This window comes from Bradyrhizobium sp. KZN70725 (assembly GCF_055264925.1).
The window spans coordinates 57,672-113,963 of sequence record NZ_JBUYWT010000004.1; the positions used below are offsets into that span (position 1 = coordinate 57,672).

Annotated in this window: 52 protein-coding genes and 1 pseudogene (2 of these 53 running past the window's edge); 31 read left to right on the forward strand and 22 right to left on the reverse strand. The window is 63.8% G+C overall.

The features are described from left to right. From ACZBJS_RS05140 to ACZBJS_RS05155, 4 genes are all read left to right on the forward strand, one after another. Positions 1-513 carry the 3' portion of an ethanolamine ammonia-lyase subunit EutB gene (locus tag ACZBJS_RS05140; protein WP_316394692.1) on the forward strand. 870 nt of this gene lie to the left of the window's left edge, so the window shows 513 of its 1,383 coding nt (coding positions 871-1,383); its start codon lies beyond the left edge, outside the window; the stop codon is at positions 511-513. A 129-nt stretch (positions 514-642) separates the two neighbouring features. Further along, a complete protein-coding gene (locus ACZBJS_RS05145; protein ID WP_316394691.1) occupies positions 643-2,229 on the forward strand; it encodes a B12-binding domain-containing radical SAM protein in 1,587 nt (528 codons plus the stop codon). 4 nt (positions 2,230-2,233) lie between these two features. Beyond that, the gene (gene eutC / locus ACZBJS_RS05150; protein WP_316394689.1) at positions 2,234-3,028 is read left to right on the forward strand and encodes an ethanolamine ammonia-lyase subunit EutC; all 795 of its coding nucleotides are present in this window, start codon (positions 2,234-2,236) and stop codon (positions 3,026-3,028) included. Between the two features lie 197 nt (positions 3,029-3,225). Next, entirely contained in the window at positions 3,226-5,610 is a 2,385-nt protein-coding gene (locus ACZBJS_RS05155) for an efflux RND transporter permease subunit (RefSeq protein WP_316394687.1), read from the forward strand. Between the two features lie 95 nt (positions 5,611-5,705). Here ACZBJS_RS05155 and ACZBJS_RS05160 read toward each other — a convergent pair whose 3' ends face one another. Beyond that, complete coding sequence (locus ACZBJS_RS05160; protein ID WP_028331723.1) at positions 5,706-6,209, reverse strand: hypothetical protein; 504 nt, start codon at positions 6,207-6,209, stop codon at positions 5,706-5,708. 406 nt (positions 6,210-6,615) lie between these two features. Here ACZBJS_RS05160 and ACZBJS_RS05165 point away from each other — a divergent pair, with 406 nt between their 5' ends. The 10 genes from ACZBJS_RS05165 (at position 6,616) to ACZBJS_RS05210 (ending at position 17,324) form a co-directional block, all read left to right on the forward strand. Further along, positions 6,616-6,852, forward strand: coding sequence for a hypothetical protein (locus ACZBJS_RS05165; RefSeq protein ID WP_057015701.1), 237 nt, complete (start codon positions 6,616-6,618; stop codon positions 6,850-6,852). Positions 6,853-7,046: 194 nt separating this feature from the next. Then, positions 7,047-7,925, forward strand: a complete 879-nt coding sequence (gene hpnC / locus ACZBJS_RS05170) for a squalene synthase HpnC (RefSeq protein ID WP_316394682.1) — start codon at positions 7,047-7,049, stop codon at positions 7,923-7,925. Further along, a complete protein-coding gene (gene hpnD / locus ACZBJS_RS05175) occupies positions 7,922-8,758 on the forward strand; it encodes a presqualene diphosphate synthase HpnD (protein ID WP_076833035.1) in 837 nt (278 codons plus the stop codon). The genes hpnC and hpnD overlap by 4 nt, the downstream gene beginning before the upstream one ends. Next, a complete protein-coding gene (gene hpnE / locus ACZBJS_RS05180) occupies positions 8,758-10,008 on the forward strand; it encodes a hydroxysqualene dehydroxylase HpnE (protein ID WP_463438467.1) in 1,251 nt (416 codons plus the stop codon). The genes hpnD and hpnE overlap by 1 nt, the downstream gene beginning before the upstream one ends. Before the next feature lie 164 nt (positions 10,009-10,172). After that, a complete protein-coding gene (gene shc / locus ACZBJS_RS05185) occupies positions 10,173-12,134 on the forward strand; it encodes a squalene--hopene cyclase (protein ID WP_463438468.1) in 1,962 nt (653 codons plus the stop codon). Next, positions 12,131-12,889 (forward strand): phosphorylase, encoded by a 759-nt coding sequence (locus tag ACZBJS_RS05190; protein ID WP_076833044.1) that lies wholly within the window; start codon positions 12,131-12,133, stop codon positions 12,887-12,889. The genes shc and ACZBJS_RS05190 overlap by 4 nt, the downstream gene beginning before the upstream one ends. 352 nt (positions 12,890-13,241) lie before the next feature. After that, on the forward strand, positions 13,242-13,886 hold the full coding sequence (locus ACZBJS_RS05195) for a TetR/AcrR family transcriptional regulator (RefSeq protein ID WP_057015695.1): 645 nt from the start codon (positions 13,242-13,244) through the stop codon (positions 13,884-13,886). Beyond that, complete coding sequence (locus tag ACZBJS_RS05200; protein ID WP_316394674.1) at positions 13,883-15,571, forward strand: acyl-CoA dehydrogenase family protein; 1,689 nt, start codon at positions 13,883-13,885, stop codon at positions 15,569-15,571. The genes ACZBJS_RS05195 and ACZBJS_RS05200 overlap by 4 nt, the downstream gene beginning before the upstream one ends. Positions 15,572-15,582: 11 nt before the next feature. Then, positions 15,583-16,425: a class II aldolase/adducin family protein gene (locus ACZBJS_RS05205; RefSeq protein WP_253640301.1), complete on the forward strand. Its 843-nt coding sequence runs from the start codon at positions 15,583-15,585 to the stop codon at positions 16,423-16,425. Further along, entirely contained in the window at positions 16,422-17,324 is a 903-nt protein-coding gene (locus tag ACZBJS_RS05210; protein WP_076833049.1) for a Rossmann-like and DUF2520 domain-containing protein, read from the forward strand. The genes ACZBJS_RS05205 and ACZBJS_RS05210 overlap by 4 nt, the downstream gene beginning before the upstream one ends. A gap of 67 nt (positions 17,325-17,391) precedes the next feature. Here the strand turns inward: ACZBJS_RS05210 and hpnH are convergent, their stop codons facing one another. Continuing rightward, entirely contained in the window at positions 17,392-18,552 is a 1,161-nt protein-coding gene (gene hpnH, locus ACZBJS_RS05215) for an adenosyl-hopene transferase HpnH (RefSeq protein ID WP_028331712.1), read from the reverse strand. A gap of 44 nt (positions 18,553-18,596) precedes the next feature. Further along, the gene (gene ispH / locus ACZBJS_RS05220) at positions 18,597-19,523 is read right to left on the reverse strand and encodes a 4-hydroxy-3-methylbut-2-enyl diphosphate reductase (RefSeq protein ID WP_076833051.1); all 927 of its coding nucleotides are present in this window, start codon (positions 19,521-19,523) and stop codon (positions 18,597-18,599) included. A gap of 448 nt (positions 19,524-19,971) precedes the next feature. On the opposite strand from ispH, the gene hpnN reads away from it, so the two are divergent. Continuing rightward, a complete protein-coding gene (gene hpnN / locus ACZBJS_RS05225) occupies positions 19,972-22,584 on the forward strand; it encodes a hopanoid transporter HpnN (protein WP_057015691.1) in 2,613 nt (870 codons plus the stop codon). A gap of 86 nt (positions 22,585-22,670) precedes the next feature. Here hpnN and ACZBJS_RS05230 read toward each other — a convergent pair whose 3' ends face one another. Next, positions 22,671-23,300: a DUF2147 domain-containing protein gene (locus ACZBJS_RS05230; RefSeq protein ID WP_057015690.1), complete on the reverse strand. Its 630-nt coding sequence runs from the start codon at positions 23,298-23,300 to the stop codon at positions 22,671-22,673. Positions 23,301-23,402: 102 nt separating this feature from the next. Between ACZBJS_RS05230 and hpnO the strand changes: the two genes are divergently transcribed. Next, entirely contained in the window at positions 23,403-24,794 is a 1,392-nt protein-coding gene (gene hpnO / locus ACZBJS_RS05235) for an aminobacteriohopanetriol synthase HpnO (RefSeq protein ID WP_057015689.1), read from the forward strand. 102 nt (positions 24,795-24,896) lie between these two features. On the opposite strand, the gene ACZBJS_RS05240 is transcribed toward hpnO, so the two are convergent. The 4 genes from ACZBJS_RS05240 to ACZBJS_RS05255 form a co-directional block, all read right to left on the reverse strand. After that, entirely contained in the window at positions 24,897-25,667 is a 771-nt protein-coding gene (locus ACZBJS_RS05240; RefSeq protein ID WP_057015688.1) for an anti-sigma factor family protein, read from the reverse strand. After that, positions 25,664-26,221: a sigma-70 family RNA polymerase sigma factor gene (locus ACZBJS_RS05245; protein ID WP_018270594.1), complete on the reverse strand. Its 558-nt coding sequence runs from the start codon at positions 26,219-26,221 to the stop codon at positions 25,664-25,666. Before ACZBJS_RS05245 ends, ACZBJS_RS05240 begins: the two co-directional genes overlap by 4 nt. Positions 26,222-26,315: 94 nt before the next feature. Beyond that, entirely contained in the window at positions 26,316-26,639 is a 324-nt protein-coding gene (locus tag ACZBJS_RS05250; RefSeq protein ID WP_229190026.1) for a cupredoxin domain-containing protein, read from the reverse strand. A gap of 12 nt (positions 26,640-26,651) precedes the next feature. Beyond that, a complete protein-coding gene (locus ACZBJS_RS05255; RefSeq protein WP_463438469.1) occupies positions 26,652-27,605 on the reverse strand; it encodes a metallophosphoesterase family protein in 954 nt (317 codons plus the stop codon). A 249-nt stretch (positions 27,606-27,854) separates the two neighbouring features. On the opposite strand from ACZBJS_RS05255, the gene ACZBJS_RS05260 reads away from it, so the two are divergent. After that, positions 27,855-28,262, forward strand: a complete 408-nt coding sequence (locus ACZBJS_RS05260) for a GFA family protein (RefSeq protein WP_253609577.1) — start codon at positions 27,855-27,857, stop codon at positions 28,260-28,262. 98 nt (positions 28,263-28,360) lie between these two features. Here ACZBJS_RS05260 and ACZBJS_RS05265 read toward each other — a convergent pair whose 3' ends face one another. Further along, a complete protein-coding gene (locus tag ACZBJS_RS05265) occupies positions 28,361-28,915 on the reverse strand; it encodes a Spy/CpxP family protein refolding chaperone (RefSeq protein ID WP_233475477.1) in 555 nt (184 codons plus the stop codon). A gap of 181 nt (positions 28,916-29,096) precedes the next feature. On the opposite strand from ACZBJS_RS05265, the gene cax reads away from it, so the two are divergent. Then, positions 29,097-30,200 carry a calcium/proton exchanger gene (gene cax / locus ACZBJS_RS05270; RefSeq protein ID WP_316394653.1) on the forward strand — a complete coding sequence of 368 codons (1,104 nt, stop codon included), beginning with the start codon at positions 29,097-29,099 and terminating at the stop codon, positions 30,198-30,200. Between the two features lie 78 nt (positions 30,201-30,278). Here the strand turns inward: cax and ACZBJS_RS05275 are convergent, their stop codons facing one another. The 4 genes from ACZBJS_RS05275 to ACZBJS_RS05290 form a co-directional block, all read right to left on the reverse strand. Beyond that, positions 30,279-30,566 carry a hypothetical protein gene (locus tag ACZBJS_RS05275; RefSeq protein WP_244558960.1) on the reverse strand — a complete coding sequence of 96 codons (288 nt, stop codon included), beginning with the start codon at positions 30,564-30,566 and terminating at the stop codon, positions 30,279-30,281. A gap of 112 nt (positions 30,567-30,678) precedes the next feature. Further along, positions 30,679-31,125, reverse strand: a complete 447-nt coding sequence (locus tag ACZBJS_RS05280; protein WP_076833062.1) for a hypothetical protein — start codon at positions 31,123-31,125, stop codon at positions 30,679-30,681. A gap of 336 nt (positions 31,126-31,461) precedes the next feature. Beyond that, a complete protein-coding gene (locus ACZBJS_RS05285; protein WP_463438470.1) occupies positions 31,462-32,076 on the reverse strand; it encodes a hypothetical protein in 615 nt (204 codons plus the stop codon). A gap of 315 nt (positions 32,077-32,391) precedes the next feature. Continuing rightward, complete coding sequence (locus ACZBJS_RS05290; RefSeq protein ID WP_310885009.1) at positions 32,392-33,444, reverse strand: AraC family transcriptional regulator; 1,053 nt, start codon at positions 33,442-33,444, stop codon at positions 32,392-32,394. A 217-nt stretch (positions 33,445-33,661) separates the two neighbouring features. On the opposite strand from ACZBJS_RS05290, the gene ACZBJS_RS05295 reads away from it, so the two are divergent. The 6 genes and pseudogenes from ACZBJS_RS05295 to ACZBJS_RS05320 all read left to right on the forward strand — a co-directional run bounded on the left by ACZBJS_RS05295 (position 33,662) and on the right by ACZBJS_RS05320 (position 38,636). Continuing rightward, positions 33,662-34,048, forward strand: a complete 387-nt coding sequence (locus ACZBJS_RS05295) for a helix-turn-helix domain-containing protein (protein ID WP_316394644.1) — start codon at positions 33,662-33,664, stop codon at positions 34,046-34,048. 106 nt (positions 34,049-34,154) lie between these two features. Beyond that, on the forward strand, positions 34,155-34,823 hold the full coding sequence (locus ACZBJS_RS05300) for a hypothetical protein (RefSeq protein ID WP_463438471.1): 669 nt from the start codon (positions 34,155-34,157) through the stop codon (positions 34,821-34,823). Between the two features lie 106 nt (positions 34,824-34,929). After that, positions 34,930-35,271: an HdeA/HdeB family chaperone gene (locus tag ACZBJS_RS05305; RefSeq protein WP_057015680.1), complete on the forward strand. Its 342-nt coding sequence runs from the start codon at positions 34,930-34,932 to the stop codon at positions 35,269-35,271. 91 nt (positions 35,272-35,362) lie between these two features. After that, on the forward strand, positions 35,363-36,796 hold the full coding sequence (locus ACZBJS_RS05310; RefSeq protein WP_141339518.1) for a DUF1254 domain-containing protein: 1,434 nt from the start codon (positions 35,363-35,365) through the stop codon (positions 36,794-36,796). 193 nt (positions 36,797-36,989) lie between these two features. Continuing rightward, positions 36,990-38,004 (forward strand): annotated as a pseudogene (locus tag ACZBJS_RS05315) (SphA family protein). Between the two features lie 125 nt (positions 38,005-38,129). After that, positions 38,130-38,636, forward strand: a complete 507-nt coding sequence (locus ACZBJS_RS05320; RefSeq protein ID WP_463438472.1) for a DUF2721 domain-containing protein — start codon at positions 38,130-38,132, stop codon at positions 38,634-38,636. Positions 38,637-38,662: 26 nt separating this feature from the next. Here the strand turns inward: ACZBJS_RS05320 and ACZBJS_RS05325 are convergent, their stop codons facing one another. The 5 genes from ACZBJS_RS05325 to ACZBJS_RS05345 all read right to left on the reverse strand — a co-directional run bounded on the left by ACZBJS_RS05325 (position 38,663) and on the right by ACZBJS_RS05345 (position 43,786). Further along, positions 38,663-39,565: an alpha/beta fold hydrolase gene (locus tag ACZBJS_RS05325; protein WP_253587401.1), complete on the reverse strand. Its 903-nt coding sequence runs from the start codon at positions 39,563-39,565 to the stop codon at positions 38,663-38,665. Between the two features lie 7 nt (positions 39,566-39,572). Beyond that, on the reverse strand, positions 39,573-41,192 hold the full coding sequence (locus ACZBJS_RS05330) for a GMC family oxidoreductase (RefSeq protein ID WP_316394627.1): 1,620 nt from the start codon (positions 41,190-41,192) through the stop codon (positions 39,573-39,575). A gap of 99 nt (positions 41,193-41,291) precedes the next feature. After that, positions 41,292-42,599, reverse strand: a complete 1,308-nt coding sequence (locus ACZBJS_RS05335; protein WP_463438473.1) for an MFS transporter — start codon at positions 42,597-42,599, stop codon at positions 41,292-41,294. Positions 42,600-42,830: 231 nt separating this feature from the next. Next, complete coding sequence (locus ACZBJS_RS05340) at positions 42,831-43,283, reverse strand: MaoC family dehydratase (RefSeq protein ID WP_057015675.1); 453 nt, start codon at positions 43,281-43,283, stop codon at positions 42,831-42,833. A gap of 11 nt (positions 43,284-43,294) precedes the next feature. After that, on the reverse strand, positions 43,295-43,786 hold the full coding sequence (locus ACZBJS_RS05345) for a MaoC family dehydratase (RefSeq protein WP_028331684.1): 492 nt from the start codon (positions 43,784-43,786) through the stop codon (positions 43,295-43,297). Between the two features lie 170 nt (positions 43,787-43,956). On the opposite strand from ACZBJS_RS05345, the gene ACZBJS_RS05350 reads away from it, so the two are divergent. Beyond that, a complete protein-coding gene (locus ACZBJS_RS05350) occupies positions 43,957-44,727 on the forward strand; it encodes an IclR family transcriptional regulator domain-containing protein (protein ID WP_076833082.1) in 771 nt (256 codons plus the stop codon). Between the two features lie 164 nt (positions 44,728-44,891). Continuing rightward, complete coding sequence (locus ACZBJS_RS05355) at positions 44,892-45,518, forward strand: pyridoxamine 5'-phosphate oxidase family protein (protein WP_463438474.1); 627 nt, start codon at positions 44,892-44,894, stop codon at positions 45,516-45,518. Positions 45,519-45,561: 43 nt separating this feature from the next. Here ACZBJS_RS05355 and ACZBJS_RS05360 read toward each other — a convergent pair whose 3' ends face one another. Continuing rightward, positions 45,562-45,987 carry a hypothetical protein gene (locus ACZBJS_RS05360; protein WP_057015672.1) on the reverse strand — a complete coding sequence of 142 codons (426 nt, stop codon included), beginning with the start codon at positions 45,985-45,987 and terminating at the stop codon, positions 45,562-45,564. Between the two features lie 262 nt (positions 45,988-46,249). Here ACZBJS_RS05360 and ACZBJS_RS05365 point away from each other — a divergent pair, with 262 nt between their 5' ends. After that, on the forward strand, positions 46,250-47,422 hold the full coding sequence (locus ACZBJS_RS05365) for a M20 aminoacylase family protein (protein ID WP_057015671.1): 1,173 nt from the start codon (positions 46,250-46,252) through the stop codon (positions 47,420-47,422). 3 nt (positions 47,423-47,425) lie between these two features. Here the strand turns inward: ACZBJS_RS05365 and ACZBJS_RS05370 are convergent, their stop codons facing one another. Next, complete coding sequence (locus ACZBJS_RS05370) at positions 47,426-48,607, reverse strand: cytochrome P450 (protein ID WP_463438475.1); 1,182 nt, start codon at positions 48,605-48,607, stop codon at positions 47,426-47,428. A gap of 139 nt (positions 48,608-48,746) precedes the next feature. On the opposite strand from ACZBJS_RS05370, the gene ACZBJS_RS05375 reads away from it, so the two are divergent. After that, a complete protein-coding gene (locus tag ACZBJS_RS05375; protein WP_316394609.1) occupies positions 48,747-49,655 on the forward strand; it encodes a LysR family transcriptional regulator in 909 nt (302 codons plus the stop codon). Positions 49,656-49,745: 90 nt separating this feature from the next. Here the strand turns inward: ACZBJS_RS05375 and ACZBJS_RS05380 are convergent, their stop codons facing one another. Together ACZBJS_RS05380 and ACZBJS_RS05385 are read right to left on the reverse strand one after the other, a co-directional pair. Further along, positions 49,746-51,368: an inorganic phosphate transporter gene (locus ACZBJS_RS05380; RefSeq protein ID WP_057015669.1), complete on the reverse strand. Its 1,623-nt coding sequence runs from the start codon at positions 51,366-51,368 to the stop codon at positions 49,746-49,748. 531 nt (positions 51,369-51,899) lie between these two features. Next, on the reverse strand, positions 51,900-53,348 hold the full coding sequence (locus ACZBJS_RS05385) for a UdgX family uracil-DNA binding protein (protein WP_076833091.1): 1,449 nt from the start codon (positions 53,346-53,348) through the stop codon (positions 51,900-51,902). Between the two features lie 329 nt (positions 53,349-53,677). Here ACZBJS_RS05385 and ACZBJS_RS05390 point away from each other — a divergent pair, with 329 nt between their 5' ends. The 3 genes in view from ACZBJS_RS05390 to ACZBJS_RS05400 are tightly spaced (each overlapping or abutting the next) and all read left to right on the forward strand, a layout consistent with a single transcriptional unit that may run on beyond the window. Further along, on the forward strand, positions 53,678-54,511 hold the full coding sequence (locus ACZBJS_RS05390) for an ImuA family protein (protein WP_463438476.1): 834 nt from the start codon (positions 53,678-53,680) through the stop codon (positions 54,509-54,511). Beyond that, a complete protein-coding gene (locus ACZBJS_RS05395) occupies positions 54,402-56,051 on the forward strand; it encodes a Y-family DNA polymerase (protein ID WP_463438477.1) in 1,650 nt (549 codons plus the stop codon). The genes ACZBJS_RS05390 and ACZBJS_RS05395 overlap by 110 nt, the downstream gene beginning before the upstream one ends. Further along, positions 56,048-56,292: the 5' portion of an error-prone DNA polymerase gene (locus ACZBJS_RS05400; RefSeq protein ID WP_316394599.1), read on the forward strand. It continues 3,193 nt past the right edge of the window; only the first 245 of its 3,438 coding nucleotides appear in the window; its start codon is at positions 56,048-56,050; its stop codon lies off the right edge, out of view. The genes ACZBJS_RS05395 and ACZBJS_RS05400 overlap by 4 nt, the downstream gene beginning before the upstream one ends.

Genomic DNA, 56,292 nt, shown 5'->3' on the forward strand with positions numbered 1-56,292 from the left:
CAGGGCTCAGCGCTGTCCGCCAATGCCCATCACCAGGTCGACCAGCAGACCTGCGAGGCGCGGGCCTATGCGGTGGCGCGTGCGTTCGATCCACTGCTCGTCAACAGCGTGGTCGGCTTCATCGGTCCTGAGTACCTCTATGACGGCAAGGAAATCATCCGCGCCGGGCTCGAGGACCACTTCTGCGGCAAGCTGCTCGGCCTGCCGCTCGGGATCGACGTCTGCTACACCAACCACGCCGAGGCGGATCAGGACGACATGGACAATCTCCTGACGCTGCTCGCGGCCGCCGGCGTGAACTTCATCATGGGCGTGCCGGGCGCGGATGACGTCATGCTGAACTATCAGTCGACATCGTTTCACGATGCGCTCTATGTCCGCGACTTGTTCGGCTTGAAGCGGGCTCCCGAATTCGACGACTGGCTCGCGCGCGTCGGCCTTGCCGGGCAGGACTTCCGCCTCGTGGCCGGTGCGGAGCGGCTGCCCGACCTCGCAACCAGGCTGCTGACCTGAGGGGGATAGCGAAATTCTGCAGAGCAACTATCTCGTCGTTATGACGTTAAGTAGTGCCACAATGTTGAAGAATTTCTGGCCCAGCGTTCCGCGCCGTGGTTAGATTTGCCGGTGCTTCGGGGTCGCTTGATGAGAGCTGAGGGCATAGAGACAGTACGACGTATCCTCTGCGTTTTTCCGCGCTATACGTCGTCGTTTGGGACCTTCGAGCACGCCTACCCCCTCACTGACGGCGTCAGGGCGTTCATGCCGCCGCAGGGCCTGCTGCTGATCGCCGCATACCTTCCCGAGAACTGGCCGGTCCGTTTCGTCGACGAGAATCTGCGTCCGGCGACGACGGAGGATTTCGAGTGGGCGGATGCCGTGTTCGTCAGCGGTATGCATATCCAGCGCCAGCAGATGAACGACATCTGCCATCGCGCGCATGACCATGACCTGGTGGTCGCGATCGGCGGCCCGTCGGTCAGTGCTTGCCCGGACTACTATCCCTCATTCGACTACCTCCACGTCGGCGAGCTCGGCGATGCGACCAATGAGCTGATCAAGCGTCTGGCTGATGATACCAGCCGTCCCGACGAGCAGGTGGTGCTTAAAACCATCGACCGGCTGCCGATGACGGAATTCCCGCTGCCGGCCTATGAGCTCGCCGAAACCAAGAAGTATTTCCTCGGCAGCATCCAGTTCTCCTCGGGCTGCCCCTATCAGTGCGAGTTCTGCGACATCCCCGGGCTCTATGGCCGCAATCCGCGCCTGAAGTCGCCCCAGCAGATCATCGCCGAGCTCGACAAGCTGCGCGCCTGTGGTGCCACCGACACCGTGTATTTCGTCGACGACAATTTCATCGGTAACCGTAAGGCCGCGAGCGAGCTGTTGCCGCACCTGATCGAGTGGCAGAAGCGGACCGGATATGTCACGCGCCTCGCTTGCGAGGCGACGCTCAACATCGCCAAGCGTCCCGAGATCCTGGAGAAGATGCGCGAAGCCTACTTCGTGACGATCTTCGTCGGCATCGAGACGCCCGATCCCGACGCGCTGAAGGCCATGCACAAGGATCAGAACATGATGGTTCCGATCCTCGAGGGCGTGCGCACCATCAACTCGTTCGGCATGGAGGTCGTCTCCGGCATCATCATGGGGCTCGATACCGACAAGCCCCAGACCGGCGACGCGTTGCTCTCCTTTGTCGAGGAGTCGCGGATTCCGCTGCTCACCATCAACCTGCTGCAGGCGCTGCCGAAGACGCCATTGTGGGATCGGCTCGAAAAAGCCGGGCGGCTGATCGATGACGAGGGCCGCGACTCCAATGTCGAGTTCCTGCTGCCCTACGAGGACGTGGTCAGTTCCTGGCGCAAATGCATGGAAGTTGCCTACGAGCCGAAGAAGCTGTTCGCGCGCTATTTGCATCAATGCAACTACACCTATGCCAATCGCATCAAGGTGCCGGTTAGCCCGGAGATGAAGAGCTGGGCCAACATCCGGCGCGGCCTGATCATGCTCCGCAACATCTTCTGGAAGGTCGGCGTGCTCGGCGACTACAAGCGCGTGTTCTGGAAGTTTGCGCTTGGCCGGCTCAAGCGCGGCGACATCGAGGGATTGATCTCGGCGACGTTGGTTGCGCATCATTTGATCACCTTTGCGCGTGCAGCCTCCAGCGGCCGGCAGAACGCCTCGAACTACTCGATTCGGCTGCGCGAGGCTTCCGTCCCCGCCGAATAACAGCATGACGACACCGCCGGCGCCCACGTCCCCTTCGCTTGCCGATCTGCGCGAGCTCACGCCGGCGCGCGTCGGCCTTGGCCGGTCCGGGGCCAGCCTGCCGACCGATGCGCTGCTGTCGTTCACGCTCGACCATGCCCGCGCCCGCGACGCCGTCCACGCCGCCTTCGATGTCAGCGGGATCGCGGCCGGTCTTGCCGGCCTCGGCATCACGCCGCTTGAGGTGTCGAGCCAGGCGCACAGCCGGCGCGACTATCTGCGGCGGCCCGATCTCGGGCGCATGCTGGATTCTGCGTCGCGGCGGTCGCTGGAGAACTGTGGCATCACCGCATGCCCCTGCGCCATCGTGATCGGCGACGGCCTGTCGCCGACGGCGGTCAATGTGCATGCCGTCGAATTGATCCGGCATCTCGTGCCGCGCCTTGCGGCCGACAAGATCGAGGCCGGCGCGGTGATCGCAGCGTCCGGGGCGCGGGTCGCGCTCGGTGACGAGATCGGCGCCATCGTCGGCGCGCGCATGCTGGTGATGCTGATCGGCGAACGGCCGGGCCTGTCCGCTCCCGACAGCCTCGGCGCCTATCTCACCTTCGCGCCGCGAATCGGTCTCACCGACGCCGACCGCAACTGCATCTCCAACATCCACCATGCCGGGCTGAGCTATGCGGAGGCCGCATTCAGGATTTCGTGGCTTGTGCGCGAGGGCCTGGCACGCCAGATCACAGGGGTCGCCTTGAAAGATGAAAGCGGCGGTGGATCGTCGAGGAATGCGCTACCAGGGTGTGACAAATCAGATACTTAATGGCGGGGATCGGCGGTTCCCTGTCGATTTGCCTCGCCCCTCGCGCTTGCGAGCAAAGGGTCGGGCAGGTAAAACCGGCGCCGGTCAATATTCGCGTGTTTTCAAGGACTAGCGCCGATCAGTTGCGCTCACCCGCCTCATTCGCGCCCCTAGACCCAAGCTAGACAGATTGAGCCGTTTTCAGAACTGGACAGGGCATGCTCGAAAAGAATTCCGAAAGTCAGGTCCACGTCGAGAAGATCGAAGAGCCGCGGTCGGGCCTCAGCATCGCGTTCGGGATCGAGCGTCTCGGCCTGATCCCGATGCGGGCGCCGATCCTGTCCTGCATCGTCCTCGTTCTGTTGCTGATCGGCGCCGTGTTCGGCGTGCACCGGATCAAGATCGACGACTCGCTGTCGCAGCTGTTCCGTTCCGAATCCAAGGACTACAAGCAGTATGAGGCGGTGACCAAGCGCTTCCCGGCGACCGAGTTCGACGTGCTCGTCGTGGTCGAAGGCAAGACGCTGCTCGAGCGCGACAATCTCGGCAAGCTGCGTGACATGGTCACGGATCTGCAACTCGTCGAGGGCGTGCGCGGCCTGGTGTCGCTGTTCTCCGCGCGCCAGGCGCCGGAGCGAGGCAAGCTGCCGGCGGCGTTGTTCCCGAACGAGCTGCCCGAGGGCGTGGCCTACGACAAATTCGTCGAGACCGTCAAAAGCAACGAGATCATCCGCGGCAAGCTGCTGTCGGAGGACGGAACGCTCGCGCTGATCGTGCTATCGCTCGAGCCCGAGGTGGTCGGCAGCAACAAGCTCAGCAAGGTGGTCGGCGACATCAGGAAGATTATGGCCGACGACCTCGGCGGCAGCGGGCTCAATGCGCAATTGTCCGGTGTGCCGGTCATGCAGCTCGAGATCCGCAACGCGGTCGAGCGCGACGGCCTGACCTACAACATCCTCGGCATTCTCGCCGGCTGCATCATCGCGATCATCTTCTTCCGCAAGATATCCTTCATGGTGGCGGCGGCATTCCCGCCGATGATTGCGATCCTGCTCGCGCTCGGCGGCCTCGGCTGGGCCAATTTCAATCTCAACATGTTCCTCAACGTGATGACGCCGCTCATCATGGTGATCAGCTTCTCCGACTCGATGCAGCTGACATTCGCGGCGCGCGACCGGCTGATCGCCGGGCAGGACAAGTTCACCGCGTTCAAGAATGCGGTGCTGGTGGTCGGCCCGGCCTGCGTGCTGACGCACGGCACGGCCGGAATTTCCTTCATCGCGCTGCAGTTTTCGGATTCCGACCTGATCCGCAAGTTCGGCGAGGCCGGGCTTGCGGCGACCATCATCGCGCTGATCGCGGTGCTGTCGCTGGTGCCGGTGTTCGGCGTCCTGTTCGTGCGCAACGAGAAGATCTTTGCGGTCAAGTTCCAGAGCGCGGATGCCGGCGTACAGGCGCTGCGCAATTTCTGCTACTGGATCGCGGTGCGCATGGTCGGCCGTCCCGGGCTGTTCAGCCTGCTTGCGCTGATCGTGGTCGGCGGCCTCGGCATCATCTACGCCAATCTCGAGCCGCGCTACCGGCTCGCCGATCAGGTGCCGGACAAGCGGCAGGCGGTGGCGGCGTCGAGCCGGCTCGACGCCAAGCTGACCGGCGCCAATCCGGTCGATGTGCTGATCGAATTCCCCAAGGGGCAATCGCTGTACTCGCCGGAGACCTTGAAGACGATTGCCGATGTCCATGCAATGGTCGAGGACTCTGCCGGCGTCGGCAACGTCTGGTCGCTGGAGACCTTGCGGCGCTGGCTCGCCGAAAAGGCCGGCAGCAATGATGTCGCGACGCTGAAGGAATATGTCGACCTGATCCCCGAACACCTGGTGCGCCGGTTCATCGACAAGAATCAGGATGCTGTCGTGGTGTCGGGCCGCGTCCCGGATGTGGACTCGAGCCAGTTGCTTCCGGTGGTGAACAAACTCGATCATTCGCTGGACAAGGTGCGCGCCGAGCATCCCGGCTACGAGATCGCGGTCACGGGTCTGTCGGTGATTGCCGCACGCAACAGCGCCAGCATGATCGAAAAGCTCAACCACGGCCTCACCATCGAATTCCTGCTGGTCGCGATCTTCATCGGGCTCGCATTCCGCTCGATCGTGGTGATGTTCTCCTGCATCCTGCCGGGCATCTTCCCGGTGGTGCTGTCGGGCACGGTGCTGTGGCTGCTCGGGGAGGGGCTGCAATTCGCCAGCGTCGTGGCACTTACCGTCTCGTTCGGCCTCGGCCTCAGCGCCACCATCCACTTCCTCAATCGCCTGCGGCTCGAGACCAAGCCGGGTGTCACGCCGGAACTTGCGGTGGAGCGCGCCACCGTCCTGGTCGGTCCTGCGCTGATCCTGACCACGGTGGTGCTGGCCTGCGGTCTCGTCGTCACCGTGTTCTCCGACCTGCCGTCGCTGCGCCTGTTCGGCTGGCTCAGCGCGTTCTCGATGGTCGCAGCCCTGGTCGCGGACCTCTTCATCCTGCGGCCGACCTCGATGTTCCTGATCAACCTGTCGCAAAAGCTCCGCGGCAGGGGCGGCCAGCCCGCGCCGATCGAAAAGGCCTGATCGACGAGCGATCAAAAAGCTGCAGCAAAAAGGCCCGGTTCCGAAGCGTTCGGAACCGGGCCTTTGTGTCTTGTGGGCGCAATCGGCCGGGAGCGTCAGCTCTTCGTCATCGTGATCGAGACGCCGCGGATCTCGCCCTTGGAGTCGATCTGCACGACCTGCTTGGAGCCGTTGGTCTGCAGGTTCAGGTTCGCGGCAAAGCCGGACGCCTCGACGAACACGTCGATCCGCCCGCCGCCCGCGGTGCCCTGCAGATTGCCGAAGATGTTGCGGCTCGCCTCGCTCCAGTTGCCGGAGATCCGGTCGCCCTGGCTGGTGACGTCGCTGGAGAGGTCGAACTTGTAGCTGTCGCTGGCGCAATGCAGGGACTGTTTCAGGCTCATGCCCGAGGGTGCGACCTTGTAATCCGCCTTGCAACGAATCCGTTCAGTCGTGCCGTTGGACAGCGCCACCGTGCCCGTTCCGGTCCACGAGCCGGCAAAACCGGCAAACGGCCCGCTGGCCTGGGCGTGGACGGCGGAGGCAGAGAGCATCAGTGCGGCGCCGACGCCCACAGCCCTGAGAGCCTGACCATAAAGGCTGGAACCAAACCGTTTCATTGTGAATTTTCCCATCAAAATCAACGCTTCCTACGCAAGAAAGCGTCTCGCCGCATCGAAGGTTTAGTGTCACCGAAGAATGTTAGGTTCAAACGACAGAAACGGCGCGCGGCGCCCATATTGTCATCGAACAGAATCAGAAACCGTCGGCTTCGTGACGGCATGTAGCTTTGCGCAACTGCTATCCGCAATAGCCGAACGCGACAAAGTGATGGCACGAATCGTCATTGCGAATCAATAACTTATGTAGGGGTTTACAGCGCCGCAAATTTAGCCGCATTTAGCGGTGCTTGTCGTCAATCCGTTGCCGCGTTACGTGGCGTCTGCAAATCCCCAAAATCCGTCCCGGCCATGCCGAAGCGCTTTTCGGGAACAGATTTTCTGCTGTCGGAAATGAAGGAATACGATGCGTAAATTTCTCTTGGCTCTTGCCCTGTTGTCGATCCCGCTCTCCTCCAGCGCCTTCGCCCAGCAGCAGACGCGCGGGACACCCGATGAGCAGAAGGCCTGCACGCGCGACGTGCAGCGTCACTGCCGCGCCGTGATCGATCAGGGCGATTTCACCATTCTCGCCTGCCTGCAGCAGAACCGCAGCAAGATCAGCTCCGCCTGCGACCAGGTGCTGAAGACCCACGGCCAGTAAGGCCGGTTCGGGCCCCATGGATCGCCGCAAAGCCCGTGCTCGGCATGTGTGCCGGCCACGGGCTTCGTATGCTGGCGGTCACGGACAGCATTGGTTTTGGTGGCGTATTCCCCTATATGGGGCTCGCAAATCCCCCGCATGCGCTGACCTTTCGCGCCTGCGTCGTGCCATGACCAGTGTAGCCCAAATTTCCCATGACCACCGCGAGCGACCTGCGATCCGGAAAGACCCACCGCGACGAGAATTTCCCGGTCGCGTCGTGGATCATTCATCCGCGGCATCGTGCCCTGATCCTGGCCTTCTATAATTTCGTCCGCACCGCCGACGATATCGCCGATCACGCCACGCTGCCCGCCGAGGAGAAGCTGCGCTACCTCGACCTCATGGAGGCCGAGCTGCTTGGCAATGGCGACACCCAGAAGGAAGCGGTCAATCTGCGCCGCGCGTTCGCCGAGCGCAGCATGCCGCCGCGGCACGCGCTCGACGTGCTGGTGGCGTTCCGCCTCGACGTCACCAAGCTGCGTTACGAGAACTGGGACGATGTGATCGATTATTGCCGGTACTCGGCAATGCCGGTCGGGCGGTTCATGCTCGACGTGCACGGCGAGGATACCTCGACCTGGGCGGCGTCGGACGCGCTCTGCGTCGGGCTGCAGATCAACAACCATCTGCAGGACTGCGGCAAGGACTACCGCAACCTGAACCGTGTCTATTTGCCGCGCGATGCCCTGGCCGCCGCGGGCGCGACCGTCGAGATGCTCGGCGAGGCGAAATCGCAGCCGGCCCTGCTCAAATGCCTGCAGGCGCTCGCCGTGCGCACCGAGGCGCTGCTCGACCAGAGCAAGTCGCTCGCCGCCGAGGTGAAGGATTTCAGGCTGGGGCTCGAGATCTCCGTGATCCAGGCGTTCGCCGACAAGATCGTCAACATGCTGAAGGTGCGCGATCCGCTCAGCGAGCGCGTGCATCTGAGCCCGCTCGAACTGCTGCTGCAGAGCCTTGGCGGCGTGGCCGGCGAGACGGCGCGGCGTGCGACCGGACGGCGTGCGGTCTCCAAATCGGCGGCTGGCGCATGAGCGTGGAGGCGGCGGCCAACGCAAATTACGGAAGCACCGCGTCGGGCAGCTCGTTCTACGCCGCGATGCGCATTCTGCCGCGCGCGCAGCGCGAGGCGATGTTCCAGATCTACAGCTTCTGCCGGCAGGTCGACGACATCGCCGATTCCGACGGCCCGCGGCCGGAGCGGCTGGCCGCGCTGCAGCAGTGGCGCGACGATATCGACGCGCTCTATGCGGGGCATCCGCCGGAGCGGCTGAAGGACTATGTCGCCTCGGTGAAGACCTTCGGCCTGAAGCGCGAGGATTTTGTCGCGATCGTCGACGGCATGGAGATGGACGTGCCGCAGGACATCCGCGCGCCGGATCTCGCGACGCTCGATTTGTATTGCGATCGCGTCGCGAGCGCGGTCGGCCGGCTGTCGGTGCGCGTGTTCGGCCTGCCCGAGGACGACGGCATCCAGCTCGCCTATCACCTCGGCCGCGCGCTGCAGCTCACCAACATCCTGCGCGACATCGACGAGGATGCCGGCCTCGGCCGGCTCTATCTGCCGCGCGAATGGCTCTGGCACGCCGGCATCACCAATAACGATCCGGCCCGCGTCACCGCCGACCGCGCGCTGCCGAAGGTGTGCGCGCCGCTGGCCGAGCGGGCCAAGATGCATTTCCAGAAATCCGACGAGATCATGAAGCGCAATTCGCGCCGCGCCGTGCGCGCGCCGCGGATCATGTCGAAATACTACCGCGCGATTCTCGATCTTCTGATCGCGCGCGGCTTCACCGCGCCGCGCGCGCCGGTACGTGTGTCCAAGGCCGCCAAGATCGGCATCCTTCTTCGTTACGCGATCATCTGATGCAAAAGACCGTTCATATCATCGGCGCCGGCATTTCCGGCCTCTCCGCGGCCGTGCGCCTCGCCAATGGCGGCTACAAGGTGTTTGTCCATGAGGCGACGCAGCAGGCCGGCGGCCGCTGCCGCTCCTATTTCGACGCCGCCACCAGTCTCACCATCGACAATGGCAACCATCTGTTGCTGTCGGGGAATCGCCATGCGCTGAGCTACGCGCGCTCGATCGGCACCGAGGCCGGCCTCGTCGGGCCCCCGCGCGCGCAGTTTCCGTTCGTCGATCTTGCCAGCGGCCGGCGCTGGCAGCTCGACCTCGGCGATTCCCGCCTGCCGCTGTGGGTGTTCGACGAGGCGCGCCGCGTTCCGGATACGACCCTGCGCGACTATCTCGCCTTGGCACCGCTGGCCTGGGCCGGCACCGGTGCGCTGGTCGGCAACACCATTCCCTGCAAGGGCACGCTGTATGACTGCCTGGTGCAGCCGCTGCTGCTCGCCGCATTGAACGTCGATCCGCCGGAGGGCTCGGCCGGGCTCGCGGGCGCCATCGTGCGCGAGACGCTGCTCGCGGGCGGGCAGGCCTGCCGTCCGTTGATCGCGCGCGACGGCCTGAGCTCGGTCCTGATCGAGCCGGCCGTGAAGCTGCTGCAGGAGGGCGGCCACAGCGTCCAGTTCAGTCACGAATTGCGTGCGCTCGGCATGTCGGGTGATCGCATCAGTGAGCTCGATTTTGGCAATGGCGACAAGGTCGCGCTGGGAGCCGACGACGCCGTCGTGCTTGCGGTGCCGCCGCGGGCCGCGGCCGCGCTGCTGCCCAGCCTGAAAACCCCGACCAAATTCCGCGCCATCGTGAACGCGCATTTCCGCGTCGATCCGCCGCGCGACGCTGCGCCCATTCTCGGCGTGGTCGGCGGCCTCGTGGAGTGGCTGTTCGCGTTCCCGCAACGGCTGTCGGTGACGATCAGCAACGGCGACCGCCTAGTCGATATGCCGCGCGAGGAGCTCGCGCTGGCGATCTGGCAGGACATCTGCGAGGCCTCGGGCGTTTCCGGCGACCTGCCGCCCTGGCAGATCGTGCGTGAGCGCCGTGCCACATTTGAGGCGACGCCGGAACAGAATGCCCTGCGTCCGGGGCCCGCGACGGCGCAAAAAAACCTGTTCCTTGCCGGCGACTGGACTGCTACCGGGTTGCCGGCAACCATCGAGGGATCGGTGCGATCGGGGGATCGCGCCGCCGATCTGGTTCTGGCCAGACGTTAGATTCGACCTGTTGGCGCGTTTTCGAGCGAAGTGGCTACCGGTTCGCGTGAAGAAAACGCGACCAAACAGAAGGACAAGAACGTGATCCGAAGCAATCGGATCATGCTCTGGAGCGGCCGCGGCTTTCGATCAGCCGGCCCGCGATGAAGAGGATATCGAGCGAAATGCTTGCGAGAGATCACAGCGTTGCAGTCGACCCGGTCGCGCTGGAGAAGAGCATCTCCAAGGCAACCGAAGCGCTGCTCGGCTACCGTCAATCCGACGGGCACTGGGTGTTCGAGCTCGAGGCCGACAGCACCATTCCGGCCGAGTACATCCTGCTGCGTCACTACCTGGCCGAGCCGATCGATGCCGGGCTCGAGGCCAAGATCGGCAACTATCTGCGCCGCGTCCAGGGCGCCCATGGCGGCTGGCCGCTGGTGCATGACGGCCCGTTCGACATGAGCGCCAGCGTGAAGTCGTACTTCGCGCTGAAGATGATCGGCGATTCCGTCGACGCGCCGCACATGGCGCGGGCGCGCGAGGCGATCCGTTCGCGCGGCGGCGCTTCGGGCAGCAACGTGTTCACGCGATTCCTGCTCGCGCTCTATGGCGTCGTGACCTGGCGCGCGACGCCGGTGCTGCCGATCGAGATCATGCTGCTGCCGATGTGGTCGCCGTTCCACATCAACAAGATCTCCTACTGGGCGCGCACCACCATGGTGCCGCTGATGGTGCTTGCCGCGCTGAAGCCGCGTGCGAAGAATCCGAAGGGCGTCGGCATCGACGAACTGTTCCTGGAGGATCCGAAATCGGTCCGCATGGCGCCGAAGGCGCCGCATCAGAGCGCGAGCTGGTTCTATCTGTTCCGCTCGCTCGACGCCGTGCTGCGGGTAATCGAGCCGATGTTTCCGAAGAGCCTGCGCCAGCGCGCGATCGATGCCGCGCTCGCCTTCACCGAAGAGCGGCTGAACGGCGAAGACGGCATGGGCGCGATTTATCCGCCGATGGCCAACATCGTCATGATGTACGAGGCGCTCGGCAAGGACGAGAATTTCCCGCCGCGCGCCACCACCCGCCGCGGCATCGACAAGCTGCTCGTGATTAGCGAACACGAGGCCTATTGCCAGCCCTGCGTTTCGCCGGTGTGGGACACCGCGCTGGCCTGTCATGCGCTGCAGGAAGCGGGCGGCGACGACACCCTGGCCAAGGCCAGGCAGGGCCTCGACTGGCTGAAGCCGCGCCAGGTGCTGGACCTGAAGGGCGATTGGGCGGTCAAGGCGCCGGACGTCCGCCCGGGCGGCTGGGCGTTCCAGTACAACAACGACCATTATCCCGATCTCGACGACACCGCGGTGGTCGTGATGGCGATGGATCGCGTGCGGCGTCATACCGGAACCAGGGAATATGATGAGTCCATCGCGCGCGGCCGCGAGTGGATCGAGGGGCTGCAGAGCCGCGATGGCGGCTGGGCCGCATTCGACGTCAACAACCTCGAATATTACCTCAACAACATCCCGTTCTCCGATCATGGGGCATTGTTGGATCCGCCGACCGAGGATGTCACCGCGCGCTGCATCTCGATGCTGGGCCAGCTCGGCGAGACCGCCGAGAGCAACAAGGCGATGGCTGACGGCGTCGCTTATTTGCGCCGCACCCAGCTTGCCGAGGGCTCCTGGTACGGCCGCTGGGGCCTGAACTACATCTACGGCACCTGGTCGGTGCTCTCGGCGCTAAATGTCGCAGGGGTCGATCGCAGCGACCCGATGATTCGGAAGGCGGTCGACTGGCTGGCGTCAGTCCAGAATCAGGACGGCGGCTGGGGCGAGGACGCCGTCAGTTACCGCCTGGATTACAAGGGTTATGAAGTTGCGCCTTCGACCTCCTCGCAAACGGCATGGGCTTTGCTTGGATTGATGGCGGCCGGAGAGGTCGAAAATCCCGCTGTTACGCGCGGGGTGGAGTACCTAAAGGCAACACAGACGGAAAAAGGGCTGTGGGACGAGCCGCGATACACAGCTACGGGGTTTCCGCGGGTATTTTACTTGCGATATCATGGCTACTCGAAGTTCTTTCCGCTCTGGGCGCTGGCGCGGTATCGAAATTTGAGAAGCACCAATAGCAGGGTGGTAGGGGTCGGGATGTGATTGTTGAGGCGGGGGCCGCCGAGACCGTGGGCAGTAGAATTGATCCTCGGCCGGTATTGATTGTGACTGGATTGGTGCAGGAGGCTCGCATCGCGGCAGGCCCCGGCATGATCGTAATCTGCAGTTCGAGCGATCCGCAGCAGCTGCGTGAGTTGCTGGCGACGCTGGATCCGAGCACCTTCCGTGGCGTGATTTCGTTCGGCGTGGCCGGCGGGCTCGATCCGTCGCTCAAGTCAGGCGACGTCGTGGTTGCGACCGAGGTGATGTCGGGCGATACCCGTTTCCTGGCCGCATCCGCGCTGAACGAAGAGATGATCGCCAGCGCCGCGCTGAAGCGCCGCAGGATCGTCCGCGGCAGTCTCGCCGGCGTGGAAGAGGTGATCGCGGCAAAGGCCTGCAAGGCCGCTCTGCGCTCGATGACGGGCGCAGCCGCGGTTGATATGGAGAGCCATATCGCGGCGGCCTATGCCGCCAAGGCCCGCATTCCGTTTGCCGCATTGCGCGTAATCAGCGATCCCGCGCACCGGGCGCTACCGGAACTTGCGAAATCCGCGGTGAAGCCGAACGGCGACATCGACCTGCGCAAGGTGCTGCGCGGCATCGCCCGCAATCCACGGACGCTGCGCGCGCTGGTGTCGACCGGAATTGACTTCAACCGCGCGCTGCGCTCGCTGCGCAGCTGCCGCGGCTTCCTGCTCGGCAACGAGGTGTTGATGCCGGTAGAAGACGTTCTGATCACAGCGAAGGCGGCCTGATCCGCTGCGCCGGGCAGGGACCGGGTTTCTCACCGCATCAAGCTCAACTCACAGGCCCGGTCGCATCGCGATCGGGCCTTTTGCTTTGATGCCCAAAGGTTTCGCTCGATGCCACGCTGTTCCGGTTCCACGCGGTCAGCGGGACTTGCGCGTCGGCTGTGCGGTGAGAGACCCCGCATATCCGTGTCCCTCGGGCCGGCGGGTCGCGCGGTCAGCCTATGACGACTTGCCAGCAGCGCGCCGGCGCCCCGGGAAGGGGCCCTGCGCGGACCGCGCTGGGTCAATGCTTGACAGCTACGGCTATTCATCCGAGAATGAACTATGATCCTTTATTCATGAATTAAGGTTCACTATGGCAATCGCTGCCGTTCGCCTCAACCAACTGGTCGAAACCAAAGCGCGTATTCTCGATGCCGCCAGGGAGGCCGTGGCGCTGAGTGGCTGGAAGGACGCCCAGATCGCCCTGATCGCCTCACGGGCCGGCGTGGCCACGGGCAGCGTGTATCGCTACTTCGACTCCAAGGCGGACCTGTACGCGCAGGTGCTCGCCCTGGTGTCCGAGCGCGAGGTGGCTGTCGTCGCCGCGATCGTCGAGGCGGAAGGCTCGGCGTCCCAGTGCCTGGTCGACGCGATCTACACTTTCGCGGTCCGGGCGATGCGCGGCCGCCGCCTGGCGTACGCGTTGATCGCCGAACCCTGTGAACCCGAGATCGACGCGGCGCGCCTGAAATACCGGGCGGCCCTGGCCGATCAGATCGCAAGGCTGGTTCGGCGCGGTATCGCCGGCGGTGAGTTCGTCGAGATCGACGCGAACGTCGCGGCATCCTGCGTGACCGGCGCCTTCATGGAGGCGCTGGTCGGTCCCCTTGCGCCCGAAGCGGCCCCCGATTCCGACGCGGCGAAGGCGATCGCACAGTCGATCGCAGGGCTTTCCGCGCGCATGCTGTTTCGCCACGCCACGCCTGAACTCATCCCTGTATCGCGAGTCTCCGCATGAACGCGCGCGTCCAGCCGGTTGCCGTCGCTGAAGCGAAAGCCGCTCCGTTTGCGACCCATGAAGTACGCAATCAGGCGCGGCCGGCGCTCGGCTTCAATGCGTTCGATGACGACCGCGCGCTGAGTGGCCTGATCGCGACGATCGCGCCGTGGGCGAAAGACAAGCTTTCCGCGCTCGGAGCTCATGCCGGCAGCGAATCCGTGCAGGAGGCGGCACGGCTGGCCAACGAGCACGAACCGAAGCTCCTGACCCATGACCGGTATGGCAACCGCAATGATTGGGTCGAATTTCATCCGGCCTGGCATCAATTGATGGCGCTGGCGTTCCGGAGCGAGGTGCATAGCCTCGCCTGGTCGACGCGCGAACCACACGGCCATCTGGCGCGTGCGGCGCTGAGCTATCTCTGGAACCAGATCGAGAACGGCGTCGGTTGCCCCACCGGGATGGCGTACGCCGCGATCGCCGGGTTCTCCGGCAAGCCGCAATTCAATTTGTGGCGGGAGCGAACGCTGGCGGCGGACTACGATCCGCGGCGGCTTCCGATCGAGGCCAAGCGCTCCGCGGTCATCGGTTACGCCATGACCGAAAAGCAGGGCGGCTCCGATCTGCGTGAGACCCAGACCACCGCGCGCTTTGTCGAGCGCGGCGCGCATGGCGAGATCTATGCGCTCACCGGCCACAAATGGTTCTTCTCGGTGCCGGTGGCCGACGGATTCTACACGCTGGCGCGCACCCAGTCCGGCGTCAGCTGCCTGTTCGTGCCGCGCCTGCTGCCCGATGGCAGTGCCAACCGCATCCACATTCAGCGTCTGAAGGACAAGTGCGGCAACCGGTCGAACGCGTCGAGCGAGATCGAGTACCACGATACGTGGTCGATCCTGGTTGGCGAAGAGGGCCGCGGCATCGCGGAAATCCTTTCGCATGCCCATCTGACGCGGCTGGATTTCGCGGTCGGCTCCGCCGGGCTGATGCGCCAGGCGCTGAGCCTCGCCCTCAACCACGCGCAAACGCGAACGGCGTTCGGCAAGCCGATGTCCGAGCTTCCGATGCAGCGCAACGTGCTCGCCGACCTCGCGCTCGAGAGCGAGGCGGCGATGCTCGGCGCGTTTCGGGTCGCGCGCGCGACCGACGGCCTGCAGACAAGCGAACACGAGCGATTGCTGGCGCGGGTCGCGACACCCGTGATGAAGTTCTGGAACTGCCAGCGCGCGCCGGCCTTCACCTATGAATGCCTGCAGGTGCATGGCGGCAACGGCTTCATCATGGAGAATCCGATGGCCCGGCTCTATCGCGAGGCGCCGTTGAATTCGATCTGGGAAGGTACCTCGAACATGATGTGCATGGACGTTTTGCGCGCCATACAACGCGATGCGAATTGCCGGGACGCATTCGTCGACGAGTTGCGTGCGAGCAGGGGCCTCAATCCGGTCTATGACCGAAGCACGGACGATCTCGCCGATCGCTTGCGTGCTCGATACCCGGACGACGGGCATGCGAGAGCACTCGTCACCCGCATGGCGCATGCGCTGCAGGCCGCCGAGATGCTGAAGCATGGCGACGCCGCGGCCGCCGAACTGTTCGTGAAATCCAGGCTTGGCGCGGACGGGATGCAGGTATTCGGCGGGCTTCCATCGACGGAAGGTCTTGGCGCCATCGTCGAACGTGCCTCCGTCATCCATCACTGAGGGTCCAAGTCATGCGTCAGACCGAAGTTTGTGCCGTCAGCGATGTCAGGGCCGTCGTCGGAGACGAGGAGTGGGCAACCCGCGTCGACCTTGCGGCGTGCTACCGCCTGGTCGCGCTCTACGGAATGACCGACCTGATCTACAACCACATCAGTGCACAGGTCCCGGGGCATCACGATCAGTATCTGATCAATCCCTATGGCATGCTGTACGAGGAGATCACCGCGTCGAGCCTCGTCAAGATCGACATCGAGGGCCGGACCCTGCTGCAGCCCGACCATGGCTACAACGTCAACGTGGCCGGCTTCTATCTGCATGCCCCGATCCATCGCGCGCGACCCGACGTGAAGTGCGTCCTGCATACCCACACCAGGGCAGGCACCGCCGTCAGCACGCTTGCCGAAGGGCTGTTGCCGCTGTCGCAGACGGCGATGCGGTTTCACGGTCGGATCGGCTATCACGATTTCGAGGGGCCGGCGATCGATCGGGAGGAATGCGACCGGGTCGTCGCTGATCTCGGTCGCAACAATTTGCTGGTGTTGCGCAATCATGGCCTCCTGGTGTGCGGCAACACGATTCCGCAGGCGTTCAACGCGATCTACTGGCTGGAGCAGGCCTGCCGGATCCAGGTCGACGCGCTCGGCTGTGGCCGGCCGCTGCATGCGCCGACCGAGATGGCGATCGGCAACACGGTGACCTGTTTTGCCGGCACCGAGATCACGCTGGACAATGAGCGCGACACCAATCCGGTGCTGAATGAAGCGGCGCAAAATCTGCAAGCCGGGTACGGCCTGCTGGAATGGCCGGCGCTACGGCGCAGGCTCGACCGCATCGACGGGAGCTACGCGCAATGAGCACGGCGCTGGCGGCGTTGCGGATCGGCTTCATCGGCGCCGGCCGCGTGGCGCAGACGCTCGCGCCGGCCTTCGCCTGCGCGGGGCTGAACGTCGCGGCGTTCTACAACCGCGGTGCCGATGCCGCGCAGCGGCTCGGATCCCGCATCCCGTCGGCGCGGCCGATGACGGATGCGCAGCAGGTCGTCGACCGCTGCGACATGGTTTTCCTGACCGTGAGCGACGACGCGATCCTGCCGGTCTGCCGCGACTTGCGCTGGGAGCCGCGTCACCGCGTGGTTCATTGCAGCGGCGCGACCGAACTGGCCGCCCTCGATCATGCGAAATCCGCAGGCGCCGCGACCGGCGGATTTCATCCGATGCAGATGTTTGCCAATCCCGACGTCGCGCTCGAGGGGTTGCGCGGATGCACCGTCGGCATCGAGGCAGAGGGCGACTTCAGGCGTGACCTGGAATTGCTTGCGACCCGCATCGGGTGTGAACCGCTCGCGCTGCCGGCCGGTGCGCGGGCGCTCTATCATGCGTCGGCCTATTACGTCGGTCCGTTCCTGATCGCGCTGCTCAAGGAGGGCGTCGAGCTCTGGAAGAGCTTTGGCGCCAGCGAGGCCGACGCGTTGCGCGCGATGATGCCGCTGCTGCGGGGGACGGTCGCGGCTGTTCTCGACGGTGGCCTCGCCAACGGCATGGGCGGCTGCGTGGCGCGCGGCGACGTCGGAACGATCCTCAAGCATCTCCGGGCGCTGGATGAGCGCTTTCCTCCCTCCGGCGCGCTGTATCGCGAGCTCGCCCTGCGCAACGTCCCGCTCGGGATCGAGCGCGGCACACTCAGTGCACCGCGCGCGGCAGAGATCGAGAGATTGCTTCTGCGCACGAGATCGGAAGAGCATGCGGCATCCTGATCCAAAGAAAAAGCCCCGGTTCGCTGAACCGGGGCTTTCATGTTTCTGCTTTCGCTCACATCGCGCGTCAGGCGGCGGTCGAGGCCTTCGCTTGCTGCTTGGCGGCGGCGGCCGCAGCCTCGTCGCGGCGGATCTCCGAGAGCTTCTTCTGCACCTGCTCGGCGAAGATGTACTGCGCCGGACGCTGCTTCGACATGTCGATCTCGGGCGCCATCGGGCCCGATGTCCTGATGCCGCGCAGCGCAACCCACATCGCCTTCAGCGGATTGTTGATCGCGGCGGTCGCCGCGGTCGGCTCATAGCCGCAATGGGCCATACAGTCGGCGCACTTCTCGTACTTGCCGGTGCCGTAGGTGTCCCAGTCGGTGGTGTCCATCAGCTCCTTGAAGGTCTTGGCGTAGCCTTCACCGAGCAGATAGCAGGGCTTCTGCCAGCCGAAGATGTTGCGCGCCGGCATGCCCCAGGGCGTGCACTCGTATTCCTGGTTGCCGGCGAGGAAGTCGAGGAACAGGCCGGAATGCATGAAATTCCACTTCTTGCCCTTGCCGAGCGCAAAGACGTCGCGGAACAGCTTCTTGGTCTTGGTGCGGTTGAGGAAGTGCTCCTGGTCGGGCGCACGCTCATAGGCGTAACCCGGCGACATCGAGACGCCGACGCCGAGCTCGGTGGTGAAATCGAGGAACTTGGCGATCTCCTCGGCCGGATGACCATCAAAGATTGTGGCATTGACGTTGACCGTGAAGCCGCGCGCCTTCGCCGCCTTGATCGCCGAGACGGCGCGATCGAACACGCCCTTCTGCGACACCGCCTTGTCGTGATGATCCTTCAGGCCGTCGAGATGCACCGAGAAGAACAAATAGGGCGACGGCTCGAACAGATCGAGCTTCTTCTCGAGCAGCAGCGCATTGGTGCACAGCGAGACGAACTTCTTGCGGGCCACGAGGCCGCGCACGATCTCGCCGATTTCCTTGTGGATCAGCGGCTCGCCGCCGGGGATCGCCACCATCGGCGCGCCGCACTCATCGGCCGCATCCCAGCATTCCTGCGCCGTCATGCGGCGATTGAGGATCGCATCGGGATAGTCGATCTTGCCGCAGCCGACGCAGGCGAGGTTGCAACGGAACAAAGGTTCCAGCATCAGCACGAGCGGATAGCGTTTGCGGCCAAGCAGCTTCTGCTTGATCAGATAACCGCCGATCCGCATTTCCTTGAAGAACGGTATAGCCATTAGACGATTTCTTTCTGCACTTATCAAAGGGATGTGGGTTCAGATCAGCCCGCAGTCAGTTCGGCTGGCAGCCGGAATTCGATATTCTCTTCTCGGCCCGGAACGACCGAGACCGACACCGGTCCGATCCGCCGCAGAGCCTCGATCACATCGTCGACCAAAACTTCGGGCGCAGAAGCGCCCGCGGTAATGCCGACGGCCTTCGCATCCTTGAGCCAATCCGGATTGAGTTCGCTCCCATCGGCAATGAGATAACTCGCGACGCCGACCTCGGTGCCGATTTCACGAAGCCTGTTCGAGTTGGAACTGTTGGCGGCCCCCACCACCAAAATGACGTCAACCAGTTTGCTGAGGTCCCTTACCGCAGATTGGCGGTTCTGTGTCGCATAGCAGATATCCCTGATATCCGGGCCTTGAATATCTGTAAATTTTGCCTGAAGGGCCGCGATAATGTCCCTGGTGTCGTCCACGGACAGGGTGGTCTGGGTGATGTAGGCGACCGGCGTATCGCTCGGCAGCCTCAGTTCCGCCACGTCCTGGACACTCTGGACCAGCAGGACCGGCCCCGGAACCTGGCCCATGGTTCCCTCGACCTCGGGATGGCCGGCGTGCCCGATCAGGATCAGGGCGCGGCCCTTCGAGATATAGCGCTTGCCCTGGTTGTGGACCTTGGTGACGAGCGGGCAGGTGGCATTGAGCACCGGCAGATCGCGGGCTTCCGCCTCCTCCTCGACGCTCCTAGCAACGCCATGGGCACTGAAGACGGTCACCGCCTTGGCCGGCACTTCCGAGAGGTCCTCGACGAAGATCGCGCCCTTCTTCTTCAGGCTCTCGACGACGTGTTTGTTATGCACGATCTCGTGGCGGACATAGACCGGCGGCCCATACTTCTCGAGCGCGCGTTCGACGATCTCGATCGCGCGCACAACGCCCGCGCAAAAGCCGCGCGGCTGAGCAAGAAACACTTCCATCTGACGTCCGTTACGCAAATTGCACCAATCTCGTTCAAAGCCCTGCGGCCTTTTCGGCAACGCACTCCACAGGTCGGACGTCGCAACGTCAGTTGCAATGTCCGAGCCATCACAGTTCCTGGACGGGATCTGCGCCCCAAGCGCATGGAAATACAGCGATTTGTGGCAAAAAGGTAGCGGTTCGATGGGGACGTGGTCACGGACGAGGGGTTAGAGGTAATATGGTGTGGATTTCGACCCCTGCGACCGTCCGTCTCCCTCACTCGTTCGTCACTTTATCGCCCACTGATGCGGTTTATACCGGCCATTCGTGGCCGTTCTTGTGGTTTGGAACCTCCTCGCCGTCCCGTCGAGGAAGATAACCAAAACAACATTAGATCGGTCCCGGGAACTCCGCTACAGAGCGGGCGTTTTCGGCCATGCTTCCCCGAGATTAGAAAGAAACGAAGTGCTGACAAATATTGTCGTCTCCGTTGTTAGAACCTGTACGCGTTTTGCCCTTCCGGTTGTGATTATCTCTGTCCTGTTGTCGATCGGCGCCGGCTTCTACACGGCCCGCAACTTCTCGATCAACACCGACATCAACAAGCTGATCTCGCCGGATCTCGATTGGCGCAAGCGCGACAACCAGTTCGAGGAAGCATTTGATCGCGAGCGGCTGATCCTGGCGGTGGTCGAGGCAGCGACGCCGGAGCTGACCAGCTCGGCCGCGAAGGCGCTCACCGCGAAGCTGCAGGCCGATAAGAAGAACTTCGAAGCGATCACCGCGCTCGGCTCCGGCGAATTCTTCGAGAAGAATGGCCTCTTGTTCCTGCCGACCGAAGAGGTCGGCAAGGTCGCGGGCCAGCTCGAATCGGCTGCACCGTTGATCGAGATCATGGCCGGCGATCCCTCGATACGCGGCCTGACCGGCGCGCTCGAGACCGGCCTTGCCGGCGTCAAGCGCGGGCAGGTCAAGCTCGACAATGCCGCGCCGCCCTTCAACCTGATCTCCGAGACGGTCGAGACCGTCCTCGCCAAGGGCAACGCGACCTTCTCGTGGCGCGAGCTCACCAGCGACAAGCCGCTGACCGATTCGGACAAGCGCGCCTTCATCGAGATCAAGCCGATCATCGACTATTCGGCGCTGGAGCCGGGCAAGGCCGCGACCGATGCGATCCGCCAGGCGGCGGCCGATCTGAAATTCCCGACTGAATATCACGCGCGCGTTCGCCTGACCGGACCGGTGCCGATCGCCAACGAGGAATACGCCACCGTGCAGGACGGCGCGATCACCAACGGCATCGGCACCGTGGTGATCGTGCTGGTCATCCTCTGGATGGCGCTGCATTCCGGCAAGATCATCTTCGCCGTGTTCGTGAACCTGTTCATCGGGCTTGCCATCACCACGGCGGTCGGCCTGATGATGGTCGGCTCGCTGAACCTGCTCTCGATTGCCTTCGCCGTGCTGTTCATCGGCCTCGGGGTCGACTTCGGCATCCAGTTCAGCGTCCGCTACCGCTCCGAGCGCTTCAAGAACGACAATCTGACGCTGGCGCTGGAAAACGCGGCGCGCCGCTCGGCGGTGCCGTTGTCGCTCGCCGCGATGGCGACCGCTGCCGGTTTCCTCTGCTTCCTGCCGACCGACTACAAGGGCATCTCGGAGCTCGGCAAGATCGCCGGCGCCGGCATGCTGGTGGCGTTCGTCACCAGCATCACGGTGCTGCCGGCGCTGCTCGATCTGCTCAATCCGCCCGGCGAGAAGGAGCCGGTCGGCTACGCCTTCCTGGCGCCGCTCGATAACTTCCTGGAGAAGCATCGCGTTCCGATCATCGTCGGCACGCTGCTGGTCACGGTCGCGGGCCTGCCGCTGCTCCATTACATGAAGTTCGACTTCAACCCGATCAATCTGCGCAATTCCAAGGTGGAATCGATCGCGACCTTCCTCGACCTGAGGAAGGATCCGAACACCGGCGCCAATGCCATCAATGTGATGACGCGCTCGGAAGCCGACGCCAAGAAGATCGAGGCCAAGCTCGAGAAGCTGCCGGAAGTGTCGCGCGTGATGTCGCTCGACAGCTTCGTGCCCGACGACCAGCCGGCCAAGCTGAAGCTGATCGCGCAGGCGGCCAAGACGCTCGGCCCCGCGCTCAACCCGGATTCGGTCGATCCGGCGCCGTCGGATCAGGAGAATGTCGAGTCGCTGAAGAGCTCGGTCGACGGCCTGCGCAAGACCGCGGGCGACGGCAAGGGGCCGGGTGCGCTGGCCGCGCGCCGGCTCGCCGACGCGCTGCAGAAGCTCGCCGATGCGAATGAGGCGACCCGCGACAAGGCGCAGGACGTATTCGTCGCGCCGATGAAGATCGTGTTCGATCAGCTCCGCAATACGCTGCAGGCCCAGACCGTCACGCTGCAGAACCTGCCGCCGGAACTCGTCGCCAGCTGGAAGACCAAGGACGGCCTGATGCGTGTCGAGGTGGAGCCGAAGGGCGATCCGAACGACAACGACAATCTGCGCCGCTTTGCCGACGCCGTGCTCGCCGCCGAGCCGACCGCGATCGGCGGACCGGTCTCGATCCTGAAGTCGGGCGACGTCATCGTGAAGGCGTTCATCCACGCCGGCATTCTGGCGCTGGTCACGATCAGCCTGCTGCTGTGGCTCACGCTGCGCCGCGTCGTCGACGTGCTGATGACGCTGGTGCCGCTCCTCGTCGCCGGCATCGTCACGCTGGAGATTTGCGTCTTGATCGGGCTGCCGCTCAACTTCGCCAACATCGTCGCGCTGCCGCTGCTGCTCGGCGTCGGCGTGGCGTTCAAGATCTACTATGTCACGGCGTGGCGCCAGGGCAGGACGAATCTGCTGCAGTCGAGCCTGACACGCGCGATCTTTTTCAGCGCGCTGACCACGGCGACCGCGTTCGGCAGCCTGTGGCTGTCGAGCCATCCCGGCACCGCCAGCATGGGCAAGCTGCTGGCGCTCTCGCTGGTCACCACGCTCGCGGCGGTGTTGCTGTTCCAGCCGGCGCTGATGGGCAAGCCGCGCGAGGTCAAGGAGGAGGACATCGCCAACGACGTCACCTGACGCGTTGGCGATTCGCTGTCGAACCGGCTTGGCGGCAGGCGCCGCCGAGCCGCGATGTCAGCGGACGGTGTTCCCGCAGGTTTCCGCTAATGCGTCGGTCGCGCGATGTCGGGGAGCAGGCAGATATCGCCCACGGCGTCAGCCTGCGCATTGGCATTGCCCGGGGCCTGCTTTTGCCCCGGCTTGGTGGCCGGCGCCACGGCACCGGTGGTTTTCTGCGGTGCTGTTGACTTGGGCTGGGTGCCCTTCGCCGCCGGGCTGCCGGCGGCGCTCACCGGAATCGGCGGACCGACGCGGGTCCAGGTCTCGCCGCCGCACAAGAAGCCGAGCACGCAGCCCTGGATCTCGAGCTGATCGGTGCCGACGGGCTTGATGGTCGAGCTGTAGAGCTGTCCGTCCTTGGCGTTGTAGACCTGACCTTCCCACGCATCCGCGCCGGCCTTCTTCTTCATGTCGATCAGGATCGGCATGCCCAGCGTCGGCCTGCTCTGCTTCGCAGGATCAGGATTGTTCTTATCCTTGCCGCCTGGGGTTTTTTCCCAAGACACCGCACCCCACATGTTGCCATTACACTGGGCGACGCGGATGGTGGCGACACCGTCAGCGACCTTCCAGTCGCCGGTCGGGTCCGCTGCAAGTGCCGGTGATAATACGGTGGCCAAAAATAAACCTGAAAAGGCTATTGTACGCGCGAAAGTTCTTGGGCAGTGCAACATGGTCCAAACCTGTGCTTGACTGGACGATCCGAGCGGGGGTCAAAACGCCGCTAGCGAGCGTTTTAAGTTGACGAGATGGCCATCAACCGACGTATGTAACGAATGGTAAGTTCCAATTTAGACGTTTCCGAGATTTTTGTGGAGCGCGAGGGGCAGCGCGGTGCCATGCACACGCGTCACCTCAACGAGCAGCTCGTTCGCGTTCTCAAGACCATCGGCTACGACGTCGGCTTCCAGAAGGGGCAAGGCCAATACCTCTTCGATCGTCAGGGGGCTCGTTACCTTGATCTATTGAGCGGATTTGGCGTTTTTGCGATTGGCCGCAATCATCCGGCCCTGCGCCAGGCGCTGAAGAGCGTGCTCGACGCCGATCTGCCCAATCTCGTGCAGCTCGATGTCTCGACGCTCGCCGGCGTGCTCGCTGAACGTCTTCTGGAACATGTTCCATATCTGGACAAGGTGTTTTTCGCCAATTCCGGCGCCGAAACCGTCGAAGCCGCGATCAAATTCGCGCGTGGCGCGACCGGCCGCCCCGGTATCGTCTATTGCGGGCATTCGTTCCACGGCCTGTCCTACGGCGCGCTGTCGCTGACGGATGATTCGAATTTCCGCGGCGGATTCGAGCCGCTGCTGCCGGGCTGCACTCCGATTCCCTTCAACGATCTCGAAGCGCTGGAGAAGGCGCTGTCGTCGCGCCAGGTCGGCGCCTTCATCGTCGAGCCGATCCAGGGCAAGGGCGTCAACATGCCCACCGACGAGTTCCTGCCCGGCGCGCTGGCGCTGTGCCGCAAATACGGCACGCTGTTCATCGCCGACGAGATCCAGACCGGCATCGGCCGCACCGGAAAATTCCTCGCGATCGAGCATTGGGGCATCGAGCCCGACATGGTGCTGCTGGCGAAGGCGCTGTCCGGCGGTCACGTGCCGATCGGCGCGCTGCTGACGCGCAAGAACATCTTCGACAAGATCTTCAACCAGATGGACCGCGCGGTCGTGCATGGCTCGACCTTCGCCAAGAACGATCTCGCGATGGCCGCCGGCATTGCCACGCTCGACGTCATCAAGGCCGAGAAGCTCGTCGAGAACGCCGCCAAGCGCGGCGCCGAGCTCCGTCTTGCGCTGACGCGCATGGTGCCTGGCTATGAACTGATGAAGGAAGTTCGCGGCAAAGGCCTGATGATCGGCGTCGAGTTCGGTCCGCCGAAATCGCTGCGGCTCAAGGCGTCGTGGAATCTGCTGGAGACCGCCAACAAGGGCCTGTTCTGCCAGCTGATCACGGTGCCGCTGTTCAAGGATCACAAGATCCTGACCCAGGTCGCGGGCCACGGCCTCCACACCATCAAGCTGCTGCCGCCGCTCATGATCACCGAAGAGGACTGCACCTGGATCGAGAAGTCGTTCGACGACGTGATCGCCGGCAGCCACAAGGTGCCCGGCGCGATCTGGTCGCTCGGCAAGACGCTGGTCGACAACGCGGTGCGCAAGTCGGCGTAGTTTCGAACCTGTAGCCCGGATGGAGCGAAGCGAAATCCGGGATTCTCGCAACTGGCAAGACCGTTCCCGGATTGCGCTTCGCTCCATCCGGGCTACAAGATTTCACCCCTCCTTGTTGGCGCGCATTGCGCCCTCGAACTTGTCGCCGAACTCGGAGAGCTCGTCGGCGCCGAGATCGCTGACCGCCCAGTAGTTCAGGCCGCGGTCGCTCCAGCGGCGGATGTTGAAGCCCTGCAGTGTCGAGATCTTCGCCGCCTTGCGTTCGGTGTTCGCTGTCTGCGCCACGAACAGGTTGATGACGTGCTGGCGCCGCTTGTAGACCACGGCGCCGATCTCGCGGGCGTTGACGTAGTCGAGCCGGCCGCCGATCAGGGTAAAGCCCTGCGCGGTGAGATCGATCACCGGCGGCGAGACGTCAAGCTTGCCGTTGAACCAGGGCTTGACCGTATGCTGATCCGTCGAGATCACGTCGGTGAGGTGGCCGGCCTGCAGCGAACGCAGATGCGCCGACACCACCTCGTTCTCGATGCGCTGCTCGTCATCGTTGCGCAGCACGATCGCGACAAGGCCGGTCGCTGCCATCGCCGACACCGCGGAGCCCAGCGCGAAGCCGCGCAGCACCGAGCGCCGGGTCGGCGCCGCCTGCGCTTGCGGTTGCGGCAGTGACTTCTCGATCTTGCGGCGCAGCTCGAGCGGCGCCTTGTAGCGCAAATCGCTCTCGGCGATCGCCTGGCGGATCTCCTGATACTCCTTCATGAGCGCGGCACAATGCGCGCACCCCTCGACATGGACTTCCACTTCGCGCGCATGGCCGGCGTCGAGTTCGCCGTCGATCAGCGCGTGGATCAGCACTTCGGCTTCCTCGCAGGTCATTTCGCTTGCTCCTGTTCCGCAAGCCAGGCCGATCGCAGCATGGCTCGGGCACGCGCGAGGCGGGACATCACGGTGCCGACCGGCACGGCGGCGACATCGGCGATCTCGCGGTATGAAAGATTCTGGATTTCCCTGAGCACGAAGGTCTCGCGGAACGGCTCGGCAAGCGCCGCGACCAGCTTGCGCACGGTTTCGCCGTCGAAGCGGCGCAGCAGCTGCTTTTCCGGGGTCTCCGGGGCTTCATTCCACAGCGGGGTCTGCTCGCCGCCTTCGGGCAACTCCTCGACCGCGGTCGGGGCGGTCTTGCGCCTTGCATATTCGGCCCGGCAGACATTGCGCAGGATCGCGAACAGCCACGGCTTCATCGCAGGTCCGCGGTAGCTGTCGAAATGCTTGTAGGCGCGCAGATAGCATTCCTGCACCGCATCCTCGGCGTCGGCGGCGTCGCGCAGCAGATAGCGGGCCAGCGTATAGGCGTCGTCAAGGTACGGCAGCGCGGCCTCGCGGAAGCGCCGCGCCTTTTCGGGATCGTCTTGCGACGCGTTGACAACCATCGTGTCCTGTCCGGCATGTCGAGAGACGGCGCGTGCCCGGCCGGGGGCGGAGGGCCACCGGCCGGGCATGGTTGTGATTGTATGGGTTGTCACGTTACCCAACCTTGACACTGCCTGTCATGTGCGGATGCAGCGAGCAGAAATACTTGTACTCGCCGGGCTCCGTGAAGGTGAACGAGAAGGTGCCGTCGGTATCCATGGTCTTGGAGCGGAATTTGCCCGCGCACACCACGGTGTGCGGGATGTCGTCGCGGTTGGTCCAGGTCACTGTCGTGCCGGCCTTCACCTCGAGCTGGGGCGGGGTGAACGAGAAGTTGTCGATGTGAACCGCGGTATCTTCGGCGCGGGCCGCCGTGACCGGCAGCAGCATGGTCGCGACCACGGCGATCCCGAAGTCGCGTCGATTGATCGAACTCATCGGTCTTGTCCCTCAGCCTTGCAGCGGCGTGTCGATGATCGCCAGCGGCTGGCTGTTCTGCTTGAAGTTGATGCTGGCGACGCCGAGCATGCTGCGCAGCTTGGCATCCTCCACCTTCATCGGGCCGGGCGAGGGGGCGGAGCCCGGCGACGGCTGCGGGAAGGCGGTCGAACGCGCGGTGTGGAAGGTGACGTTGCCCTCGACCTTCTGCATTACCTGGTGGATGTGGCCGTTGAGCACCGTGACCGAGCCGAAGTCCTTGACGTATTCCAGCGCGCGGGCGCCGTCCTCGGTGCCCCAGCCCCATTGCGGATAGACCGTCCACAGCGGGATGTGGGCGAACAGCACGATCGGCGTCGACTTCGAGCGGCCCTTGAGGTCGTTCTCCAGCCATTCGAGCTGCTCGTTGCCGAGATTGCCGAGGCCGCCGCCCTTGAGGTCGACGACGTTGACGAGGCCGATGAAATGCACGCCGCCGGCATCGAACGAATAGTAGCCCGGACCCTTGGTGCCGCGGCCGTAGCGCTCCTTGTAGAGCTTGACCTCCTCGTCGATGAAGTCGTGCTCGCCCGGCACGTAGTGCACGTCGAGCTTGGCCTGCGAGATGATGCGATCGGCGTCATCGAATTCGGACGCCTTCGACAGATGCGTGATGTCGCCGGTGTGGATCATGAAGGACGGCTTGACCGGCATCGCCCGGACCTTGTTGATGGCCTCTTCCAGCGTGCCGATGGCGTTCGGGTTGGCCGGCTTGTCGAAGCCGACATGGCTGTCGCTGATCTGCATGAAGGTCATGCCGGGCGCAGCTTCCGCAGCCGCGGCCGAGCCGACGATGCCGAGCGAATGCGGCACGCCGCCGGTGACGGTCCACAGCACGCCGGTGCCGGCCCAGGTCATGCATTCCAGCACCTTGCGTCGGCTAACGCCTTTTTCCTCATCGCGATGGTCGTGATCGTGTCCGCTCATGGCAAGTCTCCCGTGGGCCCAGGGATTGGGTTTCCGGGGAGATGATCGGCGGGGCCGGGGCTTTATTCCCGACGCTTTGGCGGGGCCGAGGGCAGGGATGACGATTTCGTGAGGTACGACGCCGGTCTGCATGATCGGTGGGCGCAGGGGACCGCGCGACAGCTCGACGCAAGGGCAAGATGCGCAATTGAAGCGTTGCTGCTTGCGGCGTTATCGACCCGGCAAACCACTGATCGAGCGGAGGAAAACATGGCTGACGTCACCGGCGGCTGTCACTGCGGCGAGATCCGTTACGAGGTGACCGGCGAACCGGTCGTCCATGCTTTGTGTCACTGCACCGATTGCCGGCGCCACGCTGGCGCGCCGATGGTTGGCTGGGTCATGGTGGCCGAGGACATGGTCAAGGTGACCAAGGGGCAGCCCAGGATCTACCGATCCTCGGAGCACGGCCGGCGGCACTTCTGCGCGAACTGCGGCAGCGGACTTTTCTATACCAACGGCAACATGCTGCCCGGGTTCATCGACATCCAGAGCGGCACCTATGACGATCCCGACGCGGTGCCGGCCACGATGCATATCCAGGTCGCGGAGCGGCTGCGCTGGATGGAGGATGCACACGAGCTGCCGACCTTCGATCGCTTTCCGCCGCCGGAATGACCGCCGGTTGATGAACGCGGCGCTGCCTCTGGCGAAGCGGCGATGCGCGCCGCGACATGGAATCGCCCCGCAACGTAGACGCCTGCGCCCGTTTGGCTTTACTCGTCCTCGTCTTCCGGACCGCCGCGCTGCTCGATCGCATTTCGCACGCTACGCATGACAGCGAACGACACGAACGCCATCCTTCTCTTCTGATCATCGCTCAATGTCTTGTAGAGCGGCTCCCAGGCATCGGCGAGCTTCTTGAGGTCGGTCCCGCGCTGAATCAGCCGATCCGCCCTGCGCTGCATGAATTCGACCGGATTGCCTTCATGCATTCCGTCCATCGGTCCGTTTTCGTGCAATTCGGCAATGCGCTCCAACCGAGCCTGCCGATTTTTCGCTCTGGTGCGGATCGCATCCTCGATGGCCGGCCAGTACTTCTCCTGATCCGGAGTCAGCTGCAAGGCGGCCTTGACGATGCCGACGCGCATGTCGGTCAGGCTCTTCAGGTCGGCGGCGCTGGGTGGCGCAACGCCGACAGTCGGGGATGTCTCTGCTGCGATGGCGAGAGACGAGGTTGTCATCAAAAGTGCAATCGCTGCGGCGGCTGCGTTCCTCGTCATTGCAAACTCCTGAGCTGCTTTTCTTGGACGTCCCGAGAAGGAAAACATAGCCGGATCGGCTGCCGGTTGATCTAGGTCAAAGGGGCAGGGAGCCGGAGGCAGGAACGCTCTTCTGACCGTTCGCAAAATACCGAGCGACGTCGGCTGTTTGCGGGTTGAGCTAGATCAAGCGCGGGCGGTCCATGGTGTTCAGAAATTGCTGTCCAACTCCCACCGACCGGGCGGTCCCATGCACCTTCTGCTCAAGGAAATTCGACATAATCCACTGCTCTGGATGCTGGTCTTCGTACCGATCGTGCTGGCGGTCGAGACGGCAGCTCCGTCCGCCCACACCGCCCTGTTTGTGCTCGCCGTCCTGGCCATCGTGCCGTTGGCCGCCCTTCTCAGCCACGCGACTGAGAGCGTCGCAGAGAAAACCGGTGACGCAGTCGGAGGCCTGCTCAACGCAACTTTGGGCAATCTGACCGAGCTGATCATCGCGATCGCTGCGCTGCATGCCGGAGAGTACATGCTGGTCAAGGCATCGATCGCTGGTGCGATCGTCACCAATTCACTCTTCATGCTCGGCGCATCGTTCCTGCTCGGTGGGCTCCGCCATCACGTTCAGGAGTATAATAGGGCCGGCGGGAGGATGTACGCAGCGCTGCTGCTGATGGCCACGATTGCGTTGCTTGCGCCCTCGGCTGTTGCCGACCTCGATCCGGCGCGCGGCGATGCCATGGCGCTGGCTCTCAGTACGGGCCTCGCTGTGCTGCTGATATGCGCCTATGGGCTCGGCTTGCTGTTCTCGCTCAAGACACACAAGGAGCTGTTCGCAAGCGAGGAGCATGGCGAAACCGGCGGCGCCGGCTGGCCGATCGGACTTGCGTTAGGCACCCTTCTCGTCGTCACGGTGCTGGTTGCACTGGTCAGCGAAATATTCGTTAGCTCGGTGCAGAAAGCGGGCGAGACGCTGGGATTGAGCCCGGCGTTCGTCGGTTTCATCATCGTCGCGCTGGTCGGCGCCGCGGCAGAAATGGCGGTCGCGTTTTCTGCGGCGCGCAAGAACCGTCTCGATATGAGCGTCAGCATCGCGCTCGGCAGCGCGTCTCAAATCGCCTTGTTTGTCGCGCCGGCACTGGTGCTTCTGAGCTACGTCGTCGGTCCGAAGCCGATGGATTTGCAGTTCTGGCCGGGCGCCGTGACGATGGTCATGATCGCCTCCGTGACGTCCTGCTTCATCACCAACAGCGGACGGTCGGCATGGTTTATCGGCGCCTTGCTCGTGCTCATCTATGTGATTTTCGCCATGACCCTGTACATGGTGCCACCTGGATCGCACGGCCCGGTTTGATCAACGGCGAGCGTTGCCGGCACCAATCCGGACGAGGGCGCGTGTTCTTCGTCGCGTTCACGCGGACCCCTGATGGCTTTAGAGCGGTAGCTCGCTCTGACCGCGCGTCCAGTCGATGATGTCGATCTGGAGCCCCCGTTTCAGAATCTCGGCCTCAAGATTGCTGGCATGCCGCTTCCATTCGGCCGTCGACCGGACCCGGAATTTTGGATCTTCACCGTTTGCCTCGAACTCATCGTCGGCTTCGAGCGCGCCGCGAACAGCCTCGTACATCATCTTAAGGCTCGCGTCGGTGAAGGCGTCGTACTCCATCGAGCCGTCTCCTTGGAAAAGCAAAATGCAAGGGACCGCCACGATGGCGATCATGGCGTCTCTTTGCGATCGATCCATTCAAAATGGACATGCCGATGCCTGACCGAAGCTCGACAGCGAGCCGGTGCGGTGCAACCGCATGTCCATCCATTGCAGCTCAGCCGGATCAATACTGCGGGCAGACCATTTGCCCGTATTCATTGTAGTAGCAGCTTTGGTTGCCGTAGTAGCCATAGGCGCCATACGCGCCGGCTGCGGCTGCAGCGCCGACGGCGGCAGCACCATAACCCCAGCCCGGCCGATAGTAGCCTCTGCCGTAGCCGGGATAGCCGGCGACCGGGCGGCCAGGGCGCCCTGCAATCGGTCGACCGGGATAGCCCGGACGCCCTGCAATCGGTCGGCCACCTGGACGGCCGGCAACGCGATATCCTCCACCGTGAACTCTTCCGCCGCCTACATGCATGCCACCGCCACGCATCCCGCCGCCGTGAAAGCCGCCTCCGCCGCCGCGGAAGCCGCCTCCTCCTCCGCGACGGGCATAGGCGTCATCAGGAATCAGGCAGACAGCGACGAGAACCAGAGCCGCCAGAGCGGCGAGGATGCAACGAAGCATGGCGTGTCCTCCCTATGGGACAATTTGCGAACGGCGACACTGCGACAATTTCGCCTCGCGAGATTGACGTAGATCAACGGAATGCAGTAGGGCGCGCATTCCAAAAGGGTCAGGCAGCTGTCATCAACCCCAGGCGCAATCTGTACTTTGCTGCCGAAGCATCTTGCCTGGAATGCGAACGTGAGTTCCATGGCATTTGCTTTCGCCTCAGTCAGGCGACAGCCATCGTTTCTTTGCCGAGTTCACCTGGTGTTTTTACGTCCTGTCGGGGGCGGGTCGCTCGCACCCTCGTCGGATGGTCTCGGTGCTTGCTTGCTCGGGCGGCCGGGGCGCCGGCTAGTTCTTGACGGCATACAGAGGCGTTCTGAACGTCAGTTGATAGGCCGGTTTCGGCACCCACATGATTTCGGCTGTGACGCCAAACAGTCGGTTGTCATTATCGTCCACGCGGTCGAGATCGATCCGCACGATCGGTTGCGCAAAGGGCTGAATGGATGCGAGGTTCAGAAGCTGCGCGCCCTCGAAGGATTGCACGCCCACGCGGCCGGTAAATTTCCAATTGTTCGGCCATTGATAGTAGCCGCCGACATAGGCAATCGTGTTCGGGTTGATCCTTCCCAGCGCACCGTCGACGTCGGTTCGCGTGTATTGGAAACCGCCGAGGAAGCCTCTGGTCTCATCGGAATCGAGCGCATAGTCAAATTCGAGAATGTTGTTGAAGGAGGTTGTGCTCAGTGGACCATCGGGAATCGACTTTGTGATAGTCGACTGCAGCGTCACGGTAGGAAAGGTTCCACCGTTCTGCTCGTAAAGGTCGGCCTGGAAGCCGATGTTCCAGCTTGTGATTTGAAAGGACGAAAAGCCGGCGCTTCCAAAGCTCGTCGAACTACCGGAGACGCCGGCATAAAGCGAGGCGCTCTTGGTGACATCGACCGTCAGCGGAAAATCCATATTGAGAGATTTCGCTGCTGGCAGGCCGACCGGAAATGCCGCGCCGCCTGATGTCGCAAGCGTCTGCGTATTGAACAGCGTCGGATGGCCAAAAGCCGAACGCGAGCGATCCTGCCGGAACCTGTGCGTAGATCGTCCTGAGGTCGAGATAGATCGTCGGCACCGAAGCATTGGCAAGGCCATCATCGTTTGCGGCAAAGGCCTGCGCAACCGGGACGGCGATAAGCAGCGCGCACAATGCCGCGCTCAAGATCGATCCGGGAGCCAGGAGCCCCGCGTTGTTACGTGGCGGCGCGTTCAAGGCGAGAACCTTCCCTAGGCGCGGCGATTGCCATTGGATCGGGAGGCAGGCCGATCGATCGTGGCTTGTCCGTTGCTCGACCTTTGCCGAAACTCCCGTGGGGTGCAGCCGGAAATCCGGCGGAAAGCCCGCGTGAAGTGGGCAGGGTCGGCATAGCCCGACGAGAATGCAACGTCGATGATCTTGATTTCTGTGCTGCCCAGAAGCTTGGCCGCATTGTTGAAGCGAGCCTGCTCAAGCAGACCCGAATATGTCAGACCAGCGAGCGAAAGCCTCCGCTGCAGACTCCTGGTGCTCACGCCCATCATCTCGGCGGCCTGCATGATCGTGAGGCCTCCTTGATCAAGGTAGGAGGGCAAGCTTAGCTTCAGTGCGCTGACGACGTCCTTTCCGAATGACTGCGGCTCGTGATCGGCGGGCGTCGGCCGAACGTCGTTTGCGGGATTTGCAAGACTGAGGAGTTCTGCCGGCACTTCGATCCATGACGCCTTTTGACCCGACATGAAGCGCGTGTTCGGCCAATGCGACTGGACCTCCGGGCTCGGCGTATAGAGTGCTTCAAACGCAATCACTCTCGGAGACCAACTGATCCCGGCGAACTGACGGACGATGTGCAGGACGAATATGTTCTGAAGCCACTGGGATATCTCAAGATGGGAAATGCCCTCCGTTCCAGTAAGCTTGCTGCAAATCTTCAAGTTCTCGCCGCTTGGCTCGAGCCATAGCTGGAGGATCGTATCTTCGCACGGCGCCCACCGGCAAATTTGCTGCAGGGCAACCAGAAGCGTTGGCGCATGGCGCACCCGCGCCCGCATGGCTTCGCTCAAATGTTCGAACGAGAGCCGCTGGGCTGCGCGAAAGGCGATTTCCGATAGGCCCTGCTTTTGCTGAGCGGCCGTCGCGAACCGAACCGCCGGCAGCAAAGGCACGTAATGATCCGCTTTTTCTTCAAAGGACGTCGGGAGTTGAAATCTGGCGAGAAGTGCTGCCGTCGGGCCGCCTATTTCAGAATGGAGCTCAGCGAACGGGATCAGAAATTGACAACGGGTCAATGGAATGACGGTCATTACTACCTACCCAAGAAGTTTTGCCGCGATCGCAGCTTAGCAGGCCGGAACTCGTCTTGCGTTGTCTTTATCGCGAAACCAGCTGCGACGACGCGTTCGACGAATTCCGGTTCGCGAAAGTTTTGGCGGCCGATGGCCAGATCGGTGGACCAAGCTGCTTTATCTTGAAGCGTCGTTTTTCTTGCAGGAGCACGGGCTTCACGCCTCAAACCAACCGATGAGAGCTGTCCGATTGCCTTCAGCCCAGGCGGTCCGCGCAGTCATTGTCGCGTCGCTGCGACACGGTGACGCAACTCTTGATAGCACCGCTCGCGCCCTCAAGATCAGCTCGCGCACGTTGCAGCGACACCTTGGTCGCCTGGGCACCAGCCACAGGGACATACTCGCGGAGGTTCGCTTGAACATCGCTTGCCGCTTGCTCGTAGACTCAAGCAAGCGGCTGTCGGAAATCGCGAAATTCGTCGGCTACAGCAACGCCAGCAGCTTCAGCCGCAGGTTCGTGCGTTTGATGAAAATCCAACCTATCGTTTACAGGCAGCGGCAACTTGCCGATCGGCAGGGCCAAGCGGGCCATCGCAAGAGATCCCACACCGCTGGGCCATGACAATTCCGATCATTGGCGCGAAATGGCAAGACGCGCGATTTGAATTGGCGCGAAATGCTTAGCGAAGCTGATTGCCGAGATTGCGCTCCCCAAAGGAATAACAAACATGACCCTTCGCTCAGCTCTGTTGGTATTTTGCGCCGCCGGATTGATTGCCGCTCCCCATAAGGCGCTTTCCCAAACTGCACCCGAGAACAAACCACACGTACCGCTCGAGAAGTCGATAGGTCAGGCAAAGCCGGAAGTCGTGCCATCGCTCTTCGTCCTCAACTCGCGCGGTGCGAGCTTGAAGGACGGGAAGCTTGTGCTGACGGGGGTTTCACCGAATGCGATCGTGTTCGCCGATCGGCCCGTGAGGGCAGCCGGTCATGATCTCACATCGCGCATTGTCGAGGATTGGGGCAATGGCAGTGACAATTTCGCAAAGGACCCTCCAAACGCCACGGTGTCCGGGTTCAGGAAAGACGGATCATCGGTAGCGGACGCCGTCGTCGTCTTGAAATCGCCCAAGCTCGAAGGCGACAGGCTGACTTTCGATGTCGATATGCTCGAAGGCGACCTTGCGGGGGCTGATGGACCGGCGTCGATCTTTATCGACATCATCGGTCGTCCATTCACGCCGCTGTCTTTTGCCGGCGTTGCCCGCCGCACCGCCTGGCGAGGTGCTTACTACCGCGGCGCTGCAGTCGCGGGTGCGGCCGCGCTTGGAGCTGCGGCAGCCTATCCGTACTACGCCCCCCGATGCGGATACTATCCTTATCCGCCTTGTTACTGAGCAACGCGACCGTCGCGTCGAAGCCGCCGGGCCGACAGGTGGAAGATCGGCCGCGATCTAAGCCGGGCACGCGAGCTCACAGGAGAGCATCATGAGACGAACCGCTATGATCGCAGCATCGCTGATCGTCGCCGGCATTCAGTCGGCGCACGCGCAGACAGACCTCAGCGCCTACGCCAACGCCGAAGGCTATCTGGACGTTCAGAAGCTGACCTGCGCGCAACTCGCCGGAACATGGCAGGGAGACGCCGACCTTCTCACTGCCTGGTACAGCGGTTGGTACAACGGGCTTGCGCGCAAGCACTACCTCGACATCAAGAAGTCCCGCGAGGCCGAGCACGAAGTAATCCAACATTGCAAGGCGCATCCTGATCAACTCATCATCGAAGCGATCGCGGCGGTCTTCAAGGATATGAGAGCGGCGCTCGGGATCAGGATGCAGCCCTGACCCGCGGGATCGGACACCTTTTACGGCAGGCCGACAGTCGGAGCAGCCTGACGATTGTTTGAAGACCATTCGATTTGCAAAGGAGAGAACAATGGAGATCACGCGTCGCAATCTTGCGCTCGGCGGAATGGGTCTGCTCACCGGAGCGGCGATAGGTCGACCAGCCGTCGCCGAGGAGGGAGCTTTCGCGGGTGTCGGTCAGGGCTTGGAGGACTTCTGGCTCGCGAGCGACGCCTACATATTCGGCTATCCGTTGGTGACGATGGAGATGACGCGGAGGATCATCACCAACGTCGCGGAGCCCGTGGGCACGCGAGGGCCGATGGGCCATATCATCAAGCTGCGCCAATATCCGGACGCGTCGTTCCGTGATGTTACTGCGCCCAACGCGGACACGCTCTACACCACGTCCTTCTTCGACGTCGGGAAAGAACCGTGGGTCCTCAGCATCCCGGACATGAAGGGGCGCTATTTCCTGATGCCCATGCTTGATGGCTGGACGACGGTGTTCCAGGTGCCGGGAAAGCGCACCACCGGCACCGGTGCCCAAACCTATGCCATCACCGGGCCCGGCTGGAAGGGCACGCTGCCGGACGGCGTGAAGGAGTACAAATCGCCCACCAATATCGTGTGGCTGCTCGGCCGCATCTATTGCACCGGGACGCCGGAGGACTACGCCGCCGTCCACAAGCTGCAGGATGAGTGCAAGCTCGTTCCGCTCAGTGCTTACGGCAAGCCGTACACACCGCCTCCAGGAAAGGTCGATCCTTCGATCGACATGAAGACGGCCGTCCGCGAACAGGTCAATCGCATGGACGCGGTGTCGTATTTCAAGCTGCTATGCGAGCTCATGAAAAGCAACCCGCCGAACGCGGCAGACGCGGCCCAGCTCGCCAAATTTGCCCGCATCGGCATCGTACCCGGGCGGGACTTTGACGAGACCAAGCTGAAGGCGGACTTCCTGAAGCGTGTGCCCGAGGTGTCATTCGACAGGATCATGCTTCAGTTCAAGGTCAACAAGGCCATCACGGATGAGAACGGCTTTGCGTTCACGACGAAAACCGGCATCTACGGGACGGACTACCCGATGCGGGCCCTGGTAACCGCGATCGGACTCGGCGCCAACCGCCCGCAGGATGCCGTCTATCCGACCTCGCAAAAGGATGCGGATGGCCGCAAGTACAATGGTGCGAACAAATACGTCATGCGGTTTCCCAAAGGCCACTTGCCTCCGGTCGAGGGATTCTGGTCGCTCACCATGTACGACAGCAGCTACTTCTTCGTGAACAATCCGCTCAACCGATATTCGATCAGTGCGCGGGAAAATCTGAAGGAAAATCCGGACGGCTCGACCGATCTCTATATTCAGAAAGACTCGCCCGGCAAAGACAAGGAATCGAACTGGCTTCCTGCGCCCGAGGGAGATTTCATACTCATGCTGCGGATGTATTGGCCGCAGGAAACCGACCCCTCGATCATCAACGGCACTTGGACGATTCCGGCCGCCAAGAAGATCGGGGCCTGAGAAACTGGATTCAGGCTGGCTCCAACCGGGCCGGCATGAATCAATGTGCTACAATTTTGCGGCGAATCGTGCGCTTGAGCGAGCCGTACAGGTCGCACCGCACCAAAGGGGGCGTGACATGCGGCTTCGCGGTCTTTCGATGAGGCGGCGACCAAACGGGCGAGGCAAGACACTCAGGGATGTCGGCATCGCCATGATACTGGTCATGGCGTCAGTTTCGTCTGAGACCGCGCGTGCCGACGAGGCCGGCGTCTCATACTGGCTTCCCGGCCGCTTCGGCAGCCTCGCTGCGACCCCGCAGGTCCCTGGCTGGTCGATGGCGGAGGTCTACTATCACACCAGCGTAAGTGCATTCGGCAATGCCGCGGCCGCCAGGGAGATCCAGGTCGGCAGAATCCCCGCCGCGGCTAACGTCAACCTAAACCTGCATCTCAACGCGCAGGCGGATCTCATCCTTCTCAATCCCACTTATACGTTCGCAACGCCGGTGCTGGGTGGCCAACTTGCCATCGGCGTGACCGGGCTGTTCGGACGGTCGAGCGCGGATCTTGCGGGGACGCTGACGGCGGCCGTCGGTCCGCTGGCGACAACCCGCACCGGCAGCTTCGGCGATTCGATCACATCGGTCGGCGACCTCTACCCGCAGGGCGACGCTGAAGTGGAACGCCGGGGTGCACAATTTCATGAGCTATGTAACGGGAGACATCCCGGTCGGAGCATACAGCCCGAGCAGCCTTGCCAATCTCGGCATCGGTCACGCGGCCATCGATGCCGGCGGCGGCTACACCTACTTCAACCAGCAGGCGGGCCACGAATTTTCCGCGGTCGCGGGCTTCACCTACAATTTCAAGAATCCGGATACCCAGTACCAGAGCGGGGTCGACTTCCATCTGGATTGGGGCGCCTCCCAATTCCTGTCAAAGCAGGTTTTCGTTGGCCTGGTTGGATATGCCTATCAGCAGGTCACCGACGATTTCGGCCAGCACCCTGTCCTGGGAGGCTTCCGGTCCCGCGTGCTTGGCGTTGGTCCGCAGATCGGCTTCCTGTTTCCCGTAGGCGACATGCAGGGTTATCTGAATCTCAAAGGGTATGGAGAATTTGCAGCAGAGAATCGCCCGGCCGGCTGGAATACCTGGTTGACGTTCTCGATCTCTCCGATGGCGCCGACCAGCACCGTGACGCCGGCCCGACGAGTCGTGACAAAATAGCAGCGCTGCTGGCGCCTTCGATTGTGCCGAGATCACGCCACTATGGGCCGCAACCGTGTCGATGCCCGCCGTTCGGACGCCGCCCGGCAATTAGCCGACGCCGGTTCGATACGCGGGCGTCGTGATTGTCAGCAGGGTCCCACGCTGCCAATGCTCGGCCGATTGGTTTCAGCCGCGCCAACCCGAAAGTGGAGTCGATGTTACCGGATACGCCGTCGGTCAGTCAGCTCTCTCAAGTGATTTCTCAAGCGGCCGCGCCCGCATTTCTGCTTGGCGCATTGGCGGCCTTTATCGCGGTGCTGATTTCCCGCCTGAACCGGATCATCGACAGATCGATTTACCTGAACCAAATTTCGGATCAGGATCAGGCGAGATGCCGGCTCAAGGCAGACCTGCCGCGTCTTGCTCGGCGCGCCACCATGATCAATCGCGCGATCTTCTGGTCCATCATGGGAAGCATTTCGATCAGCGTTGTCATCGTCGTCGGCTTTGTGAGTGCGTTCCTTCACATCCAGCACGAGCGGGGCGTTGCCATTCTCTTCATTGTTGCCGTTGTGGCTTTCATCGTGTCGTTGGTCGATTTCGCGCGAGAGGTCCGAATTGCCCTGAGCGAGTTCGATCACTACGGCTAGACGCAACGCATTGATACGTGCATGCCTTAACGCGCACGCGCGGCAAATGTCGTGAGCGCTGCCACCAGCAGCTCCGGCGCTTCCTGCGCGACGCAATGGCCGACGCCGTCGAAGGTCCAGCGGCTCGCATGCGGGATCAGCGCCGCGGCGCGGTCGGCCATTTCCTTGTAGATCGGCCATGACTGCTCGGTGGTCGCGATGCAGACCGGGCAGGCAATGTCGGAGAACCAGGGGAACGGATTACCGCGGGCGTCGCCGGTGTAGATCTGCTCCATGGCCTGGAAGATCGGCCCGAGCAGGGCCGACTCGATTTCCGGCGTACAAAGCAGCCGCATGCGGCCGTCGCCGAGCCGCGCAAAGCCGTGATGGACATAGGCCCACAGCGACCGTTCGGTCCATGGTGCGAAGGCCGGCGCGGCGCGCAGCCGCTGGAACAGATCGTCGGCGCTGTCGAACTCGGCCCGGCGGCGCAGCACGCCCTGCACCGAGCCGTTCGCGATGTCGCTGAGGTCTCCGGCGCGCGGCGCGCGCGGATCCATCGCGGTCGGCTCCGTGACATGCAGGCGCGCGAAGCGACCGGGCATCAGTCTGGCTGCGAGCAGCAGGTCGGTTGCGCCGGCACTGTGACCGATGCCGTAGATGTCATGGAGGTCGAGGCGCTCCACCACCATGCGGACGTCTTCGGCAAAATCCTGGAAGTGATAGCGATCGGCCGGCGGCTTGTGGCTCAAGCCATGGCCGCGGCGGTCGAGCGCGTAGACCGTGTAATCGGCCGCCAGCGCCTCTGCGACCTCGGTCCACACCTCCGCGACAAAGCCTGTACCGTGCAGCAGCAGCGCCGGCGGCTTGTCCGAGGCCGGCTCGCCCCATTGCGCCACCGCAACCTGTGCACGGGCATCGCCAACCAGGAAGCGCTTCGGGGCGTTCATCGTTGTTCTATCGCGCATCCTGCAGGATCATCGCCGCGGCCTTTTCGGCGATCATCGCCGTCGGCGTGTTGGTATTGCCCGAGGTGATGGTCGGCATCACCGAGGCATCCGCGATGCGCAGGCCGTGCAGGCCGTAGAAGCGCAGCCGCTCGTCGACCACGGCCATCGGATCGTTGGCCGTTCCCATCTTCGCGGTGCCGACGGGGTGGAAGATCGTGGTGCCGATGTCGCCGGCAGCCTTGGCGAGCGAAGCATCGTCGTCGCCGACCGAGGGGCCGGGCAGGAATTCCTCGGGATGATATTTCTCCAGCGCCTTCTGCTTCATCAGCCTGCGCGTGGTGCGGATTGCGTCGGCCGCGACCTGGCGGTCGTCGTCGGTCGACAGATAGTTCGGCGCGATCGACGGCTTGTCGTCGGGAACGGACGATTTGATGCGCACGGTGCCGCGCGAGCTCGGCTGCAGATTGCAGGCGCTCACCGTGATCGCGGGGAAGCGGTGCAGCGGATCGCCGAACTTGTCGAGCGACAGCGGCTGCACGTGGAACTGGATGTTGGCGCGCGAGCGCGTCACGTCCGAGCGCGTGAAGATGCCGAGCTGCGACGGCGCCATGGTCAGCGGCCCACGGCGGCGAAATGCGTAGTCGAGGCCCATCAGGCCGCGGCGAACCAGATTGTAATAGGTCTCGTTCAGCGTGCGCACGCCGGAGACCTTGTAGATCGCGCGCTGCTGCAGATGGTCCTGCAGATTATGGCCGATGCCCTGCACGTCGAGCACGATGTCGATGCCGAGCGGCGACAGCCATTCGGACGGACCAATGCCGGAGCGCTGCAGCACCTGCGTGGTTCCGATCGAACCGGCGCAAAGGATCACTTCACCCCGGGCGCGCGCCTCCACCGTCTCATTGCCCTGCCGGAACAGCACGCCGGCGGCGCGGCCGCTCTCGATCACCAGGCGGTCGACCAGCACGTCGGTTTCGAGCCTGAGATTGCTGCGGTTCAGCACCGGCTTGAGGAAGCCGCGCGCCGACGACCAGCGCCGGCCGCGCTTCTGGTTGACGTGGAAGTAGCTGGTGCCCTCGTTGTCGCCGGTGTTGAAATCCGGGATGCGCTTGATGCCCATCTCCTCGGCGGCATCGCCGACCGCATCGAGGATCTGCCAGGACAGCCGCGGCGCCTCGATGCGCCAGCCGCCGCCGACACCATGATGCTCGCTTTCGCCGAGGAAGTGATCCTCGAGCCGCTTGAACGCCGGCAGCACGTCGCTGTAGCTCCAGCCGGTGAGGCCGAGCTGCCGCCAGTGGTCGTAATCCTCGGCCTGGCCACGCATCGAGATCATGGCGTTGATGGCGGAGGAGCCGCCTATCACCTTGCCGCGCGGGTAGGCGAGCGCGCGGCCGTTGAGGCCGGGCTCGGCCTCGGTCTTGAACATCCAGTCCGATCGCGGATTGCCGATCGCGAAGAGATAGCCGACCGGGATATGAAACCAGATCCAGTTGTCCTTGCCGCCGGCTTCCAGCAGCAGCACGCGCTTCTTCGGATCAGCCGACAGGCGGTTGGCCATGATGCAGCCCGCCGTGCCTGCGCCGACGATAATGTAGTCGAAATCACCCTCGAGCCTTCGCGGCATGTCCTCGTTCCCGGCAAGCGTCTTTTGTTGGGTTCTTATTAGTCAGACGCAGCGGGCCGACACAAGCCCGGCAGTGGATGCCGGGCGTGCGCTGGATGATCAGGGGCGGCTCGGTTCGGCCAGTGTGACCTCATGGCTCGCGCGGGGAACACAGACGATCAGCGTCAGCATGCCGATGCCGAGCACGGCGCCGACGAGGGCGAGCGGTGCGTAGATGCTCCCGGTTGCGGCAGTCATCCAGCCGATCAGGGCAGGGCAGACCGCGCCGCCGAACGAGCCGATCGCCGAGATCAGCGCGATGCCGCCGGCCGCGGCGCTGCCCTCCAGCATCGCGTTTGGAATCGTCCAAAACAGCGACAGGATCGCGAAGATGCCGATCGAGGCGACGGCAAGCAGCGTGACGGTCAGGAGCACGCTGTCTTGCGCGGCCTGCAAGGCGATGAAGCAGGCCGCTGCGACGAGGCCGCAGCAGACCACGTGCCAGCGCCGTTCCCGTGTGCGGTCGGAGCTGTAGCCGATCAGCACCATGCCGATCGCGGACGCAACCGAGATCGCGCCGCTCTGCCAGCCGATCTCGGTGGTGGTCGCCACGCCGACGCGTTTCAGCAGCGTCGGAGTCCACAGCAGGATGGTGTTGAGCGAGCAGAAGAACGCGAAGTAGATGAAGGAGAGCAGATAGACGCGCGGCTCGCGCAGCGCCGCCGCGAAGCTCCGCGTGGTGCCGGGAACGGCGGCGCGGTCGCGGGCGAGATCGCTTGCGACCTGCCGCCGCTCGTCGGCGCTCAGCCAGCTCGCGACCTGCGGTCCGTCGGCGAGGTAGAAATAGGCGGCGATGCCGAGCAGCACGGCCGGGCCGCCTTCGAGGATGAACAGCCACTGCCAGCCATGCAGGCCATGGACGCCCTGCATGTGATCCATGATCAGGCCCGACAAGGGACCCGCGATGACGCCGCCGAGCGGCACCGCCATCACGAACAGGCTCGTCATGCGGCCGCGCACGCGATCCGGGAACCACAGCGTCAGATAATACAGGATGCCGGGGAAGAAGCCGCCCTCGGCGGCGCCGAGCAGGAAGCGTAGCAGATAGAGGTGATACTGGTTCTGCACCAGCGCGAGTAGCACGGTGACTGCGCCCCACAGTACCATGATCCGCAGCAGCGTCTTGCGGACACCGACCTTGACCAGCAGGAGATTGCTCGGCACTTCGAGCGCGACATAGCCGACCGAGAAGATGCCGGCGGCAAGCCCGAACACCGCGTCGTCGATCTGCAGGTCGTGCAGGAACTGCAGCTTGGCAAAGCCGATGTTGAAGCGGTCGATGATCGCAACCGTGTAGCACGTCAGCAGGAACGGGATCAGGCGCCAGGCGATCCGTCCATAGAGCCGCGAATGGGCCGCATCCTGCATGAAAGTCTCCTCAAGTGATTATTTGATTGTTTGTTGGTGCCGCGACGGCGGTTGGCTCCCTCGCCCCGTTCTTAGGGGGAGAGGGTTGGGGTGAGGGACCGTCTCCCCATAGACGGTGACAGCAACCCTCGCGGAGGCTCGCCCTCACCCGGAATGCATCTAGCGATGCATTTCCGACCTCTCCCCGCAGGCGGGGCGAAAGAGCCCGTTGCTCCGATCGAGTGCGCGCGGCTAGCCTGCCTTCGCGTTCGGCGGAAACTCCAGCATCGCTTCGCCGGCCGCGACCGTCTCGCCGCGTTGGTTCTGTACGGCGACGTCGACCAGCACCCAGCGCGACTTCGCGGTCGTTTGCTTGGCTTTGATGGTGCCGGCCGGGCGGATGGTGTCGCCGGGCTTCACCGGCTTCAGCCAGCGCGTCTCGAGCCTGCGATGGATCGCGCCGGCAGGCGTTGCCCAGTCGGTCAGCATGCGCGAGATCAGGCCGAAATTGTTCATGCCGTGCATGATGATGCCGCCGAAATTGGTCTTGCCGAAATCGCCCTTCATGTAGTTGTCGTCGAGATGCAGCGGGTTGTAGTCGAGCGACGCGTCGCAGAACAGGCGGATCGATTCGCGCGAAACCGCAAATGCCGGGCCGTCGATGGTGTCGCCGGCCTTGAGAGATTCGAAATTCGCCGTGGTCATGGTGATCCTCCTTACATCGGACGGATGGTCTGGCCGCGACCCGAGCAGATCACGTCGCCATGCTGGTTGAAGAAGACATTGTCGTGCACCACGAACAACCGCTCACGCTTGATGAACTTGTCGAGCGCGCGCGCCTGCAGGGTGATGGTGTCACCGGGGCGTGCCGGGATGTTGTAGCTCCACGACTGCCCGGCATTGACGGTGCCCGGCGAGCGCATCCAGTCGTCGGCCGGCGTGCAGGCGAACATCAGCAGGATATGGATCGCGGGCGGCGCGATCAGCCCGCCATAGGGGCCGGCCTTGGCGGCTGCTTCGTCAAGATAGAGCGGATTGGTCTCGCCGACTGCGCGGCAGTACAGCGCGATCGCTTCCTGCGTGAGCTTGTAGGGCAGCGTCTTGCGCGGCTCGCCGGGGACGATGTCGTCCCACACCTTGCGCAGCTTCGCGTCTTTCCAGAAATCGGTTTCGAACGGGGTGGCCGCAGAACTTTCTGCTTGCGCCATCGTGCATCCTCCTGCTACTGAGTTCGCCAGGCGAACAATTCATTCGCTGTATGAATTCACGCTAGCGCGGTCGGGAGCCCCTGACAAGCGCGCAGGGCCGCGTCATGTGCAGGCAGCCATGCGGGCTGCGATGTCATGAGCGCGATGACGGAACCAGCTGGGCGCCCGCCATGAGCAAAGAGAGTGACGGCTTCGTGCGCGCGATTGCGCGCGGCTTCTCGATCATCGAGGCACTCGGCAAGCCGCCGGGGCGGCACACGCTGGCGGAGGCCGCCGATACTGCCGGCCTCAACCGCGCCACCGCGCGGCGTATCCTCGCGACCCTGATCGCGCTGAAATATTGCGCCTCCGACGGACGCTATTTCAGCCTGCGGCCGCGCGCGCTCGGGCTCGGCCTGTCCTATCTCAACGCCTTGCCATACTGGGGTCATGCGCAGCGTGCGCTGGAAAACCTGCGCAACGAGATCGGCGAATCCTGCGCGATGGCGGTGCTCGACGAGGATGAGATCGTCTATGCGCTGCGCCTGCCGGCGCGGCGGATTCTTTCCGCCAATCTTGGCGTCGGCAGCCGGCTGCCCGCGCATCTGGTCTCGCTCGGCCGCGTCATGCTCGCGGCGCTGCCGCCCGGCACCCGCGAGGCTTATCTCGCGACCGGGGGCTTCAGGCAGGTCACGCCGCGCACGGTCACCGATCCGGAGCGTCTCGGCGAGTTGCTCGCGCGGGTCGAGAGCGACGGCTATGCCTGGGTCGACGGCGAGCTCGATCCGGCGATCTGCGGCATCGCGGTGCCGTTGCGCGATCCCGCGGGCGCGGTGGTCGCCGCGCTCAGCGTCAACACGATCTCGGGAACGGTGAGCGAAGCCGGCGCGCGCAAGAAGTTCCTGCTGCCGCTGCGCCGCACCGCGCAGGAGATCCGCAGCCAGATGCTGACATCAGGGTAGGGGACGGCCGTTATCGACGCCTTTTCACCCGCTCCGGACCTGGATGGCTTTCCACGCCCATGCCGAATGAATAGTCTTTCGCCTTGCTGGCCGGGTGAACTGCCAAGGAAAATCGCGGCCACGTCAAAGTGCAGATCGATTGCTCAACTTGCCGGAGGATTGCTGTGGCCGACCCAGTCCGCGCCCCTTTCTATCACGACGGAATGCGTGAGTTGCAGGACCGCTTCGACGGTCGGCGTGTCGCCGACGGCCTCGAGAAGCATCGCCTCCACTTCGAATTCTGGGAACAGGACCGCAAGCTCATCGAGGAGACGCGCTTCTTTTTCATCGCGACCGGCTACCAGGACAACGTCGATTGCTCGATGCGTTCCGGCGATCCCGGCTTCGTGAAGATCACCGGGCCTGATACGCTTGAGTTCCCTGAGTACGACGGCAACAACATGTACCGCACGCTCGGCAATATTCACCGCAACCCGAACGTCGGATTGTTGTTTGTACGGCTCGACGGCAAGACGTTTCGCACGCGCATCCGAGGCAAGGCAACGATCCACGACAGCGCCGAAGTGCTTGCCGGGCATCACGGCGCGAAGGTCGTCGTGCGCGTCGAATGCGAGATCTTTCCAAATTGCCCGCGCTACGTTCCGGACCTGATGGGCGCCTCAGCGGACGTACCGGCGAATCTGTACGTGCCTCGGCCCGGGTACGAGCCGCCCGCCCCGGAATGGAAAAGCCGGGATTATCTCAAGGACGTGCTTTCGAAGTACGATCCGCATCGGAAACGTGACGCATAGCGGACAGCCGGGAACCGCATCCGGACGAGCGAGCAAACCGCGATCAGGGCAGCGGCGCCATGTAGGGAATGCTGCCGACCAGAGCGAACACCTGCACCGCGTTGCACAGCATGCCGCCCCAATGCAGCTGGCGCAGCCGCCGCACCGCGGTGGGATCACCCGAGTCTCGCGCGTCCGCCTCAGCATCGAGCCGCCGCAAGAACCATCGGCGCGCCAGCACCGCGAACGCCGCGATCAAGGCGATGCCAAGCGCAACGGCGAACCGGCCGGCCGTGGCAAAGGCGAGCGTGCCGATCACGCCCGAAACAGTGAGCACCAGGAAGTAGGCATTGAACATGCCACGCAGCAGCCGTGTGACCGGCGGGACGTCGAGCTTCACGAGCAGGAACGCCGGCGCCGCCAGCAGGAAGTATCCCATCGGCACCAGCAGGATGATGGTGGAAAACAGGACCGCTTGATCCGGCGTCATGCAGCCGCTCCGTGTTGGAAGGCGAGAGGATTTCGGTGCGGGAAACCTGGGGTAGTATCCGTGCGGGATATGTGCCGCACTATTAGGCTTTGGTCGGATGCGATGATATCAGACCTGAAGTCTGCGCAAAGTCCAGCGAGGGGCGGCCCGCATCCCGATTGCGAATGCAGGCTCCAGCCGCGAGCATGCCACATCTGTTTGGGTGGACCGGCTCTTGCATGCTAGAGATGACTTACGTCCAACCTCTGAGGCCAGAATTCTCATGCCCATCGTGAACCGCGTCGCCGATCTGCAACCCGATATCCAGGCCTGGCGCCGCGACATCCATGAAAACCCCGAGCTGCTCTACGATGTGCACCGCACTGCATCATTCGTCGCCGACCGGTTGCGCGAGTTCGGTTGCGACGAGGTCGCGACCGGGCTCGGCAAGACCGGCGTGGTCGGGGTCATCAAGGGCAAGAAGGGGCCGGCCAAGGGCGACGTCAAGGTGATCGGCCTGCGCGCCGACATGGATGCGTTGCCGATCCACGAGCAGACCAATTTGCCCTACGCCTCGAAGACGCCGGGCAAGATGCACGCCTGCGGCCATGACGGCCACACCGCGATGCTGCTGGGGGCGGCGCGCTATCTGGCCGAGACGCGCAATTTCGCCGGCGAGGCGGTCGTGATCTTCCAGCCGGCCGAGGAGGGCGGGGCCGGAGCAGCCGCGATGATCAAGGACGGCCTGATGGATCGCTTCGGCATCGAGCAGGTCTACGGCATGCACAACGGTCCGGGGATTCCGATTGGCTCGTTCGCGATCCGCACCGGCCCGATCATGGCCGCGACCGATGCGATCGACATCAAGATCGAAGGGCTCGGCGGTCACGCCGCGCGTCCGCACAAATGCATCGATTCCGTGCTGGTCGGCGCGCAGCTCGTCACCGCCTTGCAGCAGATCGTCGCGCGCACCGTCGATCCGCTCGACTCCGCCGTGATCTCGATGTGCGAGTTCCACGCCGGCAACGCCCGCAACGTGATCCCGCAGACCGCGGAGCTGCGCGGCACCGTGCGCACCCTGACCCGCGAGGTGCGCGACCTCATCGAGAAGCGCGTGCGCGAGGTGGTCGACGGCGTTGCCAAGATGACCGGCGCCAAGATCGATCTCACCTATGAACGCGGCTACCCGGTCACCGTCAACCATGAGGCGCAGACCGAATTCGCGAGCCGCATCGCGCGCGAGGTCGCGGGCGCGTCCAACGTGCACGAGATGCCGCCGCTGATGGGCGCCGAGGATTTTTCCTACATGCTGGAAGCGCGGCCCGGCGCCTTCATCTTCTGCGGCAATGGCGACAGCGCCGGCCTGCATCACCCTGCCTACAATTTCAACGACGAGGCGATCGTCTTCGGCACGTCGTATTTCGTGAAGATCGTCGAGAACGCACTGGCGGCGTGAGGCTCACGCGTCCCATCGCACCGGCAGCGTCACCGGTCCGCGGAACCCCCAGCCGCGCACGACCGGCGGCGCCTCCGCGCGGAGGCGCAGATTGCGCAAGCGCGCGAACAGCATCGGCGCCACGATCTTGCCGACGGTCAGCCGCGACACCCAGGTGCCGGCGCAGAAGTGCGGTCCGGCGCCGAACGCCAGATGCGATTGCTTGGGCCGCGTCACGTCGAAGCGATCGGGCTCGACGAAGCGGCTGCCGTCGCGGTTGGCGGCGCCGACGCAGAGGCCGATCTGAAGGTCTTGCGGCAGCGTGGTGCCGGAGAGATCGACGTCGCGGGTGACGCGGCGCGGATACATGCCGATCGGCGAGATCCAGCGCACCGCTTCCTCGAGCGCGGCCGGCCACAGATCCGGCTTTGCCAGCACGCTGTTCTTCTGCGGCGGGTTTTCCAGGAGGCCGAGCACGAGCGTCAGGATCGCGTCGCGCGGCTCGTTCAGGCCGCCGCCGATGATCACCTTGATGTTGGCGCGGATGCCCTCGATCGGCATCGGCGGATCGGCATTGATCATCGAGGACAGGACCGAAGGATTCGGCTGGCGGCGGTGATCGTCGAGCACCGCGTCGATCGCGGCATCGACCTCGGCGCTCGCCTGCATCGCCTTGCGCTCGATCTCGGCGTCGGCGGCGTAATTGCCCGCGCCGTCGATCAGCGCCTGCGACCACTCGGCGAGGGTTTGCCACGGCATCTTGCGAAACCCGATCATTGCCATCAGGCTGAGCGAGGCCATCGGCGCGGCAAGGGCGGAGAACAGATCGGCCTCTTCGGTCGCCAACAGATCATCGATCAGTTTTTCTGCGATCGCGGTGAATTGCGGCGCCCAATGCTCCTTGATTGTGGCCGGACGGAACGAGGGCTCGATCGCCTTGCGGCCGATCGCATGCTCGGCGCCGTCCTTGCGCATGAAGGTCGGCCCCATCACCTTGTTGACCAGCGAGGCCGGATTATCGGCCGAGTAGGTCGCGGGATCGCGCTCGATCCGCATGATGTCGTCGAAGCGTGTCACCAGCGTCAGCTTCGCGGGCGCGACGAAGACCGCCGGCGCGATCTCGCGCAGGCGGCGGAAGATCGGATAGGGGTCGTCGAGCAGATCCTGATACGCGATATCGGTAACGACAGGCACGGCGCTGGTCATTGGTCCTCCCGGGAGCGCTTTTTCGCCAAGGCTAGCCCCGGGCTGCGCGATCGCTCAATTCGATGGGATTGATCTGGCCCATCGAAATATTCCATGACCTTGTGCTAGGCTGGGCCGCCAGCAATGCGGGAGGTGCAGCGTGGCGGCCAATTCCTCGATCGATCCGATCGACATCGGGACTCTGCGGACCCTTGTGCTGGTCTATGACCTGCAGTCGTTCTCCGCCGCGGCCAAACGGCTCGACGTCAACCAGTCCACCATCAGCTATGCGATCGAGCGGCTGCGCGGCGCGCTGCATGACCCGCTGTTCGTTCGCAGCGGCAATGGCGTGACGGCGACCAAGCGCTGCGCGACGCTGGTTACCTGGGCGCGGGACATGATCGGCGAGATCGACGGGCTTGCCTCACCGGCGGAATTCGACCCGGCGACGGCGCAGGGCAGCGTGACGATCTCCTGCAACTATCACGAACGCCAGACCCTGATCCCGCAGTTCAGCACGCGGCTGCGCGCCGGCGCGCCGCAAGTCCGTCTCGTCCTGCTCGATGCCGCGGGCCACGGCGATGTCCATCTCAAGCAGAACCAGTGCGACATCGTGCTTGGTCCGGTCGGCATCGCCGGCGAAGGCTTCTTCCGGCGCCATATCCTCACCGACCACTACGTCTGCGTGATGGATCGGGCCAATCCGCTGGCGCGCGGCCGGATCGCGCTGTCGGCCTATGCCAGGGCCGAGCATGTCTTCATCACCCACAGCGGTGAGTGGCAGCCGCTCTATCTCGCGGCGCTGAGGGCGAGGAAGATCGAGATCGAGCCAGTGGTCAGCCTGCCCAACCACGACAGTCTGGAGCGCATCATCACAGGCACCAGGCTCGTCGCGACCATCCCGCATCATCTGGCGCGGGCGATGCGCGGCGGCCTCCATGTCGCTGCGCTGCCGTTCCGCGTGCCGATCTCGATCGACATGCACTGGGGCGCCAGGACGGCCAAATCCGGCTTGCACAAATGGGCGCGCGGCCTGCTGGCCGAGGTTGCGAAGGCTTGCGCCGCCTGAGCGAGGAGCCGGGCTGCAGTCCAAAGCAAAAGGCCCGCACCGGAGTGCGGGCCTTTGTCCGGCGCGTTGCTGCGCCGAAAGCGTGGGGCGTCAGAACAGGTGGTAGAACACGTAGTAGAGAACGCCCGAGATGATCATCGCGGCCGGCAGCGTCAGCACCCAGGCCATCGCGATGTTGCGGATCGTGGCCCATTGCAGGCCGGAGCCGTTGGCGGCCATGGTGCCGGCGATGCCTGACGACAGCACATGCGTGGTCGAGACCGGCAGGCCGTAGCCGTCGGCCGCCGCGATCGTCGCGGCCGCCGTGATCTCGGCGCAGGCGCCCTGCGCGTAGGTCAGGTGGGTCTTGCCGATCTTCTCGCCGACGGTGACGACGATGCGCTTCCAGCCGACCATGGTGCCGAGGCCGAGCGCGATGGCGACGGCGAACTTCACCCAGCTCGGGATGAACTTCGTCGCGGCATCGAGCGAGCCCTTGTACTGGTTCAGCGTGGCGATGTCGGCAGCGGTCAGCTCGGCTTCCTTGTCCTTCATCAGGAAACGGATCGCCTCGGACGCCAGGTACATGTCGTTACGGGTGTTGCCGACCGCGTCAGCCGGGAACTTGGCCAGCGATCCATACTGGGCAACCTGCTGGCCGATGTCGCGCACCAGCACCGCAAGCGACGGAAAGGTGCCTTCGTTGATCTGGTGCTGCGCGACATAGTTGGTCACAGCCGGGCGCGGGTTGCCGATCACGTTGTAACCGGCGGCCTTGCCTTCGATGACCTTGCTGGCCGCGGTCGAGTGCGCCGTGAACAGCTCGATCTGGCTCGAGGGCATTGCGCGGTTCAGCGCATAGGCGGTCGGCACGGTGCCGATCAGGATCAGCATGATCAGGCCCATGCCCTTCTGACCGTCATTGGAGCCGTGGAAGAAGCTGACCAGTGTGCAGGTCAGGATCAGGATGCCGCGGATCCACCACGGCGGCGGCTGGTCGCCGACCGGTTCGCCGAACAGCGCCGGCGTCGCGCGCTGCAGCGCGATCTTGAGGAGGTAGAGCAGGCCGGCGGCGAGCGCGAAGCCGAACAGCGGCGACAGCAGCAGCGCCTTCGCGATGTTGGTCGCCTGCGACCAGTCGACGCCCGAGGTGCCGTCACGGCCGCGCAGCAGCGCGTTGGTGATGCCGACGCCCATGATCGAACCGATCAGGGTGTGCGAGCTCGAGGCCGGCAGGCCGAGCCACCAGGTGCCGAGATTCCAGATGATGGCGGCGATCAAGAGCGCGAACACCATGGCAAAGCCGGCACTGCTGCCGACCTGCAGGATCAGTTCGACCGGAAGCAGCGAGACGATGCCGAACGCGACGGCGCCGCTGGAGAGCAGCACGCCGATCAGGTTGAACATGCCCGACCACACCACGGCGACATGCGCCGGCAGCGAGCGGGTGTAGATCACGGTGGCGACCGCGTTCGCGGTGTCATGGAAGCCGTTGACGAATTCGAAGCCGAGCGCGATCAGCAGCGCGACGAACAGCAGGATATACGGCAGGAACGAGGTGATGCGCGTGCCGGTGGCGTCGACATCGGCATAGATGCTGTAGGCAACGAACAGCAGCGCGGCCGCAACCACGCCCAAATAGATAACCCCGGTGAGAGGATGAAAGCCCTTGTCGAGGTCCGGACCCTTTTTCAGGGCGGGCTCGATCGAGCCGGGTAACGCCATATCGCTCATGGTAAACTCCTGTCCCAATGCTCCCGATTTTGATCGATGCATATGACAAGCAATTGAAATCCGGCCCGCGAGCCGCGCCGGTCTCCCGTGGCGGTGGACATCGAGCCGAAGTTTTGTGCAACGCATTGAGCGCGCACGTGGCTTCGCGGCCTCGTGGCAATCTTCAGCAACAAGGATCGCGGATCGCGACGGAAAGCTGCCTGCGTTTCGCAGGACGAGACAATGTGCGGAGGACATCACACTGGCATCCGGCCGGCCGGGCAGCCGGAGAATTCGGCGGACGCCTGCGAGTGGAAGGTTGCGAAATGAGGGAGGGGGATTGAGAGATGAGGTGGCGCGCCGCACGATCGGGGCTAGCAAACCGCGCAGCGCGCCCGCCTCAGGGTACGTCATGGCGTGAACATGACGCCCGATACCTGCGGAACATGCTACCCTACCACGGATCAATTAAAGGTTGTAGGTATTTGTCCGCGGCTTAGAACAATTTCTCGTTGCGATGTGGTTCCTCAGGTTCCGCTGGTTTTGCGGAACTCAAGCTGCATCGACTGATCTGCGCAACTGATGTGCGGCGATTTTCAGGTCGTCGATAAAGCGCTGATATTCCAGCGCCTTGGCTTTTTCATCCGGCAGCCGCAACAGATAGGACGGGTGCACAGTGACGAGCACCTTGGTTCCGTCGTGGTCGATCAGATGGCCGCGGTTCTTGTTGATCGGCGTGATCTTGCCGAGCACGCTCTGCGCCGCGGTGGCGCCGAGCGCCATCACGAGGTCCGGCTTGATGGTGGCGAGCTCGCGCTCATACCACTGGCGGCAGGCGCGGATCTCCGGTGTGCTCGGCTTCTGGTGCAGCCGGATCTTGCCGCGCGGCACGAATTTGAAGTGCTTCACTGCATTGGTGACATAGACCTTGCGGCGATCGATGCCGGCTTCCTGCAGCGCTCGATCGAGCATCTGGCCGGCCGGTCCGACGAAGGGGTGGCCTGCGAGATCTTCCTTGTCGCCGGGCTGCTCGCCGACCAGCATCAGCGTTGCGCTTTGCGGTCCCTCGCCGAACACGGTCTGGGTTGCGTCTTTCCACAGCGGGCAGGCGCGGCAATCGGCGGCCTCCTCGCGCAAGGCCGCGATGGTGTCGTGAGCTTGCCTGCCTTGAACTTGCTTGCCTTGAACTTGCTTGCGGGGCATCGGCGTATCCTGCCGCTTCTGCGGCTCGGCCGCCTTGCGTGCGATGAAGGGGCCGCTGGTCATGCGCATTGCGTCTTCGATCAGAGGCTTAATGATCGAGTCCTCGGGCAGGTTCCTCCAATAGGCTTGCGGCATCTCCATCACTTTCAGCCGTGCGGGATTGAAGCGGCCGTTGTCGTGACGCCGCCAGGCCTCCTCGAGCCGGTCCTCGGTCGGCACTTCGGATTTGGCGACGCCCGGCGTGATCGAGATCGCGTGCCCGTCCCAATGTGCGCAGACGTCGGGGGTCAGGATCGACCACGGCATGTCGGCGAAGCGGCCGGCGAAGAACGGCGCGGCAAGCTCGACGATGTGATGCTCCGGCTCGAACCAGGCGACGTAATGAGCCGTCCGCTCGCGGCCGATCTCGCGGAAGCGCAGATGCGCATGCATCCTGTCGATATCGACATAGACCGCGCGCGCCATCGCGTGGACCTCGGCGATATCGGGATCATCGGTCGCACTGAGCAGATCGTGACGGCTGCGCAGCCGCCACAGCAGGCGATAGAGCAGGGCAAAGCGTTCGTCACTGCGATGCAGGATCGCGGCCTTTGCGAGCTCGACGAATTTGGCCGACACATTGAACCGCGCCTGCGGCGTATCCGGCAATTCATTCACGCAGGATGCCGACGACAATTCGTCGTCGCTGCGTACGGTCCATGTGATCTCCGCGGGCTTCACATCGTTCAGCGCCAATCGCCGCGCGGCCTTGCGCCAGCCCTCGAAATCGGTGTCGTTGTCGAGCACGATGATACGCATGCGATTGCTCCGTTTCCGTCACGCCGTCATTTTCGGGGCCTGCGTGCCTGACTTGCGGAAGATCAGGGCCTGTCCGGTTCGGCGGCTGCTGAATCCCATTGATTCCACTCATGAATCGATGATCTCACCAATCCGATTGACTCCGCGGGCCCTGTTAGCTTTATATTAGAACATATCATGAACAAATGAGCCAGTCCCTGGTTCTCTGTTCAGACCAGTGACGGCCTCAAATTTTGGTTGGAAGGAGCGGCGCATATGCCGGAGCGCGATCAGCAAAAGTGGTCGCCGGTTTTGCGTCCGATCGCGCTCCTCTTTTTTAAGAAAGGCGCATGATCTTGTCGCCAAACCGCTCACACTTTGGCGGATCATGCGCCGCCGCACGCATAGGTACGCTTGCGTCTCTGCGCGGCAGCATCGCGCGTATCGAGGCGTCATCGGATGCGGCGATGCCGAACCGCGTCGCGCTCGGCCATGCCGGCGCGGATGCGATGCTGCGCGGCGGGCTTGCGCCGGCGGCATTGCACGAGGTGTTCGCGGCCGGCCATCAAGGCGGCGCGGCGACCGGCTTCATTGCGGGGCTCGCCGGACGGCTGTCGGCACGCAAGCCGCTGGTCTGGGTGCGGCAGGATTTTTCCGATCGCGAAAACGGCGCGCTATCGATGCGCGGGCTTGCCGGGCTCGGCCTCGATCCGCGCCTCTTGGTCACGGTGCGCGCTGCCGATGTCGATAGCGGCCTGCGCGCCGCGGCCGACGCGCTCGCCTGCGATGCGCTCGGCGCGGTCGTGCTCGAGGTCTGGGGCCAGGCGCGCCAGCTCGATCTCGTCGCCAGCCGCAAATTGACCCTGGCCGCGCAGGCCTCCGGCGTCACCGCGCTGGTGCTGCGGATCGCGGCAACCCCGATCCCCTCGACCGCGGAGACGCGCTGGATCGTGCGCGCGGCGCATTCGCCGCCGGGCAATGCCGCGAGCGTGTGGGGCGCGCCGCGCTTCGAGGCCGAACTCGTGCGCAATCGTCATGGCCCTGTCGGGCGATGGATCATGGAATGGAAATGTGATGAGTGCCAATTCAGTGAACCGTCGGCGTATCCTCAGCCTGTGGCTGCCACGCCTGCCCATCGACCGCATCAAGCGCATGCTCGCGCAGGACATCGCCTCGCAAGCTGATGCACGGGAGGTGGCAGGGCTCCCTCTCCCGCAAGCGGGAGAGGCGAAGAAAGCAGAACTCCCCAGCGTCGTCGTCGCAAAAGACCACAACGCCATCCTGCTGCACGCGATCGACGAGGCCGCGGTGCGCGCCGGGCTGTCGATCGGGCTGCCGCTCGCCAATGCGCGGGCGATCTGTCCGGAGCTCACGGTCTATGATGCCGATCCCGCCGCCGATCTGAAGACGCTGAACGACATCGCCGGCTGGTGCGACCGCTTCACGCCGCTGGTCGCGCTCGATCTGCCTTACGGTCTGTTTCTCGACATCACCGGCTGCGCGCATCTGTTCGGCAGCGAGCGAGCGCTGCTGCAGACCGTGACGGGGGCGCTGAGCCGGCGCGGCTTTGCCGTTAGCGCGGCCATTGCCGGCACCTCGATCGCGGCGCGTACGCTGACGCGCACCGCCTCGGGCAAGATTGTCGCCGATGGCGAGGAGGCGGCGGCGGTCGGCCCGCTGCCGGTGTCGGCGCTCGGTGCCGATGCCGCTGTCACCACCGGCCTGCGCCGCGCCGGCTTGAAGACCATCGGCGATGTCGCCTCGCGCGCGCCGCATGAAATCTCGGCGCGGTTCGGTGCGGCCTTCACCACCTTGCTCAGCCACGCGCTCGGGCAGGGCGATGCCCCGATCAGCCCGCGCAAGCCGCTGCCCGATTACATCGTCGAGAAGCGTTTCCCCGAGCCGATCGCGACCGACACCGTGATCGCGCTGACGCTCTCAAGCCTTGCCAAGATGCTGGTTGCGGCGATGGACAAGCAGGGCAAAGGTGCGCGGCAGCTGGAAGCGAGCTTCTTCCGCACCGACGGTGCGGTGCGCGCGATCATGGTCGAGACCGGGCGTCCGGTGACGCGGCCCGAGATGATCGATCGCCTGTTCCGCGAGCGGCTCGATGCGCTGAATGATCCGCTCGATCCCGGCTTCGGCTTTGATCTCATTCGCCTCGCCGCAGGGCGTACCGAGATCGTGGTACAGCAGCAGCGCGATCTCGACGCCACCATACACGACAATGACGAGCTCTCGGCGCTGATCGACCGCATCGCCGCCCGCATCGGCGGAAAACGCGTCGTCGTGCATCTGCCGCTGGAGAGCCACATCCCCGAACGATCGGCGCTCGCGCTGCCGGCGCAGCATCATCTGGCCGCGGCCAGCGCCGCCGCCTGGCCGGAGCACGTTGCGAGCGAACCACCGCTGCGTCCCTTGCGGCTATTCGAGCAGCCCGAACCGATCAAGGTGCCGTTCGCGACCGTGCCCGACGGTCCGCCGCATCAATTCACCTGGCGGCGCGCGCAGCACGAGGTGGTGCGGGTCGAGGGCCCCGAGCGCATCGCGATGGAATGGTGGAAGCAGGACGGCGCGTCGCTGACGCGCGATTATTTCCGCGTCGAGGATGCCGAAGGCCAGCGCTTCTGGATCTTTCGCGACGGTCTCTACGAGAGCGAGCTGCGCGACGAGGAGGGCAAGCCCGTTCCGGCCAACTGGTATGTGCATGGGCTGTTCGCATGAGCGCACCTCCACCTGATTATGCCGAGATCGGCATCACCAGCAATTTCTCCTTCCTGCGCGGCGGTTCCGATCCGCGCGCCTATGTGCATCAGGCGAGCGAACTCGGGATTCCCGTGATCGGGCTCGCCGATCACAACACGCTGGCCGGCGTGGTGCGCGCCTGGAAGGAGCTCGACAGCGAGAAGGTTGCCCATCCGCCAAAGCTTTTGATCGGCGCCCGCATCGTCTTCATCGACTCTAC

Coding starts and splice junctions, on each gene's coding strand:
- ACZBJS_RS05145 (WP_316394691.1), top strand. CDS start 643: ATGAGAGCTGAGGGCATAGAGACAGTACGACGTATCCTCTGCGTTTTT.
- eutC (WP_316394689.1), top strand. CDS start 2,234: ATGACGACACCGCCGGCGCCCACGTCCCCTTCGCTTGCCGATCTGCGC.
- ACZBJS_RS05155 (WP_316394687.1), top strand. CDS start 3,226: ATGCTCGAAAAGAATTCCGAAAGTCAGGTCCACGTCGAGAAGATCGAA.
- ACZBJS_RS05160 (WP_028331723.1), bottom strand. CDS start 6,209: ATGAAACGGTTTGGTTCCAGCCTTTATGGTCAGGCTCTCAGGGCTGTG.
- ACZBJS_RS05165 (WP_057015701.1), top strand. CDS start 6,616: ATGCGTAAATTTCTCTTGGCTCTTGCCCTGTTGTCGATCCCGCTCTCC.
- hpnC (WP_316394682.1), top strand. CDS start 7,047: ATGACCACCGCGAGCGACCTGCGATCCGGAAAGACCCACCGCGACGAG.
- hpnD (WP_076833035.1), top strand. CDS start 7,922: ATGAGCGTGGAGGCGGCGGCCAACGCAAATTACGGAAGCACCGCGTCG.
- hpnE (WP_463438467.1), top strand. CDS start 8,758: ATGCAAAAGACCGTTCATATCATCGGCGCCGGCATTTCCGGCCTCTCC.
- shc (WP_463438468.1), top strand. CDS start 10,173: ATGCTTGCGAGAGATCACAGCGTTGCAGTCGACCCGGTCGCGCTGGAG.
- ACZBJS_RS05195 (WP_057015695.1), top strand. CDS start 13,242: ATGGCAATCGCTGCCGTTCGCCTCAACCAACTGGTCGAAACCAAAGCG.
- ACZBJS_RS05200 (WP_316394674.1), top strand. CDS start 13,883: ATGAACGCGCGCGTCCAGCCGGTTGCCGTCGCTGAAGCGAAAGCCGCT.
- ACZBJS_RS05205 (WP_253640301.1), top strand. CDS start 15,583: ATGCGTCAGACCGAAGTTTGTGCCGTCAGCGATGTCAGGGCCGTCGTC.
- ACZBJS_RS05210 (WP_076833049.1), top strand. CDS start 16,422: ATGAGCACGGCGCTGGCGGCGTTGCGGATCGGCTTCATCGGCGCCGGC.
- hpnH (WP_028331712.1), bottom strand. CDS start 18,552: ATGGCTATACCGTTCTTCAAGGAAATGCGGATCGGCGGTTATCTGATC.
- ispH (WP_076833051.1), bottom strand. CDS start 19,523: ATGGAAGTGTTTCTTGCTCAGCCGCGCGGCTTTTGCGCGGGCGTTGTG.
- ACZBJS_RS05230 (WP_057015690.1), bottom strand. CDS start 23,300: ATGTTGCACTGCCCAAGAACTTTCGCGCGTACAATAGCCTTTTCAGGT.
- hpnO (WP_057015689.1), top strand. CDS start 23,403: ATGGTAAGTTCCAATTTAGACGTTTCCGAGATTTTTGTGGAGCGCGAG.
- ACZBJS_RS05240 (WP_057015688.1), bottom strand. CDS start 25,667: ATGACCTGCGAGGAAGCCGAAGTGCTGATCCACGCGCTGATCGACGGC.
- ACZBJS_RS05245 (WP_018270594.1), bottom strand. CDS start 26,221: ATGGTTGTCAACGCGTCGCAAGACGATCCCGAAAAGGCGCGGCGCTTC.
- ACZBJS_RS05250 (WP_229190026.1), bottom strand. CDS start 26,639: ATGAGTTCGATCAATCGACGCGACTTCGGGATCGCCGTGGTCGCGACC.
- ACZBJS_RS05255 (WP_463438469.1), bottom strand. CDS start 27,605: ATGAGCGGACACGATCACGACCATCGCGATGAGGAAAAAGGCGTTAGC.
- ACZBJS_RS05260 (WP_253609577.1), top strand. CDS start 27,855: ATGGCTGACGTCACCGGCGGCTGTCACTGCGGCGAGATCCGTTACGAG.
- ACZBJS_RS05265 (WP_233475477.1), bottom strand. CDS start 28,915: ATGTTTTCCTTCTCGGGACGTCCAAGAAAAGCAGCTCAGGAGTTTGCA.
- cax (WP_316394653.1), top strand. CDS start 29,097: ATGCACCTTCTGCTCAAGGAAATTCGACATAATCCACTGCTCTGGATG.
- ACZBJS_RS05275 (WP_244558960.1), bottom strand. CDS start 30,566: ATGATCGCCATCGTGGCGGTCCCTTGCATTTTGCTTTTCCAAGGAGAC.
- ACZBJS_RS05280 (WP_076833062.1), bottom strand. CDS start 31,125: ATGCTTCGTTGCATCCTCGCCGCTCTGGCGGCTCTGGTTCTCGTCGCT.
- ACZBJS_RS05285 (WP_463438470.1), bottom strand. CDS start 32,076: ATGGATTTTCCGCTGACGGTCGATGTCACCAAGAGCGCCTCGCTTTAT.
- ACZBJS_RS05290 (WP_310885009.1), bottom strand. CDS start 33,444: ATGACCGTCATTCCATTGACCCGTTGTCAATTTCTGATCCCGTTCGCT.
- ACZBJS_RS05295 (WP_316394644.1), top strand. CDS start 33,662: ATGAGAGCTGTCCGATTGCCTTCAGCCCAGGCGGTCCGCGCAGTCATT.
- ACZBJS_RS05300 (WP_463438471.1), top strand. CDS start 34,155: ATGACCCTTCGCTCAGCTCTGTTGGTATTTTGCGCCGCCGGATTGATT.
- ACZBJS_RS05305 (WP_057015680.1), top strand. CDS start 34,930: ATGATCGCAGCATCGCTGATCGTCGCCGGCATTCAGTCGGCGCACGCG.
- ACZBJS_RS05310 (WP_141339518.1), top strand. CDS start 35,363: ATGGAGATCACGCGTCGCAATCTTGCGCTCGGCGGAATGGGTCTGCTC.
- ACZBJS_RS05325 (WP_253587401.1), bottom strand. CDS start 39,565: ATGAACGCCCCGAAGCGCTTCCTGGTTGGCGATGCCCGTGCACAGGTT.
- ACZBJS_RS05330 (WP_316394627.1), bottom strand. CDS start 41,192: ATGCCGCGAAGGCTCGAGGGTGATTTCGACTACATTATCGTCGGCGCA.
- ACZBJS_RS05335 (WP_463438473.1), bottom strand. CDS start 42,599: ATGCAGGATGCGGCCCATTCGCGGCTCTATGGACGGATCGCCTGGCGC.
- ACZBJS_RS05340 (WP_057015675.1), bottom strand. CDS start 43,283: ATGACCACGGCGAATTTCGAATCTCTCAAGGCCGGCGACACCATCGAC.
- ACZBJS_RS05345 (WP_028331684.1), bottom strand. CDS start 43,786: ATGGCGCAAGCAGAAAGTTCTGCGGCCACCCCGTTCGAAACCGATTTC.
- ACZBJS_RS05350 (WP_076833082.1), top strand. CDS start 43,957: ATGAGCAAAGAGAGTGACGGCTTCGTGCGCGCGATTGCGCGCGGCTTC.
- ACZBJS_RS05360 (WP_057015672.1), bottom strand. CDS start 45,987: ATGACGCCGGATCAAGCGGTCCTGTTTTCCACCATCATCCTGCTGGTG.
- ACZBJS_RS05365 (WP_057015671.1), top strand. CDS start 46,250: ATGCCCATCGTGAACCGCGTCGCCGATCTGCAACCCGATATCCAGGCC.
- ACZBJS_RS05370 (WP_463438475.1), bottom strand. CDS start 48,607: ATGACCAGCGCCGTGCCTGTCGTTACCGATATCGCGTATCAGGATCTG.
- ACZBJS_RS05380 (WP_057015669.1), bottom strand. CDS start 51,368: ATGAGCGATATGGCGTTACCCGGCTCGATCGAGCCCGCCCTGAAAAAG.
- ACZBJS_RS05385 (WP_076833091.1), bottom strand. CDS start 53,348: ATGCGTATCATCGTGCTCGACAACGACACCGATTTCGAGGGCTGGCGC.
- ACZBJS_RS05390 (WP_463438476.1), top strand. CDS start 53,678: ATGATCTTGTCGCCAAACCGCTCACACTTTGGCGGATCATGCGCCGCC.
- ACZBJS_RS05395 (WP_463438477.1), top strand. CDS start 54,402: ATGAGTGCCAATTCAGTGAACCGTCGGCGTATCCTCAGCCTGTGGCTG.